The organism is Pedobacter miscanthi (assembly GCF_003315595.1).
GTDB classification, from domain to species: Bacteria; Bacteroidota; Bacteroidia; order Sphingobacteriales; family Sphingobacteriaceae; genus Pedobacter; species Pedobacter miscanthi.
Genome location: NZ_QNQU01000011.1, coordinates 173,015 through 224,538 on the forward strand (window position 1 = coordinate 173,015; position 51,524 = coordinate 224,538).

At 39.7% G+C, this 51,524-nt stretch carries 47 protein-coding genes; 34 read left to right on the forward strand and 13 right to left on the reverse strand.

Translation table 11 applies throughout. The annotated features are described in order from the left end of the window. Nucleotides 1-305: 305 nt before the first annotated feature. The 7 genes from DRW42_RS14430 (at nt 306) to DRW42_RS14460 (ending at nt 5,724) form a co-directional block, all read left to right on the forward strand. On the forward strand, nt 306-1,436 hold the full coding sequence (locus DRW42_RS14430; protein WP_113949525.1) for an NAD(P)/FAD-dependent oxidoreductase: 1,131 nt from the start codon (nt 306-308) through the stop codon (nt 1,434-1,436). Beyond that, nucleotides 1,437-2,150: a methyltransferase domain-containing protein gene (locus DRW42_RS14435; RefSeq protein ID WP_113949526.1), complete on the forward strand. Its 714-nt coding sequence runs from the start codon at nt 1,437-1,439 to the stop codon at nt 2,148-2,150. Further along, on the forward strand, nt 2,147-3,199 hold the full coding sequence (locus tag DRW42_RS14440) for a type III polyketide synthase (protein WP_113949527.1): 1,053 nt from the start codon (nt 2,147-2,149) through the stop codon (nt 3,197-3,199). Before DRW42_RS14435 ends, DRW42_RS14440 begins: the two co-directional genes overlap by 4 nt. Before the next feature lie 97 nt (nt 3,200-3,296). Further along, nucleotides 3,297-3,737 (forward strand): 3-hydroxyacyl-ACP dehydratase FabZ family protein, encoded by a 441-nt coding sequence (locus tag DRW42_RS14445; RefSeq protein WP_113949528.1) that lies wholly within the window; start codon nt 3,297-3,299, stop codon nt 3,735-3,737. Continuing rightward, complete coding sequence (locus DRW42_RS14450) at nt 3,730-5,004, forward strand: beta-ketoacyl-[acyl-carrier-protein] synthase family protein (protein WP_113949529.1); 1,275 nt, start codon at nt 3,730-3,732, stop codon at nt 5,002-5,004. Before DRW42_RS14445 ends, DRW42_RS14450 begins: the two co-directional genes overlap by 8 nt. Then, on the forward strand, nt 5,001-5,264 hold the full coding sequence (locus DRW42_RS14455; RefSeq protein ID WP_113949530.1) for an acyl carrier protein: 264 nt from the start codon (nt 5,001-5,003) through the stop codon (nt 5,262-5,264). Before DRW42_RS14450 ends, DRW42_RS14455 begins: the two co-directional genes overlap by 4 nt. Beyond that, nucleotides 5,251-5,724 carry a 4'-phosphopantetheinyl transferase family protein gene (locus tag DRW42_RS14460; protein WP_113949531.1) on the forward strand — a complete coding sequence of 158 codons (474 nt, stop codon included), beginning with the start codon at nt 5,251-5,253 and terminating at the stop codon, nt 5,722-5,724. The genes DRW42_RS14455 and DRW42_RS14460 overlap by 14 nt, the downstream gene beginning before the upstream one ends. Before the next feature lie 56 nt (nt 5,725-5,780). Here DRW42_RS14460 and DRW42_RS29510 read toward each other — a convergent pair whose 3' ends face one another. Further along, nucleotides 5,781-6,239 (reverse strand): CPBP family intramembrane glutamic endopeptidase, encoded by a 459-nt coding sequence (locus DRW42_RS29510; protein WP_113949532.1) that lies wholly within the window; start codon nt 6,237-6,239, stop codon nt 5,781-5,783. A 191-nt stretch (nt 6,240-6,430) separates the two neighbouring features. After that, on the reverse strand, nt 6,431-6,586 hold the full coding sequence (locus DRW42_RS28810; RefSeq protein WP_158544353.1) for a hypothetical protein: 156 nt from the start codon (nt 6,584-6,586) through the stop codon (nt 6,431-6,433). Between the two features lie 731 nt (nt 6,587-7,317). On the opposite strand from DRW42_RS28810, the gene pruA reads away from it, so the two are divergent. Together pruA and DRW42_RS14475 are read left to right on the forward strand one after the other, a co-directional pair. Next, nucleotides 7,318-8,952 carry an L-glutamate gamma-semialdehyde dehydrogenase gene (gene pruA, locus DRW42_RS14470; RefSeq protein WP_113949533.1) on the forward strand — a complete coding sequence of 545 codons (1,635 nt, stop codon included), beginning with the start codon at nt 7,318-7,320 and terminating at the stop codon, nt 8,950-8,952. 72 nt (nt 8,953-9,024) lie between these two features. Then, complete coding sequence (locus DRW42_RS14475) at nt 9,025-10,530, forward strand: sulfatase family protein (protein WP_113949534.1); 1,506 nt, start codon at nt 9,025-9,027, stop codon at nt 10,528-10,530. A 443-nt stretch (nt 10,531-10,973) separates the two neighbouring features. Here the strand turns inward: DRW42_RS14475 and DRW42_RS14480 are convergent, their stop codons facing one another. Further along, entirely contained in the window at nt 10,974-11,852 is an 879-nt protein-coding gene (locus DRW42_RS14480; RefSeq protein ID WP_113949535.1) for an AraC family transcriptional regulator, read from the reverse strand. Nucleotides 11,853-12,024: 172 nt separating this feature from the next. Between DRW42_RS14480 and DRW42_RS14485 the strand changes: the two genes are divergently transcribed. The 6 genes from DRW42_RS14485 to DRW42_RS14510 all read left to right on the forward strand — a co-directional run bounded on the left by DRW42_RS14485 (nt 12,025) and on the right by DRW42_RS14510 (nt 21,279). Continuing rightward, nucleotides 12,025-12,789: an SDR family NAD(P)-dependent oxidoreductase gene (locus DRW42_RS14485; RefSeq protein WP_113949536.1), complete on the forward strand. Its 765-nt coding sequence runs from the start codon at nt 12,025-12,027 to the stop codon at nt 12,787-12,789. Between the two features lie 6 nt (nt 12,790-12,795). Next, nucleotides 12,796-14,013: an enolase C-terminal domain-like protein gene (locus tag DRW42_RS14490; RefSeq protein WP_113949537.1), complete on the forward strand. Its 1,218-nt coding sequence runs from the start codon at nt 12,796-12,798 to the stop codon at nt 14,011-14,013. 16 nt (nt 14,014-14,029) lie between these two features. Further along, the gene (locus DRW42_RS14495) at nt 14,030-15,682 is read left to right on the forward strand and encodes a sodium:solute symporter (protein ID WP_113949538.1); all 1,653 of its coding nucleotides are present in this window, start codon (nt 14,030-14,032) and stop codon (nt 15,680-15,682) included. Nucleotides 15,683-16,189: 507 nt separating this feature from the next. Beyond that, nucleotides 16,190-19,261 (forward strand): SusC/RagA family TonB-linked outer membrane protein, encoded by a 3,072-nt coding sequence (locus DRW42_RS14500; RefSeq protein WP_113949539.1) that lies wholly within the window; start codon nt 16,190-16,192, stop codon nt 19,259-19,261. 19 nt (nt 19,262-19,280) lie between these two features. Next, nucleotides 19,281-20,801, forward strand: coding sequence for a RagB/SusD family nutrient uptake outer membrane protein (locus DRW42_RS14505; protein ID WP_113949540.1), 1,521 nt, complete (start codon nt 19,281-19,283; stop codon nt 20,799-20,801). 217 nt (nt 20,802-21,018) lie between these two features. Further along, complete coding sequence (locus tag DRW42_RS14510) at nt 21,019-21,279, forward strand: hypothetical protein (RefSeq protein ID WP_113949541.1); 261 nt, start codon at nt 21,019-21,021, stop codon at nt 21,277-21,279. Between the two features lie 62 nt (nt 21,280-21,341). On the opposite strand, the gene DRW42_RS14515 is transcribed toward DRW42_RS14510, so the two are convergent. The 3 genes from DRW42_RS14515 to DRW42_RS14525 all read right to left on the reverse strand — a co-directional run bounded on the left by DRW42_RS14515 (nt 21,342) and on the right by DRW42_RS14525 (nt 24,064). Next, nucleotides 21,342-21,998: a carbonic anhydrase gene (locus tag DRW42_RS14515; protein ID WP_113949542.1), complete on the reverse strand. Its 657-nt coding sequence runs from the start codon at nt 21,996-21,998 to the stop codon at nt 21,342-21,344. Nucleotides 21,999-22,000: 2 nt separating this feature from the next. Further along, nucleotides 22,001-23,608 (reverse strand): SulP family inorganic anion transporter, encoded by a 1,608-nt coding sequence (locus tag DRW42_RS14520; RefSeq protein ID WP_113949543.1) that lies wholly within the window; start codon nt 23,606-23,608, stop codon nt 22,001-22,003. 153 nt (nt 23,609-23,761) lie between these two features. Beyond that, nucleotides 23,762-24,064 (reverse strand): hypothetical protein, encoded by a 303-nt coding sequence (locus DRW42_RS14525; protein WP_244215285.1) that lies wholly within the window; start codon nt 24,062-24,064, stop codon nt 23,762-23,764. 1,166 nt (nt 24,065-25,230) lie between these two features. Between DRW42_RS14525 and DRW42_RS14530 the strand changes: the two genes are divergently transcribed. The 8 genes from DRW42_RS14530 to DRW42_RS14565 all read left to right on the forward strand — a co-directional run bounded on the left by DRW42_RS14530 (nt 25,231) and on the right by DRW42_RS14565 (nt 32,094). Beyond that, on the forward strand, nt 25,231-26,772 hold the full coding sequence (locus DRW42_RS14530; protein WP_113949545.1) for an acyl-CoA carboxylase subunit beta: 1,542 nt from the start codon (nt 25,231-25,233) through the stop codon (nt 26,770-26,772). Nucleotides 26,773-26,962: 190 nt separating this feature from the next. Further along, the gene (locus tag DRW42_RS14535; protein ID WP_244215286.1) at nt 26,963-28,120 is read left to right on the forward strand and encodes an MFS transporter; all 1,158 of its coding nucleotides are present in this window, start codon (nt 26,963-26,965) and stop codon (nt 28,118-28,120) included. 16 nt (nt 28,121-28,136) lie between these two features. Then, on the forward strand, nt 28,137-28,724 hold the full coding sequence (locus tag DRW42_RS14540; protein WP_113949546.1) for a hypothetical protein: 588 nt from the start codon (nt 28,137-28,139) through the stop codon (nt 28,722-28,724). Nucleotides 28,725-28,726: 2 nt separating this feature from the next. Beyond that, a complete protein-coding gene (locus DRW42_RS14545; RefSeq protein WP_244215287.1) occupies nt 28,727-29,140 on the forward strand; it encodes a GNAT family N-acetyltransferase in 414 nt (137 codons plus the stop codon). 54 nt (nt 29,141-29,194) lie between these two features. Then, nucleotides 29,195-30,310 (forward strand): M42 family metallopeptidase, encoded by a 1,116-nt coding sequence (locus tag DRW42_RS14550; RefSeq protein WP_113949548.1) that lies wholly within the window; start codon nt 29,195-29,197, stop codon nt 30,308-30,310. Then, complete coding sequence (locus DRW42_RS14555) at nt 30,310-30,570, forward strand: hypothetical protein (protein ID WP_113949549.1); 261 nt, start codon at nt 30,310-30,312, stop codon at nt 30,568-30,570. The genes DRW42_RS14550 and DRW42_RS14555 overlap by 1 nt, the downstream gene beginning before the upstream one ends. Before the next feature lie 304 nt (nt 30,571-30,874). After that, complete coding sequence (gene gpmA / locus DRW42_RS14560; RefSeq protein ID WP_113949550.1) at nt 30,875-31,564, forward strand: 2,3-diphosphoglycerate-dependent phosphoglycerate mutase; 690 nt, start codon at nt 30,875-30,877, stop codon at nt 31,562-31,564. A 125-nt stretch (nt 31,565-31,689) separates the two neighbouring features. After that, nucleotides 31,690-32,094 (forward strand): PAS domain-containing protein, encoded by a 405-nt coding sequence (locus tag DRW42_RS14565; RefSeq protein ID WP_113949551.1) that lies wholly within the window; start codon nt 31,690-31,692, stop codon nt 32,092-32,094. Here DRW42_RS14565 and xth read toward each other — a convergent pair whose 3' ends face one another. Next, nucleotides 32,095-32,871: an exodeoxyribonuclease III gene (gene xth, locus DRW42_RS14570; protein ID WP_113949552.1), complete on the reverse strand. Its 777-nt coding sequence runs from the start codon at nt 32,869-32,871 to the stop codon at nt 32,095-32,097. A 241-nt stretch (nt 32,872-33,112) separates the two neighbouring features. On the opposite strand from xth, the gene DRW42_RS14575 reads away from it, so the two are divergent. Further along, nucleotides 33,113-33,568, forward strand: coding sequence for an RNA polymerase sigma factor (locus DRW42_RS14575; protein WP_113949553.1), 456 nt, complete (start codon nt 33,113-33,115; stop codon nt 33,566-33,568). Continuing rightward, the gene (locus tag DRW42_RS14580; protein WP_147243751.1) at nt 33,558-34,049 is read left to right on the forward strand and encodes a hypothetical protein; all 492 of its coding nucleotides are present in this window, start codon (nt 33,558-33,560) and stop codon (nt 34,047-34,049) included. Before DRW42_RS14575 ends, DRW42_RS14580 begins: the two co-directional genes overlap by 11 nt. Before the next feature lie 121 nt (nt 34,050-34,170). On the opposite strand, the gene DRW42_RS14585 is transcribed toward DRW42_RS14580, so the two are convergent. The 5 genes from DRW42_RS14585 to DRW42_RS14605 all read right to left on the reverse strand — a co-directional run bounded on the left by DRW42_RS14585 (nt 34,171) and on the right by DRW42_RS14605 (nt 38,517). Continuing rightward, the gene (locus DRW42_RS14585; protein ID WP_113949555.1) at nt 34,171-34,545 is read right to left on the reverse strand and encodes a response regulator; all 375 of its coding nucleotides are present in this window, start codon (nt 34,543-34,545) and stop codon (nt 34,171-34,173) included. A gap of 81 nt (nt 34,546-34,626) precedes the next feature. Beyond that, a complete protein-coding gene (locus DRW42_RS14590) occupies nt 34,627-35,145 on the reverse strand; it encodes an RNA polymerase sigma factor (RefSeq protein ID WP_113949556.1) in 519 nt (172 codons plus the stop codon). 126 nt (nt 35,146-35,271) lie between these two features. After that, entirely contained in the window at nt 35,272-35,922 is a 651-nt protein-coding gene (locus DRW42_RS14595) for a response regulator (RefSeq protein WP_113949557.1), read from the reverse strand. A 40-nt stretch (nt 35,923-35,962) separates the two neighbouring features. Further along, nucleotides 35,963-37,033 (reverse strand): PAS domain-containing sensor histidine kinase, encoded by a 1,071-nt coding sequence (locus tag DRW42_RS14600; RefSeq protein WP_113949558.1) that lies wholly within the window; start codon nt 37,031-37,033, stop codon nt 35,963-35,965. A gap of 368 nt (nt 37,034-37,401) precedes the next feature. Continuing rightward, on the reverse strand, nt 37,402-38,517 hold the full coding sequence (locus tag DRW42_RS14605; RefSeq protein ID WP_113949559.1) for a Gfo/Idh/MocA family protein: 1,116 nt from the start codon (nt 38,515-38,517) through the stop codon (nt 37,402-37,404). A 137-nt stretch (nt 38,518-38,654) separates the two neighbouring features. On the opposite strand from DRW42_RS14605, the gene DRW42_RS14610 reads away from it, so the two are divergent. From DRW42_RS14610 to DRW42_RS14645, 8 genes are all read left to right on the forward strand, one after another. After that, a complete protein-coding gene (locus DRW42_RS14610) occupies nt 38,655-39,071 on the forward strand; it encodes a DUF1801 domain-containing protein (protein ID WP_113949560.1) in 417 nt (138 codons plus the stop codon). Nucleotides 39,072-39,483: 412 nt separating this feature from the next. Beyond that, nucleotides 39,484-41,901 (forward strand): alpha/beta hydrolase family protein, encoded by a 2,418-nt coding sequence (locus DRW42_RS14615; protein ID WP_113949561.1) that lies wholly within the window; start codon nt 39,484-39,486, stop codon nt 41,899-41,901. A 337-nt stretch (nt 41,902-42,238) separates the two neighbouring features. After that, nucleotides 42,239-43,135 carry a DnaJ C-terminal domain-containing protein gene (locus tag DRW42_RS14620; protein ID WP_113949562.1) on the forward strand — a complete coding sequence of 299 codons (897 nt, stop codon included), beginning with the start codon at nt 42,239-42,241 and terminating at the stop codon, nt 43,133-43,135. 5 nt (nt 43,136-43,140) lie between these two features. Next, entirely contained in the window at nt 43,141-43,443 is a 303-nt protein-coding gene (locus tag DRW42_RS14625) for a chaperone modulator CbpM (RefSeq protein WP_113949563.1), read from the forward strand. Nucleotides 43,444-43,540: 97 nt separating this feature from the next. Beyond that, nucleotides 43,541-45,115 carry a helicase HerA-like domain-containing protein gene (locus tag DRW42_RS14630; protein ID WP_113949564.1) on the forward strand — a complete coding sequence of 525 codons (1,575 nt, stop codon included), beginning with the start codon at nt 43,541-43,543 and terminating at the stop codon, nt 45,113-45,115. A gap of 10 nt (nt 45,116-45,125) precedes the next feature. After that, nucleotides 45,126-45,788, forward strand: coding sequence for a hypothetical protein (locus DRW42_RS14635; protein ID WP_147243752.1), 663 nt, complete (start codon nt 45,126-45,128; stop codon nt 45,786-45,788). Nucleotides 45,789-45,935: 147 nt separating this feature from the next. Next, the gene (locus DRW42_RS14640) at nt 45,936-46,835 is read left to right on the forward strand and encodes a nucleotidyltransferase family protein (RefSeq protein ID WP_113949566.1); all 900 of its coding nucleotides are present in this window, start codon (nt 45,936-45,938) and stop codon (nt 46,833-46,835) included. Continuing rightward, on the forward strand, nt 46,826-47,902 hold the full coding sequence (locus DRW42_RS14645) for a phosphotransferase enzyme family protein (protein ID WP_113949567.1): 1,077 nt from the start codon (nt 46,826-46,828) through the stop codon (nt 47,900-47,902). The genes DRW42_RS14640 and DRW42_RS14645 overlap by 10 nt, the downstream gene beginning before the upstream one ends. Nucleotides 47,903-48,741: 839 nt before the next feature. Here DRW42_RS14645 and dnaK read toward each other — a convergent pair. Then, on the reverse strand, nt 48,742-50,646 hold the full coding sequence (dnaK, locus tag DRW42_RS14655) for a molecular chaperone DnaK (RefSeq protein WP_113949569.1): 1,905 nt from the start codon (nt 50,644-50,646) through the stop codon (nt 48,742-48,744). Between the two features lie 452 nt (nt 50,647-51,098). Between dnaK and DRW42_RS14660 the strand changes: the two genes are divergently transcribed. Then, entirely contained in the window at nt 51,099-51,458 is a 360-nt protein-coding gene (locus DRW42_RS14660; RefSeq protein ID WP_113949570.1) for a DUF1304 domain-containing protein, read from the forward strand. The last annotated feature ends 66 nt before the right edge of the window (nt 51,459-51,524 follow it).

Genomic DNA, 51,524 nt, shown 5'->3' on the forward strand with positions numbered 1-51,524 from the left:
TAATGTTAGCCGGGCTTTCCGCTAAATCTTTTGTTTTTGAAGGAAAACAAAAGGATATCGCTTCAATCCCGTTTAATTACAACTGACACAGCTGCTATTAAAAGGCTTGAACCTGGTAGAAGAAATAATCAACTTTTTTCTTTGCAAAGGCTCACTTTTAACGCGCGCTGAATTATTCATTGTTGCTAACGATGGATCGTAAAACTATTTCTGCATTCGTTTGGAAACGAAAGCAAGCGAGTTAAAGATACGCACATGGAACAAACAGACATTTTAAATGTTATATTAGCGTTCCATCTCATCGTATGCATTCCGAAACAGAAATTTTAATTATTGGTGGTGGATTGGCAGGCTTAACTGCTGCGCTTCACCTGAATAAGCTGGGAATAGATGTAATACTGATCGAGAAAGATACCTATCCCCATCATAAAGTTTGCGGCGAATACATTTCGAACGAAGTTTTGCCTTATTTTAAATGGCTCGGTCTTGACATCGAAAGCCTTGCCCCTGCTTTAATCAGCGATCTGCTTTTTACTTCCCTTTCGGGTAAAAGCATACAAAGCAAATTACCCCTCGGTGGTTTCGGGTTAAGCCGTTATACTATTGACAATTACCTCTATACTGAACTCCTCAAAAGAAATGTAAAAGTGGTGCATGATCGTGTAGTACAGGTAAATTTTGCAGATGATCAGTTCACAGTCGAAACAGCAACAAGCCATTTTGTTTCGCGTTACGTGATCGGAGCCTATGGAAAAAGATCGGCCATTGATGTAAAACTGAAACGAAAATTTATCAATAAACAATCGCCTTATCTGGCCGTAAAGGCACATTACAAGTCCGTTTTCCCTAACAACATTGTGAGTTTACATAATTTCGAAGGAGGTTACTGCGGCGTTTCCAAAGTAGAAAACGATCGGTTAAACATCTGTTACCTGGCCAATTACGAAAGCTTTAAAAAGCACAAAAATATCCTGACTTACCAGGAAAATATTCTCTATAAAAACATTCACCTGAAAACTATATTTGAAAATGCAGAAAGTTTGTTCGAAGCACCCTTAACCATCAGTCAGATTTCGTTTGAGGCAAAAGAACCGGTTTATAACCACATATTAATGATTGGTGATACCGCCGGTCTCATTCATCCCCTCTGTGGAAACGGAATGGCTATGGCCATCCATAGCGCAAAAATTGTTTCAACATTGCTGCAACAAACTCTCGAAGGTACAATCAATTCAAGACCGGCATTGGAGCAAAATTATACCATGGCATGGAACCGCGAATTTAAAACCCGTTTAAAAATGGGCAGGTTTTTATCTGCCTTGCTAAAAAACAATACACTCGAAAATTTTGCGATGAATGCATTAGGTAAAATGCCTTTCCTGCTCAACACAATTATTAAACAAACCCATGGAAAACCCATCACCATCCCACAATAAATGGCTGTAGACACCACATATAGAAGCACCGCCCCCGAAATTATGGATGATTTTGCCATGGAAGGCGAAATATTACGCGATGCGCTGGATAAAATTGCCCGCATTAACCAACTGCTTGGTGGTAATAAAGTTACATTAAATGGTATTAAAAGCTTGATCCGCAGCAAACCAAAGGGCGAATTGATACGTATTACTGATATTGGCTGTGGAAACGGCGATATGCTGCGCACTTTGGCCGATTATGCCAAAACCAAAGGTTTAAATTTTGTATTAAAAGGAATTGATGCCAATGGTTTTACCATCGATCATGCTAAAAGTTTATCCGAAAATTATCCCAATATCACTTACTATTGCAGCGATATTTTTGACGATATAGGTAAAAATGATCCCTGCGATATTATGCTCTGTACTTTAACACTGCATCATTTTAAGGATGAAGAAATTATTAAGCTGATGGAAAATTTTAAAAGATCGGCGAAACTGGGCATTGTAATTAACGATCTGCATAGGAGTGCCCTGGCCTATCGTCTGTTTAAGGCGATATGTTACGTATTCCGTTTAAATGATATGTCGCGCGAGGACGGATTGGTATCCATTCTGCGTGGATTTAAAAAAGCAGATCTGATTAAATATAGCAAACAATTAAAGCTTAAATCGAGTTCGGTTAAATGGAAATGGGCTTTCCGCTACCAATGGATAATTAAAACAATATGAGCGTAACCGTAAAAGCAGTGAGCAAGGCTTTGCCCGAATTCTGGCGATCAACCGAAGATATTTTACCATTTCTGGATATTTGGTTAAAAGATCAGGATGAGCGGTTTATCCGAAAGGTGAAAAAGATTTTCGAAGGTGCAGCAGTTGATAAACGTTATTCCATCATGTCGCCCGAAGAAGTTTTCAGCGATTTAAGCTTTGAAGAACGGAACAATATTTATGTTCGTGAAAGCATAAAATTAGGTGCTAAATGTTTAAGCTCAGCACTCGAAAAAGCGGGCTGGCAGGCGCAGGATCTTGATTATATCATTACGGTAAGCTGCACCGGGATTATGATCCCCTCTTTGGATGCCTATCTGATCAATTTATTGAAACTGCGTCAGGATGTGGTTCGTTTACCCGTAACCGAAATGGGCTGTGCAGCCGGGGTATCGGGTATGATTTACGCCAAAAACTTTCTGAAAGCGAATCCGGGCAAACGTGCTGCAGTTGTAGCCGTAGAATCGCCCACAGCAACTTTCCAGCTCAACGATTTTTCTATGGCCAACATTGTAAGTGCAGCCATATTTGGTGATGGTGCTGCTTGTGTACTGCTAAGTTCGGCCGAAGAAGACAGCGGGCCAGAAATTGTGGCCGAAGAAATGTACCATTTTTACGATGCAGAAGAAATGATGGGTTTTCAACTCACTAACACCGGTTTGCAAATGGTGTTGGATATTGCCGTACCCGAAACCATTGCAAGTCATTTCCCGGATATTATCCATCCTTTTCTGGCAAAAAATGAACTCGAAATTAAAGATATAGACCATTTGATTTTTCATCCCGGTGGGAAAAAGATTATCCAGATTGTAGAAGAATTATTTAGCGAACTGGGCAAAAACATAGATGATACCAAAGCCGTTTTAAAGTTATATGGCAATATGAGCAGTGCAACCGTACTCTATGTTTTAGAACGTATGATGGATAAAAAACCGGCAAAAGGAGAAAAGGGACTGATGATGAGCTTTGGCCCTGGTTTTTCGGCGCAAAGAATATTATTGCAATGGTAAAAATACATTTCAATCATTTTATAATTCACCTCTCTATCATTCAATCCTTCACTCATTCTTTCATTCAATTATTCTATATTCAATAATTTAATCATTCATGACAAAACACGAAATATTAGCTAAACTTCCTTACGGCAAATCATTTCTATTTGTTGATGAATTACTGCATGTTGACGAAAACGGCGCTAAAGGAACATTTACTTATATTGAAAACCTCTTTTTTTATGAAGGGCATTTCAAAAATCATCCGGTTACACCTGCGGTAATCCTTGCTGAAACTATGGCTCAGATTGGCCTGGTATGTTTGGGGATTTACCTTGTTAAAGATATTGATCAGGATGTATCAGTTGCTATGACCTCAAACGCGATCGACTTTTTAAAACCGGTTTATCCAGACGAAAAAGTAACGGTAACAAGTGAGAAAATCTATTTCAGGTTTAACAAATTAAGCTGCAAAGTTAAAATGGTAAATATGGCTGGTGAGCTAGTGTGCAAAGGAAATATTTCGGGCATGTTAATTTCAAAAGAAAATGGATAACCGGGTTGTAATTACAGGTTTAGGCGTATGTGCACCCAATGGCACTACCCTCGCTGAATTTTCCGAAGCAATTAAAAATGGGATTTCGGGTATCCGTCATCAGCCTGACCTTGAAGCTTTAAATTTCTCCTGTCAGATTGCCGGTAAACCCGAATTGAGCGAAGAACGGGTCAGCCAGTATTTTACCCCGCTCGAACTTCGCAATTTAAACAGCTCGGGCATTGTTTACGGTGTGATTGCAGGTTTAGACGCCTGGAAAGATGCTGGTTTAACCATTGAAAACAACGATGAGCCAGATTGGAACAGCGGAACCATTTTCGGCGCCGGCACCTCTGGAATCGATAAATTCAGGTGGGCCATCAATAAAATTGATGATCTCGAAATCAGAAAACTTGGAAGCTCGGTAGTGATACAAACCATGGCCAGTGGTGTGAGCGCTTTTATCAGCGGCAAGCTCGGCCTGGGTAATCAGGTGAGCACCAATTCATCAGCCTGTGCAACCGGTGCCGAAAGTATTTTATTGGCCTACGAAAGGATTAAAACTGGTCAGGCAACCAAAATGCTCGCCGGTAGCACCAGTGATAGTGGTCCTTATATATGGGGAGGTTTTGATGCCATGAAAGTATGTACTTTTAAACATAACCACGAACCAGAAAAAGGAAGCAGGCCGATGAGTGAAACCGCTAGTGGTTTTGTACCGGGAAGTGGTGCCGGAGCACTGGTGTTAGAATCGCTGGAAAGTGCCCTCGCCAGAGAAGCGAAAATTTATGGAGAGGTACTGGGTGGAAATATTAATTCAGGCGGACAGCGGGGATTGGGAACCATGACTGCGCCAAACCCTGTTGCCGTACAACGTTGTATAAAAGCAGCCTTACAAAATGCAGGAATAAAAGCTTCAGAAATAGATGTGATTAATGGCCACCTTACCGCTACCACCAAAGATGCACTCGAAATAGCAAACTGGAAAGAAGCGCTACAACTACCTGCCGAACGTTTTCCTTACATCAATTCGTTGAAAGGAATGATCGGCCATTGTATTGCTGCTTCGGGAAGTATAGAATGTGTGGCTTCCATACTCGAACTTTCTGAAGGGTTTATTTTTCCGAATATTAACTGTGAAGATTTAAGTGTAGAAATTAAGACTTTAATTCCTGAAAAAAGCATTCCTCAAACCTTAATCCAGCAACCAATTAATATATTAGCGAAAGCCAGTTTCGGATTTGGCGACATTAACGCCTGCGTTATCTTTAAAAAATATACCTCATGAATAAAGAACAGATTATCGATGCCCTAAAAACCATCGTACAACCCTACAGCGAAGAAACCTCAGCTTTGGCACATATCGATGAAAACACTGATTTTATTAATGATTTAAAAATAAATTCAGCCAACCTGGTTGATATTATCCTGGATATTGAAGAAAAATTTAACATTGAAATAGACAATGATTCGATGGCAAAAATGCTCAACGTAAAAGCCACAACAGATATCATAGCAGCAAAACTGGAAGCGCGTGCTGGGCAATGATATTGTTGATTTAGAGCTGGCCAAAACCCAGAGCAACTGGCGGCGTAAAAACTACCTGGATAAGATTTTTACAACCGAAGAACAATTACTCATTTCTGATGCAGAAAATCCCGATATGATGGTGTGGTTACTTTGGAGTATGAAAGAATCGGCCTATAAAATCCATAACCGTAAAACCGGTATCCGTGATTTTGCGCCAAAAAGTCTAAATTGCACTATTCACCCTAACACTTATGGCGAGGTAAATATTGACGGCGATACCTATTTCACAAAAAGCAGTTTACAAACTGCATTTGTACATACTATCGCTTCTTCAAATTGCCATCAACTGGAGAAAATTAAGATTGCTATTTACGAATCACCGAATCATCTTTTCGATTACAAAAGTACCAATCCGGGTTGTGTAAGTCATCATGGAAGGTATTTGGCTTTGGTGTATGAAGCATTGCAACTATCATAGTGATTCGTGGAGACACGAACCACGACAGTTTAGGCACGAACCATGGCAACAAGTAATTATTGCATAAAAATTAATTGATAAAGATTATATACCGAATGAAGTATAGCCACCCACATGAAAGCACTCTTTCTGTTGTCTACACAATACAGATAGAAATAATTTAAAATACTCCCCATAAAGCACATCACAACAATATACATCCAGCTATAATAGTGGCTTAACCCAAAAATAAGTGTCGGTATCAATAACCTAAACAAGGAATTATGAACTTTAATTAACCGGAGCGCATGATACGGTACATATTGGAAAACAAGTGTTTCTAAAAAAGGCACGATGAATACTACGGTTAAAAAAATAAATTTTTTATCCTCGTTTTCGAATGGATTAGAATTTTTAGCATCAATTGAAAAAAGTATAGAAATATAGCTGAATAAATAACTGAAAAATATTTTCAGCAACAGGCATGATAAGAATACAATGTAAAATTTTATACTTTTCCTGGTAAACAAATTCATAAGGTTAAGGCCAATATAAAAAAGCCGTATTAAAATATTATACGACTTTTTTATTTGAAGATACTGTTCTTAAGTGATAGTGATGTTATTTTGTGAGCAGGTTTAATTTATTTGGTCATCATATTGCCATTTACCAATATTGATAAGGGTTTTACTAAATCGAGCAGATCATCATCTCCAAACTGCTGTTTCTATAAATTGGCATAATGCCCGTTTGCAACAATCATTTCGGCATGGCTTCCTTCTTCTACTACCTTTCCTTTATTCAGTAAAATGATTTTATCGGCTTTTCTAATCGCAGGCAAGCGGTGGGCGATGATGATAATTGTTTTCTTTTGTGCCTGCAATAACCCTATCGTGCGTTATACATATTGCTCAGAAGCCGTGTCCAATGAAGGAGTAGCTTCATCCAAAATCAAAATTTCGGGATTACGGTACCAGGTAATAAAATTACCTCAATAGACGGAAACCGTATCATACTAAAAGGAATTTCAGCAGAGATACTCATTGGTGAAACTTACCGGAAGGATTTTCTGGATGTAATGAAGCAGAAGCTGATATGTTGAGCAAAGGGCAGAGAGCAAAGCGTTAGGCGTTAGGCGTTAGGCGTTAGGCGTTAGGCGTTAGGCGTTAGGCGTTAGGCGTTAGGCGTTAGGCGTTAGGCGTTAGGAGTTAGGCGAAGGTATTGCTACTTTTAATTATTTGCTAAAAAGCAGCGTCATTTTTCTGCGAATTCTGTGGGAAATATGAATGTAACAACTTTAAAGTCTTTTAACTTAGATTTAAAAATAACATATTAAAAGGTCTTTCCCGAGATAGATCTCTCCACTACGGTCGAGATGACGATCTGCATGGCTATTCTGTGTAAATCCGTGCTTTCCGTGGCAAAATAAGCTAAAGGATAAGTAATCTGTGGAATCAAACCCCAAATCAACTGCATTTTAACCATAACTTCCTTAAAATTATCCGCTTCGCAACTCAATTGCACACACAAACGTTTGCCCTATTTTCTTTATAGAATTATAGAATTGCCTAGCTCAAAAAGCCTTATCTTTGCGCAAATCATAAAAAATAAAATATGCTTAAAGGATTTTTTAACGTACCCACTCCGGTAAACGAACCTATATTAAATTATGGCCCAGGCAGTAAAGAACGTGCACTTTTAAAAGAAGCACTTGCAGAAGCCCGCGCTCAGCAACAGGATATTCCGATGTATATTGGCGGTAAGCAAGTTCATACAGCCAAAAAAGGTAAAGTTGTTCCTCCACACGATCACCAACATATTTTAGCCCAATTCAGCATTGGCGATAAAACACATATTACACAAGCCATTGAGGCTGCATTAGCTGCAAAACAAGACTGGGAAAACCTGGCTTGGGAACACCGCGCTGCGATTTTCTTAAAAGCTGCAGATTTGATTGCCGGTAAATACCGTTATAAATTAAACGCTGCCACTATGTTGGGGCAAAGCAAAAATGCTTATCAGGCAGAAATTGACGCCGCTTGCGAACTAATCGATTTCTTACGTTTTAACGTAAGCTACATGGCCGATATTTACAAGCAACAACCTCCTGTTTCGCCTCGTGGAAGCTGGAACCGTGTAGAACAGCGCCCGTTAGAAGGTTTTGTGTTCGCCCTTACCCCTTTCAACTTTACGGCAATTGCCGCTAACTTGCCTGCATCTGCAGCAATGATGGGTAACGTTGTGGTATGGAAACCAGCAGATACACAGGTTTATGCAGCCAACCTTTTAATGGAAATTTTCCGCGAAGCGGGTGTACCTGATGGCGTAATCAATCTGGTTTATGCCGATGGTCCTGAAACGGGCGATGTTATATTTAACCACCCTGATTTTGCAGGTATCCACTTTACAGGATCAACCAAAGTATTCCAGGAAATCTGGAAAACAATCGGAACAAACATCCACAAATACAAATCATATCCACGCATCGTGGGCGAAACCGGTGGTAAAGATTTTATCCTTGTTCACCCGTCTGCACAAACAAAAGTAGCCAGTACAGCAATTGTTCGCGGTGCATTCGAATACCAGGGACAGAAATGTTCTGCAGCAAGTCGTGTGTACATTGCAGAAAGCCTTTGGCCTGAAATTAAAGAACAGATGTTAGCCGATCTTGCCACTTTTAAAATGGGTGGAACTGAAGATTTCAGCAATTTTATCAATGCCGTTATCGATGAGCGTTCTTTTGATAAATTGGCTAAATACATCGATCAGGCAAAACAGGATCAGGGTGTAGAAATTATTGCCGGTGGTAACTATGATAAATCTAAAGGTTATTTCATCGAACCGACTATTTTAGTGGTTGATGATCCGAAATATACCACCATGAGCGAAGAATTATTCGGTCCGGTTTTAACCGTTTATGTTTATGCGGATAAAGATTTTGATCAGGTTTTAGAATTAATCGATACCACTTCTCCTTATGCTTTAACTGGTGCTTTAATTGCGCAAGACAGGTATGCAATTGAAAAAGCAAGTCATGCATTGCGTAATTCGGCAGGTAACTTCTACATCAACGATAAATGTACTGGTGCCGTTGTAGGTCAGCAGCCATTTGGTGGTGCAAGAGGTTCGGGTACTAATGATAAAGCCGGATCGATGATCAATTTATTGCGTTGGGTTTCTCCACGTACCATTAAAGAGGTTTTCGAATCGCCAACTGATTACCGTTATCCTTTCTTAGCAGAAGATTAATATTTACCATATTAAAGGCCAGGCAATTATTGTTTGGCCTTTTTTATGCCTAACCGAAGACCTTTTCTAACCATGAGCCACAGATTTTTACTTTCCTTTTTTTTTTTAGCAAGTTTTAACTTTTACGCATCTGCCCAAAAGAAGCCCAACGTTATCATCATCTATGCAGATGATTTAGGTTATGGCGACCTGAGCTGTTATGGTGCCACAAAGATAAAAACCCCAAATATCGATGCATTGGCCAAAAACGGAATAAAGTTTACCAATGGCCACGCTACGGCTTCTACCTGTACCCCTTCGCGTTATTCGTTAATGACTGGAAGATATGCCTGGCGTAAAAAAGGTACGGGGATTTTACCTGGCGATGCGGCATTAATTGTACCAACCGATAATAGTTCCCTTCCTTCAGTTTTCCAGCAAGCTGGTTACAAAACAGGGTTGGTTGGCAAATGGCATTTAGGTTTGGGTACTGCGGTAGAAAAAGACTGGAATAAAGAGGTAAAACCCGGACCAAAAGAAGTTGGGTTTGATTATTCGTTCATTTTTCCGGCTACTGCCGATAGGGTTCCAACGGTTTTTATGGAAAATCAACTCGTGGTAGGTTTAGATCCCAATGATCCGATAAAGGTTGATTATAAGAATCCGATAGGAACAGATCCGACAGGAAAAGAACATCCCGAACTGTTGAAAATGCCGGCAGAAGCAAATCATGGTCATAACATGACGATTGTAAACGGTGTTGGCCGCATTGGTTATATGCAGGGCGGCAAACTGGCGCGTTGGACTGACGAGGAATTGCCCTTCACTTTTTTAACCAAAGCCAAAAACTTTATCGAAGACAATAAGGAGCAACCATTTTTTCTTTACTATGCCTTAACAGAGCCACATGTACCACGTTTACCAGCCACTATGTTTAAAGGTAAAAGCGAACTCGGTTACCGAGGCGACGTAATTTTACAACTCGACTGGGCTGTTGGCGAAATCACGAAACAATTGAAATACCTGGGTCTGGATAAAAATACGATGATTATTTTTAGCAGCGATAACGGTCCGGTGATTATGGATGGTTACGAAGACCAGGGTGCTGAAAAGTTAAATGGCCATACACCGTCCGGACCATTGCGTGGCGGAAAGTATAGCATTTTAGAAGGGGGCACCCGCGAACCCTTTATCATTTCGTGGCCGGCAAAGATTAAACCGGGTGTTTCTGATGCTTTGGTTTCACAGATTGATTTTTTAGCTTCATTTGCCAGTTTCTTTAACGTTGAAAGCAAAAATGCGATAGACAGTAAAAATATGTGGAATGCCTTAACCGGGAAAGATGCAAAAGGAAGAGACTTTTTTATCGAACAGAGTAATCAACTGGCCATCGTAAAGGACAACTGGAAATACATCCGGCCATCAAAAGGAGAAGCTTATTATAAACTCACCCATACCGATAGCGGCAACCTGCCAGGCGCTCAATTGTACAATTTAAGTGAGGATCTTGGTGAAAAAAATAACCTGGCATTAAAATACCCTGAGAAGGTAAAAGAACTGGAAGCTTTATTAAGTGTAGAGGAAGCGAGATCGAAGTAATCTCTGGATCATCATTCCCGCGCATAATCCATCTGCACCCTGCAACCAGGCCTAGGATATGATGGAAGGAGAAAACGTTAAAGCTTTGGTAATATCTCTTCCCCCCGCACTGTCCAGAGGCAGCACGCCCTCCCCGATCTTTCATCGGGGGCTTGTGCTGACGATGTAAAAAGCTTTGACGAATTTATCCGACATCATATCTTAGCCTTGATTGTTTGTTTCTTTATCATCAAGGATAAAGAAAGAGCCCTTCGGCGGCGGTGAGCCGAGGCAAGACTGTGCTGATGGGGAAAAAGAAGATTAAAAAATAAGAATTGGAGTAATAACTACAAAGATCCTTCAACTCCGCTCAGGATTGACAGTTGTAAGGAAGATTTTTCGAGATAGATTTCTCCACTACGTTACACTCCGGTCGAAATGACGATCACTTATAATAAATCTCCTTACCCAACCACCAACATCTTCTTATACTCCTTCGGCGTAACTCCTTTAGCCAGCTTAAAAAATTTATTAAAATTAGAAAGGTTATTAAAACCGCACGAATAAGCCAGTTCGCTGATCTGCTGGTCGCTTTGTGCCATTAATTTACAGGCGTGGCCAATCCTTACTTCATTTACAAAAGCCACAAATGTTTTTTGAGTCCGTTTTTTAAAATAACGGCAGAAAGCCTGTTTATTCATATTCGTCATTTCAGCTGCGGTACTGAGCAAAATTTCCTGATTAAAGTTGTCGAAAACATATTTTAAAATTTTGTCCATTCTGTCATTATCTTTCAACTGGTAATTATTGGTGTAACCAGGGCTGGTTAAAAGTTCATAGTCTTTTGCAGAACACAGTAGATTTAAAATTTCGAGCACAGCAATCAGTCGTCCGATTTCTTCTGTTTGCGATGCCACTTTTAACATCAGTTCCTTTAATTGAGTCTTCAATTCATTACCGAATTTCATTCCCCTTTTGGCCAGTTGAAAAAAGTTTTTGATCCGCTGGATATTATCCGGTTCCCTAAAGACATCGAGGATTTTATCAGGATGTATAAAAATCGAAACCGAACGGGCATGTGGCTGCGAATCGGCAGCTTTAAAATATTGATTGCTGTTATGCCATACATGTGGCAAATTAGAACCTATAAAAATGAGTTCATCAGAACCAAAATTTTCAATGCTATCACCTACCATGCGCCGCCCTTCACTCTCTAAAGTATAAGTGAGCTGGCATTCTTCGTGAAAATGGAATTCGGTCGAAAAATAAGGCGCATCAACAACTTTTAGACTGTAAATGTCGTTTGTTTTTCCATCTAATATTTTTGCAAAAACGGGCTTCATATCCACATTTTTATTATTTATTTAATCGCGAAAGCAATCAATATTACCGAAATTATTATTCAATATACAAAATTAAGCTAATATAACATCAGCAATAGCAAATCTCATTTTAGTGATTGCCATTTTTCGTCTATAAATTAGCTACTCATAACCAAATATTAAAAACACAGGCATGCTCAAAAATAAGATTGTGGTTGTCACTGGTGGTGGCGATGGCATAGGCTGGGAATGTGCAAAAGCTTATGTAAGAGCAGGCGCAACCGTATGCATTATTGATAAAAACCCCTTACCAGATGAAAAACTGGACGCGCTTACCCTTACCGAAAATTTAGTTTTAATCTGCAATTTAACCAACGAAACAGCTGTTGCAGCAGCTTTTAATAGCATTATTAAAAAATATGGCCAGATAGATGCCATCCACAATAATGCGGCAATTGCACATCCATCAAAAACATTGGATGAAACCAGCAATACAGAATGGGATTTATTAATGGATGTAAATTTAAAAAGTATCCTGTATACCACCCGTTACGGAATAGCACATTTAAAAAAATCGGAGGGCTGCATTTTAAATACCAGCTCGATGGTGGGCAGCATCGGGCAGGATAACCATGCCGTTTATGTAGCTACCAAAGGAGCAATAAATGCCCTTACCAAAGCCATGGCATTAGATTATGCGCCATTCAAAATCAGGGTAAATGCAGTATCGCCCGCAGCAGTAAATACACCAACCTTAAAGGCCTGGAGCGAAGAACAGCCTAACCAGAACGAAATCGAAACTTACCTCAATAAACTACAGCCCTTGGGTAATATGCCCGAAGGCGATGTAATTGCCGATTCCTGTGTATTTCTTTTGAGCAATGCAGCCCGTTTCATTACCGGAACAATTTTACCCGTAAGCGGTGGCGCAGAACTAGGTTACAGAACATTAATATAGTAAAACATGATCGATAAAATACAGATTCAGGATAAAAGATTTGACCTGGCAACCGGTGCCGGAAGTGATGCCATCCATAAAGATCCACAATATTCTTATGCCGTAACACAGTTAACCGAAAACGGCAAAACCGGAACGGGGCTGGCTTTTACGCTTGGCGCAGGCAACGACCTGGTTTGTAATGCCGCTAAATTTTATGCCGATACCTTAAAAGGAATTGAAGTTGAAGAACTGATGGGGAATTTCGGACAAACCTTTAAAAAACTGTCGAACGAGCAGCAATTTAGGTGGCTGGGACCGCATAAAGGAGTGGTTCACCTAGGCTTGGCTTCGGTAACCAATGCCTGTTTCGATCTTTGGGCAAAAAAACGTGGTGTTCCCCTCTGGAAATTACTGATTGATTTAAGTCCCGAAGAAATTGTAAATACCCTCGATTTATCCTACCTGGAAGATGTACTCACCCGTGAAGAAGCCATTGAAATGCTGCAAAGTCAGGTGGCTTCAAAAAAATCAAGGACAGGGATTTTAGAAAAGGGTTATTCCGGTTACGATACTTCTGTGGGCTGGTTTAACTACGACGACGAAAAAGTACGCGAAAACTGCAAAAAGGCAATCGACAACGGTTTTACTGCCATGAAATTAAAGGTGGGTTCAACCGATCCAAAACGCGATATCCGCAGGGCAAATATTGTGCGGGAAGTAGCAGGAGAAACTTCAAAAGTGATGCTCGATGCCAACCAGCAGTGGACATTGCCACAGGCCATTTCTATCTGTAAGGAATTAAAACAGATGAACCCTTATTGGGTAGAAGAACCCACACATCCCGATGATGTACTGGCGCATCAAAGCCTGGCAAAGGCCATTACACCTGTAAAACTGGCTTTGGGCGAACATGTGCCCAACCGCATTATTTTTAAAAACTACCTGCAAACGGGCTGTACCAGTTTTGCACAAGTTGATGCCGTACGCGTGGGCGGCGTAAGCGAGTTTATGACCATCAGTTTAATGTGTAAAAAATTTGGCGTTCCGGTAGTGCCACATGTGGGCGACATGGGCCAGTTACACCAACACCTGGTCTTGTTTAACCATATTGCCATGGGGCACGAAGCTTTGTTTTTAGAACATATCCCCCATTTAAAACAGCACTTTGTAAACCCGATCAAAATTGAGAACGGCGTGTACATCACCCCGCAGGAAACTGGCAGCAGTTGTGATTTAAAGTAGATTAAAGAAGCCGGATATGATCAGCACCATTGATATTGTAATTACCATCGCCTACGTTTTATTCATTGTAACTATAGGCCTGTGGACGGGTACAAGAAAGAAAAAGAATGCGGAAACCACCAGTGGCGAATATTTTTTAGCAGGAAAAAGCTTAAAATGGCCCATGATCGGTTTGGCGCTGTTTGCCACCAATATCTCCTGCCTGCACTTGGTAAGTCTGGCGCAGAGCGGATTCGACAGTGGGCTGTTAAATGGCAATTTCGAATGGATGGCTGCTTTTACGCTTATCCTCTTAGCCTTGCTGTTTATTCCTTTTTATATCCGCTCGGGCATCTCTACTCTACCTGATTTTCTGGAACGCCGCTATAACCGTGTCTGCAGAGATTGGCTTGCCTTTATTTCCATATTATCGGCCATTATTATCCATATTGCTTTTTCATTTTTGGCTGGTGGCATTGTACTCGAAACTTTATTTGGCATCAACATGTACACCAGTATTATCGTAATTGCAGCCTTAACAGGTCTATACACCATTATTGGTGGCTTAAAAGCAGTAGTAGTTACCGAAACCATACAGAGCCTCGTATTAATTACAGGTGCCATCATCATCACCGTATTTGCCTGGAACAAAATTGGCGGATGGGAACAGATGGCAGCTGTACTGGAAAAAGAAAATACGATGGATAAGATCAGCATGTTGCGGCCAATTGGCGACCCGAGCGGCATGAGCTGGGTTGCGGTGTTTTTGGGTTATCCGATACTTGGCATCTGGTACTGGTGTGCCGATCAAACCATTGTACAGCGCGTATTAGGTGCCAAAAATGAAAATCATGCACGGGTTGGTGTTTTGTTCTGTGGTTTTATTAAAATCCTTCCGGTATTTATTTTTGTTTTGCCCGGTCTTTTCGCTTATGCATTATATAAATCGGGTTCGATGGATTTAAGTTCCCTGCAACATATCGGCGCTAATGGCGAAAGTATACTCAATACCAAAGGGATTTACACCTTAATGATTACCCAGCTTTTACCCAAAGGCTTGGTAGGCATTTTAGTCGCGGCACTACTATCCGGATTAATGAGCCAGATTGCGGGTGCATTAAACTCCATTGCCACTTTAAGCAGTTACGACCTCTATAAACGCTTTAAGCCCGAAACTACCGATAAACAACTGGTTATAGTAGGCCGGTGGTCGGCAGGTATAGCACTTATATTGTCAATTGCACTTTTACCTTTATTAAACAGTTATCAAAGTTTGTTCGAAGGCATAAACGATGTCATTGCACACATTGCTCCGCCCATTACCTGCGTATTTTTATTAGGCGTTTTCTGGAAAAAAGCATCGGCCAAAGGTGCACAGTATACGCTATTGATCGGCTCTATTCTAGGCGTAGCAGTATTTATGGTGAATAAAATATACGGTAATGAAACCTTTATAGGTAAAATCCCCTTCATGATGATGGCATTTTATCTATTCTGCCTGTGCGTGCTTACCCAGATTGTGTTTTCATATATTTATCCTGTAAAACATACTGCTCAAAGCGAGGTTTTGTACTGGAAATCGGTTTGGGAACCTTTACAAAGCAAAGGCTGGAGCGGTATCGGCAATTACAAAACCTTGTCGGCTTTACTACTTTTATTAATGGCTGTGCTGTATTGGAAATTCCGCTGATTAAAAGTGGTGATGGCATGTTTATCCATTTTGGCATTAATCATTTAACGAACCAGATGTTTAATGTCACAATAACAATAACCCCCGATCAATGGGTAAAAGATGCCTGAAAAAGGATAATTTATCCTACACTAATAATAAAATGCCAATATAACGTAGTTATTTGCAAATATTAAAGAATTTATTGCCTGTTTTAATCTATAACTTAGTTAAGACGCATACGTAAATCAATCTATTATAGTGTACTAACTTTTGAATAGCATAAGTAAAGTTATTTTTCTTCTGTTTAAAATATAAAAACCGATACGCCCTACCCGATCCCTGTTAGGAGTATCAGCTAATTATAAACCCGGTGTTCATCACCGATGTTCTAAAAAATGCTTTAGAAATATCCCGTTTTTTAATATCCCACAAAACCATCAATGGCATGCGCAATATGCCAACATGGACTTAGTAGTGAATACGATTTAAAATAATTAATCGAAATATAAACCAAATTAAACTATTATGAAGTCGGAACTAAAAAAAATGGGTTGGCATTGTTTTTTAACAGTATTTACAATTTGCTTATGCATATATAATGCCAGGGCGCAAACGATAATAAAAGGGCAGATTTTTGATACTACAAATCAACCTTTACCAGGCGCTACAGTTACAAATCTAAGTTCAAAAGAAAGGAGCAAAACCATTTCAGACAGCAATGGTGAATTTAGCATTTCCGGAGAAAAAGGCAATAAACTGGAGGTTACAATGATCGGCTACGCCGGTAAACAGATTACGATCCAAAACCTCGAAAAACTGAACATCACCCTGCAGGAAAGCGATAATAACCTCGATGAAGTTATTGTAGTGGGTTATGGAACACAAAAGAAAATCAATCTTTCAGGTTCCGTTTCTACAGTAACTGGTAAAACCCTAACGGAACGGCCTATACCTAATGTACAAAATTTATTACAGGGAAGGGTTAGTGGGTTGGATGTTGTACAATCTACAGGCGAACCCGGTAGAGATGGCGCTAATTTCAGGCTCAGGGGTTTTGGTTCAACGGGTGCTTCACCCAACCCCTTAGTGCTGATAGATGGTGTTATTGGTACAATGAGTAATTTATCGCCACATGATATTGAAAGTGTAACGGTTTTAAAAGATGCTTCTTCTGCATCCATATACGGTGCAAGAGCGGCCAATGGCGTAATATTGGTAACTACTAAAAAGGGCAAGGCTGGCACCAATGTAATTGAATACAATGGTAATTATGGCCTTAGTTACGCAACAAAATATCCGGACCTGATTACAAATTCGGTTACGTATATGGAAATGTATAATCAGGCCAAAGCCAGAAGCGGACAGCCCGCCCAATACACCCAGGCACAGATTGATGCTTACAGGAATAACCCCAACAGCGAACAGTACCCAAATTTTAACTGGCTTGATTATGTATTGGGTAAAGGCCCTATCCAAAACCATAACCTTGGATTTTCTGGCGGTACAGATAAAAGCACGTATAACTTATCATTAAACTATCTCGATCAGGACGCGATAACCAAAGGTTATAAATATAAGCGTTACAACGCGCTATTAGATTATACCAACCGGGTACACAACAGGGTAAAAGTTGGCACCAATGTAAATTTCTCTTATGAAGATTTTAAAGCACCCTGGTTAACCAACGATGATTTGTTATTGCTTGCCTATGCATCAGCACCTACATTTAAGCCTTTCTTACCTGATGGAAGTGGTAGAGTTGCCAGCAGAGACTATGTTTCGAGTGGAGGAACAAACAGAACGGTAGAAGAGGTATATAATACAGGTGGCCAGTTTACCAAAAATTATAATGTTAATGCACAGGCTTATGTTGATGTAGATATTCTGAAAGGTTTAAAGTGGACCACAAAAGCGGCAATTACTTTTTTTAACCAGGATTTTAGGAACCGTCAGTTTGGCTCACCATCTTTTGCATATCAACCAAACGCAAGCGGAATTTATGAGCAGGTTAGCAACGGCAATCCCAATTTTGTTGGTTTACGGCAAAGTTCTGCCAGAAACATTACCAAAACGCTTTACAGTACATTTAATTACAATAAAACATTTGCCAATGCACACAATTTTAGCGCATTAGCAGGATACGAGCAACAGGATAACCGCAGTACCAGTATCGGTGGCAATCGCTTCGATTTCCCGAACAACACCATTATGGAACTAGACGGAAGTTCGCCAATCAACCAAACCCTTAACGGTAGTTCTTTCGAGTGGGGTTTACAATCGTTATTTGGCAGGGTTAATTATGACTATAAAGGAAAATACCTATTAGAAGGAAATATCAGGTATGATGGTACTTCAAGGGTAGATCCAAGATACCGCTGGGGCACTTTTGGTGGTGGATCGGCTGCCTGGAAAATATCTGAAGAAAGTTTTATTAAAGACAATATTTCATGGATCGACAATTTAAAGTTAAGAGCCTCTTACGGAGTTCTCGGCAATCAGGAAATTACAAACCCTGATGGTAGTGCCAACTATTATCCTTATCAGGATATACTTCCTCTAACAAGTTACCCGTTTACTGGCCTAAGCTCAGGCGTACAGCTCACACGTTTAACTACCAAAGATTTACGCTGGGAAAAAACGGCAATAGCCGATTTCGGGTTGGATTTTGATCTTTTTAAAGGTTTGTTTGGTGCAACTGTAAGCTGGTACAACAAAAATACTACCGATATATTGGCGCAACGTGCTGATTTACCTGCAAGTGTTGGTTTAACCTCCCCGATTGTTAATGCAGGTGCCATGACAAATAAGGGCATTGAGATAGAACTGAGGCACCAAAACCGAATCGGCGAGTTTACCTACGGTGCAAATTTTATATTTCATAGTTATAGAAATAAGGTAACCAAAGTACTGGCCGAAACACTGGGCACATTTGAGGTAGGGCAACCATACAATAATTTTTTTGTGTACGATTGGATCGGAATTTTCCAAAGTCAGGCAGAAATTAACGCTTCTCCTAAACAGCCTAGCTCAGGGGTATTAAAACCTGGCGACTTAAAGATCAGAGATGTTGATGGAAATGGCACAGTGGGTCCGGAAGATAGGATCCGCATCAGCAGATTCCCTGATTTCACTTATTCATTTGGTTTAAATGCAGCTTATAAAGGTTTTAATTTAAGTGCATTTTTTCAGGGCGTACAAGGTCAAAAGGTACAGGTTAGCCAATGGGGATATGAGCCATTTATGCAGGGTTCTGCTCCACCTTCAAAATTTTTAGATGCCTGGTCGCCAACCAATCCAAGCAATACAGTACCAGCAGTATATCTTACAGGTTATCAAGGTGTATCGGGATATTCTTCAACATATTTTATACAGGATGCCTCGTACTTACGGTTGAAAAACCTATACCTCTCTTATACGCTGCCTGAAAAAATTGCAAAAAAAATAGCATCACAAGGCATAACCATATATGTTTCGGGCGACAACCTGATTACCTGGACAAAATATGAAGGAAATGACCCCGAAAGAGCTGGTTCTGGCAGATTTGCCCAGTTCCCGCAACTTCGGATTTATACCGCTGGCTTAAAGGTTAAATTTTAATCTGTTAAAGAAAAATAAAATGAAAACACGTCAAACCAACATATCTTTAATCATACTGATTATAATTGGATTATTAACATCCTGCCAAAAGGATTTTTTGGATAAAGACCCTACCACAGCAATATCTGCCGGTGCTTTCTGGAAAACCGATTCAGATGTACAACTGGCCTTAACAGGCGTTTATAAACGTCTGCAAAATGGCTTTTTAGGTCACCGGAAATTATGGCTCGATACCTATTCTGATAATGCACTGGATAGGCACTCTTTTTACGGTTTTGGTAATTTAACGCAGGGCATCGTAAACTCCAGTAATGTGCCGAGCGCTTTTTACGCAATTCCCTATCAGGGCATAGCAGGCTGCAATTTTTTTCTTGATAATGTAGATAAAGCGCCTATCACCGAGGCTTCTAAAACTACCTATAAAGCTGAAGTCAGATTTCTGAGGGCCATGTTTTATTTCGAGCTGGCACAGGCTTTTGGTGGTGTAATTGTATACAAAACAGCGCCACAAACGGTTGAAGATTCAAAAATCAAAAAAAGCACAAAAGAAGAAGTGTTAAAATTTGTACATGATGAACTCGATTTTGCAGTTGCCAGCTTACCAGATGTTCCGTATAATGGGCATGCCGTAAAAGGTAGTGCACAGGCACTTCAGGCTAAAGTTTATCTTGCCGAACAAAACTGGCAGAAAGCATTAGAGTTTTGCAATGCTGTAATTGCCGGTGGCAAATATCAAATTTACCAGGGAGGTTATCCTAATCTTTTTCTTACCGCAACGCAACAAAATAATCCCGAAATCATATTTTCAACCAAATATCTTTCTCCTAATAATCCCCAGGGTGATGAAGGTGTACTGGTTGAAATTGGCTGGTATGGTTCGATAGCTCCGTACCAAAACCTGGTTGATGAGTACGAAATGAATAACGGAAAAATGATTACTGAAGCCGGTTCAGGTTATAATTCTGCCGACCCATATACCAACAGAGATCCCCGTTTAAAATTTACGATAAAAGTACCTACCGAAAAATACATCAATCCGGATGGCTCGATATTTAATGAATCAGATCCATTATTAACTACCTACTCACAGAAAAAATATATAGATCTTTCGAAGCTTCCTTTCGATCGGACCAAAACGCCACTTACCGATCAAAACATCATCCATTTACGTTATGCCGATGTTTTACTCATGTTTGCAGAAGCTAAAAATGAAATAAGCGGCCCGGATGCAACGATCTATAATGCTTTGGATGCAATCAGAACAAGAAAAAGTGTCGAAATGCCACCGGTAGATCAAATCATATATAATTCAAAAGATAAACTCAGGGATTTTATTCTCCATGAAAGAAGAATTGAGCTGGCACTGGAAGGACAGCGTTATTACGATCTGAAAAGAAGAAATCTGATGGAACCAAAATTGGCACCGCTCAAAAACCCAGGAGGTGTACCATTGAAATTTGGAGAGAAAAACAATGTACTACCATTCCCACAAAGTGAGCTGGATAAGAACAAACAACTACAACAAAATCCGCAATATTAATAAAAAATATACGTCAGCCCGGAGTTGGGTTGGCGTATATTTTCAATATTTATGTATGGCTGATGGCAGGGATGGGGATAGCTGATGGTATGTAAATCCATCATATAACAAAAAGGCCTAACCTTGATATATAAGAAGAACTCAAAAATTACTCTTAAATAAACAAAAACCAATCTACAACTGTACTGTTCTATATCAATAGTTAATACTTAAGATTATGGAAAGCACAAAAGATAATAATGAAAATTTAGGCAATAAAAATGCAGACAATGCTGCAGATAAAACGAATATGCCCGAACAGCAGGTGCCACGTCACCGCAGCAATGATAATGAAAAGAAAAGTACGGTAGAAACTGAAGCAGGCAACCTGGGCAGGGATTTTGGAATGGGCGATTTTGGTTCTGAAGAAGCGAGGGAAGATGCCGCAAAAGGCAATAAAGGCCAGGCCGGCAATATGCCCAACAGTACAAAAAAATAAAGCCCCCGATGTAAAATCGGGAGCTTTTCCTAACAACTAAAAAATAACACCTAACTGGCGTTTTAACTTACCTTAAAAGCAGGCGAAACATCATCAAGACTTCTGGTTGTTACCTCTAAATCTTTAATCAAACCTGTTTTTAAGCTGTATACCCAGGCATGTACAGATAATTCCTGTCCGTTAGCCCATGCACTTTGAACAATTGATGTATTCATTACTTTGGCTGCGCCTTCAATCGCATTCAATTCTACCAAACGATCGAATTTTTGATCAGGATCCTGAATATTGGCCAGTTCCTGATCGTGCAAACGGTATACATCGCGGATGTTCCTCAACCAGTTATCAATCAATCCTACCTGTTTATCACCCAATGCAGCCTTAACTCCGCCGCAACCATAGTGGCCGCAAACGATCACATGTTTTACTTTTAAAACATTAATCGAGTAATCGAGTACCGAAAGCAGGTTCATATCTGTATGCACCACCACATTGGCAATGTTTCTGTGTACAAAAATATCTCCCGGCCTGGTATTGGTAATCTGGTTGGCAGGCACACGGCTATCAGAACATCCGATCCATAAAACCGGTGGGGCCTGACCTGCAGATAATTTATCAAAAAAAGCAGGGTCACTGTCAATGGTATCTTTAACCCAGTCTTTATTTCCCTGTAATAAGCTATCGTATGTGATATCTTTCGTATCTATTGTTTTTGCGCACATAATTATAATTTATTAATGTCTTCTTCTACTTTTATATTCAATTTTGGTACAGAATAGTGTTTCTCTATGTTTTCTAACGTTACGATAATACCTTTTGTATAAGCATTATGTTTGTAATTGTAAATAGTTTCCAATACATCCGGATCAATATATCTTGCATTTGAACCATCAATAATTACATTGGTTTCTTTTGGAATATTCGTTAAAACTACCTGTATCGCTGCTTTGTTTAAAAAGGAAACCTCCTCTGCCAGTTTAATCCTGATGTTCTTTTTATCCCCTTCGTTCGAAATTCTGTAAAAGAAGGGATTACGCATATTGGTACGTAGCAGGTAAAAAATAGAAACCAGCATACCAACCGCAACACCTTTTAACAAATCGGTAAATAAAACCGCTACAACAGTTATTACAAACGGTACAAACTGGTCCCAGCCCTTATGGTACATGTGTTTAAACAGGCTGATACGGGTTAATTTATAACCTGTTACCAATAAAATGGCTGCCAAACAAGATAACGGGATCATGTTAATTAAACCCGGGATAAACAACAGGGATAACAACAGCCAGGTACCATGAAAAATAGCCGACATTTTAGTTCTGCCGCCAGCATTAACATTGGCCGAGCTGCGTACAATTACCGAGGTCATTGGCAAACCGCCAACCATACCGCTGGTAATGTTTCCTATGCCCTGCGCAATCAGTTCTCTGTTTGTTGGGGTTACACGTTTAATCGGATCAATTTTATCTACAGCCTCAATACTCAGTAAGGTTTCCAAACTGGCAACAATCGCAATCGTTAACGCAACAATGTAAACGTTTTTATTGGCCAGTTGCGAAAAATCGGGCATGGTAAACAAACCGGCAAATTCGCTAAAGCCGTTAACCACCGGAATTTTCACCATCTGATCGGCACGTAGCGGATGATCGGTACCTGCAAAAAATAGTGTACCCAAAATACCCAGGGTTACCACTAATAATGGAGCAGGCACTACAGCCAGTTTCGGAAATTTAGGCCAAATTAATAATATAGCTATCGATAATAAACTGATTACCACTGCAGCCAGGCTAAAATGACTGATGGCTGCCGTAATTGCAGAAAAAGTATTTTCGTGATCCTGTTGAAAGAAACCCTCGTCGCCCGTAAAATCGGTATCAACACCCAATGCATGTGGTAACTGTTTTAAAATCAAAATCAGTCCGATGGCGGCAAGCATCCCTTCAATTACACTCGAAGGAAAATAATTACCAATCGTGCCTGCCTTAACCAGACCTAAAATCAACTGGAATACACCCGCCAGCACCACAGCAAGCAAAAAGGTTTGATAATTGCCCAAAGAGGTAATGGCTCCCAGCACGATAACAGTTAAACCCGCAGCCGGGCCACTCACACTCAGTTGCGAACCACTGCAGGAGGCAACTACAATTCCTCCTATAATGCCGGTTATTAAACCTGCAAACAACGGTGCACCCGAGGCTAGTGCAATACCTAAACACAATGGCAATGCCACTAAAAACACTACAATACTTGCAGGTAAATCTTTCTTTAAATTCTTTTTAAGAATATATTTCTTCACATCCGAACCTGAAAAGGCCGGGTTAAACTTTTGCATAACGATATAATTATCTGGTAAATTTTAACGAATAAAATCGCAGGGGTACAAAAACCAGGCTATAGAAAGGATTTGCGTATTCCATCAAATTTTAATCATGGCAATAGCACTCAATACTATTAAGCAGGCAATTTTTACCCCAAATACTAATTACTAGATAAAGTTGGGTGGCGGTGTTGGAACAGTGGGATGATATGGATCTACATATCTTTTAAAATGTTCGATGAAACTGCTCTTCAGAATGAAGTGGCTCGAAGAAAACTCGTAAGCAAATATCGGATGGTTGAGTTCTACCAATTTGAAATCGGTAAATTTTGCGGTGTCTTTGGCGGTATCCTTGCCGCCGTCATGCTCTAACTCAATCTGCATGATTACGGCATTCATAATTTCTTTGTCAATACTTGTACAAAATACCGGCGCACCAGAAATACCCATCTTCGCCATGAAGATGAACATGAAGGAGGTAACGATCAAATATTTGTATTTTCTTAAAAACATCTAAAATTCTAATGCGGTTCTAATGTGTACCGTTTACAAAAATAAACGGATAATTTGTTTTTCAATGCAACAGGCTGTAAAAAAAATGTAATATAACAAAAATAACGCCATGGGTTAACACTTCGCATGTTTAAAGTATCAGGATCATATCATCCATTTCCTTAATTGTTCTGATCATTTTTTTGGAAATGAGGGGTTCCGTTTTTATGGCGGCTTCAGTCCCGCTATACACTTTACTCCGTTGCACTACGTGCTCGCTCCTATCGGGTTTATTTAACAAGGGCAAGTAACAAGATTGCGGTATTCAAACCTCTTAGGTTTTTAAATGACATAACCTTCAATAAGGCCAATGAGAATACCAAGCAACCCGAAACATTACATACAGCGCTTGCGCTCGTTTCTAACGAGTGCACAAATAGCTAAACGATTTTATCGTTTTAAACGGTAAACTATTTAACGGTGGATTAAAAATCCACGGTTCATACAGACGGGATTACAAATCCCGACCAACGGTGGCTCAGTCCCGCTATACGCTTTACTCCGTTGCACTACGTGTTCGCTCCTATCGGGTTTATTTAACAAGGGCAAGCAACAATATTGCGGTATTCAAACCTCGCAGGTTTTTAAATGACATAGCCTTCAATAAGGCCTATGAGGATACCAAGCAACCCGAAACATTACATACAGCGCTTGCGCTCGTTTCTAACGAGTGCACAAATAGCTAAACGATTTTATCGTTTTAAACGGTAAACTATTCAACGCTCGTTAAAAACGAGCATTAGCCAAAGATATACAAACCAATCGCACAAAGACCTCGCAGGTTTTCGAAACATGCGAGGTCTATTCATGAAACGGTGGGTTTTGCGTTAGGGATTGTAAGGGTTTAGTACCGATTTTTCATCGGTACCGCAGCGAAGCGCAGCCCTGAAAAGCCCGCCCCTTTCCCGATTTTTCATCGGGAAAGGGGAACGCCCAAATCAATTATAAATTAACAAGTTTCATTTTAACTTTCTGTTTATACCTCCCAGATCTTAAAAACCTGCGAGGTATAGGATAAAATTACATCCCACAAACCTTGCATTACCGCTGGTAATTTTTAATTTTAAAATCTCATAGCCTCAGCAATGGATAAGAAAATAGCACTACTTAAAGATAAAATTAACCAGGCCCACCTTGGCGGCGGACAGGCGCGTGTAGACGCTCAGCATAAAAAAGGTAAACTCACGGCCCGCGAGCGTATCCACTTTTTAATGGACGAGGGCAGTTTTGAGGAAATTGGCATGATGGTTACCCACCGCAGTACCGATTTTGGTATGGAACGTGAAAAATACCTTGGCGATGGGGTGGTAACCGGCTATGGTACCATTAACGGGCGTTTAACCTATGTTTTCTCCCAGGATTTTACAGTGTTTGGAGGTTCGTTATCTGAAACCCATGCCGAAAAAATCTGTAAACTGATGGATATGGCCATGAAGAATGGCGCTCCGCTAATCGGCTTAAACGATAGTGGTGGTGCCCGTATCCAGGAGGGTGTGGTATCTTTAGGTGGTTATGCCGATATTTTTTATAAAAATGTTCAGGCATCGGGTGTTATTCCGCAGCTATCGGCAATCATGGGTCCTTGCGCCGGCGGAGCGGTATATTCTCCCGCCATTACCGATTTTATTCTGATGGTAGAAAACACTTCTTACATGTTTGTTACCGGCCCGAATGTGGTAAAAACGGTAACCCACGAAGAAGTAACTTCTGAAGAATTGGGTGGTGCCAGCACGCATGCCACAAAATCGGGTGTTACCCATTTTGCCTGTGCCAATGAGATTGATGCCATTAATCATGTAAAAAAATTATTGAGCTATATGCCGCAGAATTGCGAGGAAATAGCCGGTCATTTACCTTACGAAACCACTGACGAAAGCCGGCCGGAGCTGAATACTTTTATGCCCGAAAATGCTTCGCAGCCTTACGATATCCGCGAGGTAATTAGTGCCGTTGCCGATGCCGATAGCTTTTTAGAGGTTCATGCCGCTTATGCAGAAAACATTGTGGTGGGTTTTGCACGTTTAGCGGGCCGAAGCATAGGTATTGTAGCAAACCAGCCAGCCTATCTGGCAGGTGTTTTAGATAGCAATTCTTCGACCAAAGCAGCCCGCTTTGTACGTTTTTGCGATTGTTTCAATATTCCATTATTGGTATTTGAAGATGTTCCGGGATTTTTACCCGGCACCGATCAGGAGTGGAACGGCATTATTGCTAACGGCGCCAAATTATTGTACGCATTTAGCGAGGCTACAGTACCCCGCATTACCGTAATTACCCGGAAAGCCTACGGCGGAGCTTACGATGTAATGAACAGTAAACATATTGGTGCCGATATGAACTACGCCTGGCCAAGTGCCGAAATTGCCGTAATGGGTGCTAAAGGTGCCGCAGAAATTATCTTTAAAAAAGAAATTACCTCGGCCGAAAACCCTGAAGAAAAATGGCTGGAGAAAGAAAAACTGTATTCCGATATCTTTGCCAACCCTTACCGTGCCGCAGAACGTGGCTTTGTTGATGAAGTGATCGAACCAGGGCAAACCCGCATAAAGTTGATAAAAGCTTTTAAGATGTTAGAAAATAAGGTGGTAAACAATCCGAGAAAGAAACACGGAAATATACCTTTGTAATGAATGATGGAAGATGGATGAGGTAGGATGGATAATGGACTAAAATCCCATCACCCGTTTTACATATTACATATTATGGATGAGGTAAGATGGATAATGAACTAATTTCCCATCACCCGTTTTACATTATACATCTTACATATTTAACTCCATCATCCATTTTACATATTTACATCTTACATAATCCTACATGTTAAAACGAGCCGATATCCTCCTGATGGCTTTTTGCACCGGCCTCATTGTTGCAAACATTTATTACTGCCAGCCTTTGGTAATCCTGATTGCAAAGGATTTTAACCTCACCGAAACCAATGCGGGTAGAATTACTTACCTCACGCAGATTGGTTATGCCCTTGGCCTTTTCCTTTTGGTACCACTGGGCGATATGTTTGAGCGTAAAAAACAAATTCTTGTAATTACCGGACTGGCTATTCTGGCCCTTTTGGTTGCTGCACTTTCGCACAGTTTTTTAATCCTGGAGGTAGCTTCGGTCCTGATTGGTACCTGCTCCATTGTTCCTCAATTAATTTTGCCCCTCGCCGCTAATTTAAGTACAGATGAAAACCGTGGTGCAAACATCGGTATGATTATGAGTGGTTTACTGGTGGGTATTTTAGCCTCGCGGGCGGTAAGTGGAAGTATTGGTTTTTGGTTAGGCTGGAGAGCGGTTTATTACATCGCCGCTGCCATTTGTGGTTTATTGATTTTTTTAATGGCCAAACGTTTTCCGCAAAGTTACCCTGCATTTAAGGGAACCTACAAAGAACTGATGCGATCGATGTTTAGCTACATTAAAACACAACCTGCTTTAAGAGAAACTTCCCTCATTAATTTTTTGGCTTTTGCCATTATAAGTGCTTTCTGGACTACCATGGTGCTTTTCCTGGCCAATCCGCCGTTCAGTTTCCAAACCCTACAGATCGGTTTATTTGGTATTGCCGGCGCTGCCGGTGCCTTAGCTGCCCCTTTGGTTGGAAAACTGAGCGATGGCAATAATCCCCGTAAAAACCTGATGATTGGTTTTATCCTCCAAATTGTGAGCATCGCTTTGTTTTATTTTACCGGCAAGCATTTATTCCTCTTTGTAATCGGCATTGTACTAATCGATATCGGTCAGCAAGCCATACACGTAACCAACCAAACGCGTATTTACACCCTGATACCCGAAGCAAGAAACCGGCTGAATACCATTTTTATGTCGGTTAGCTTTATCGGTGCCAGCTGTGGCTCGGCCCTAGGCTTATGGCTATGGGGGCAGGGTGGCTGGGCATTGTTTTGCTATGGCATGACCGCAATTATCGTCCTGAACATGTTAATTTATCAGTTTTACGGAAGAAAAAACAAATAATCAAACCATAAATTTCATGAAGTCTAAAAACGCAATCAAAACACTATTTGTCCTCATTATCTGTACATTTATTCTTGGAAGTGCAAGCGCACAGGATAGTACAAAGGTAGATCAACCAACAGAGGTAAAATCTTTGAACAAACTAAAGTTAAGCCTCATCGGGCTGAGTTATGAAAGAGAACAGCGCGTTTCCAAAACAGTTACCTTTTATGGTGCGGCAGGCCTTATAGGAAGTTTTATATACCAAACAACATTCACAATCGACAACAATTATAATTTTAATTCCCATACAGAAACAGATTTTAAAATCTACCCTTCTTTAAATGCAGGTTTCAAGCATTATTATAATTTTGAAAGGAGGGTAAAAAAAGGCAGAAGAACCATTAACAATGCAGCGGGTTACGTGGGTGTTGATTTTCTGGCAATCTTTCCGCCCAAAACCGGTATCAGTAACCAATATAATATTATGCCCCAGTGGGGTTTTCAGGCCGCGGCAAGCAAATGGATAAATTTCGAGCTGGCACTTGGCCCTGCAATCGTAATCGCCCGCTCGGAAACACATTTCGACATCGGCGGAAAAATCGGTTTTAACTTTTTATTATAAGAATGGTCCAGATTGAACAGATATTTCCATCCCTAACCTGGCGCATCAGGCACGAAACCATGTATCCTGATCAGCCTTTTGATATTGTAAAACTGAAAGATGACTTTGATGGCATCCATTTTGGATTATACCTCGATCATCAATTAACAGGCGTGGTTTCGCTTTTTCAGGATGGGGATATTTATCAGTTCAGGAAACTGGCCGTTCTTCCTTCAGCGCAAAAAATGGGCTTAGGTTCACAGCTGATGGATTATATACTTGATTTTTGTAAAATTCAGAAAGCGACAAAACTATGGTGCAATGCCCGTGTAAATGCTAAAGAATTTTATTTTAAATTTGGCTTCCACGAAACCGATAAAACCTTTTTTAAAGATGGGAACGATTTTGTGGTGATGGAAAAAGAATTATCAAGTTAAGTTAAATGAGTATGATGTCTCAAATCTGAATACTCAAATCTCATATCTATTAAAATGGCTAAGAAAAAAGACGACGAAAAAAAGAAACACAATGCTGTAGTAACCAAAAAATCGCTGCAGTTTCTTGAAGAATACATTAATAATCCTGCTCCTACCGGTTACGAATGGGAAGGACAAAAACTCTGGTTAAACTATTTAAAACCTTATATCGACGAGCATTTTATCGATAATTATGGTACTGCTGTTGGTGTAATTAACCCAAAAGCCAGTTTTAAAGTAGTTATTGAAGCTCATGCCGACGAGATTTCGTGGTATGTAAACTATATTACCAATGATGGTTTAATTTACGTAATCCGCAATGGTGGTTCCGACCATCAGATTGCACCTTCAAAACGTGTAAACATCCATACCGAAAAAGGATTGGTTAAAGCCGTATTCGGCTGGCCGGCCATCCATACTCGCCATGGCGAAAAAGAACAGGCACCCGAGTTAAAAAACATCTTTTTGGATTGTGGTTGTACTACAAAAGAAGAAGTTGAAAAACTGGGCATTCATGTAGGCTGCGTAATCACTTACGAAGATGAGTTTATGGTATTAAACGACCGTTACTACGTGGGTCGTGCCTTGGATAACCGTGTTGGTGGTTTTATGATTGCCGAGGTTGCACGTTTATTGAAAGAAAACAAGAAAAAACTTCCTTTCGGTTTGTACATTGTAAACTCGGTACAGGAAGAAATCGGTTTACGCGGGGCCGAAATGATTGCGCAGCGCATTAAACCAAATGTGGCCATCATTACCGATGTAACGCATGATACCACTACCCCGATGATCAATAAAAATATCCAGGGCGATTTATCAGCAGGTAAAGGACCTGTGGTTTCTTATGCTCCGGCTGTACAAACCAATCTGAATAAATTATTGATTAAAACCGCTGAAAAAAATAATATTCCTTTCCAGCGCCAGGCTTCATCACGCTCAACCGGAACCGATACGGATGCTTTTGCTTACTCAAATGGTGGTGTACCTTCGGCATTGATTTCATTGCCACTACGCTACATGCACACTACAGTAGAAATGGTACACAAAGAAGATGTTGATAATGTAATCAGCCTGATTTATGAAAGTTTGCTGAACATTACCGACGGACAGGATTTCAGGGAATTTAAATAATGGAAAAAGTAAACTATAAAAAAATCGTCATCAGAACTTTACTAAAGTTTTTGCTGATTGTTTTGATCGTTTTTGTGGCAAATTCATGGCCAAGTATTAAGCAAAGCTATAGTGGTAATGTGCCACCGCTGGATTACTGGCTCGATCATAGTTTTAAAATCAGTAACATCATCCTTATTTTCGGATTTACGGCTTATTTCTATTATAAAGATTTAACCGATCAGCGAGAACTGGTAGAAAAAGCGAATAAACAGAGTTAAATAAAAGACCGTCATCTCGACTGGAGCGCAGCGCAATGCCTGCCCGTACAGGCGGGGAGAGATCTATCTAGATAGATTTCTCGACTACGTTGCACTCCGCTCGAAATGACGACATTGCCAGGTTGCCCAGTGAGGCAGAAAACTTGACTTTTTTTTGTTAATAAACGCCTTCCTCGACTGAAACGAAAGGACGACATTGTGGAGACACCCAACGCTCCAGTAAACTTAATTTCTTGTAATAAAAAGACAATTTCATCACAATTAGTCTAAAACTTTTCACCTGCCGATTGTTTATTTTACAATTATGAAAAAGATTGTATTAATCCGCCATGGACAAAGTGTTTGGAACCTCGAAAACCGTTTTACAGGCTGGACAGATGTAGATTTATCAGAAAATGGCTATCAGGAAGCCAAAAAAGCAGGCGAAATCTTAAAAAAACACGATTACAATTTCGATATCGCTTTTACTTCCTTGCTAAAAAGAGCGATTAAAACACTTCATATTATTTTAGAAGACCTCGATCACCTATGGATACCCGAATATAAAAGCTGGCATTTAAACGAACGTTTTTACGGTGCCTTACAAGGCCTGAACAAAGCAGAAACAGCCGAAAAATATGGTGCAGACCAGGTTTATAAATGGAGAAGAGATCCTGATGAGGAGCCACCACAAATTGGCAGGGATGATGAACGTTTTCCCGGTAACGACCTCCGTTATCAGCTTTTAAAACCCGAAGAATTACCTTTAACTGAAAACCTGAGCGATACCATTGCCAGGGTACTGCCCTATTGGAACGAAAGCATAGTACCTGCAATAAGCAGGAACGAAAAAGTAATTATATCGGCTCACGGCAATAGCTTAAGGGCACTGATTAAATACATCGATAATTTATCGAATGAAGAAGTAACTGCACTAGAAATACCCACTGGTGTACCGCTGGTTTACGAACTGGATGATAACCTCCAAAAAATACGGCATTATTACCTCGAATAAATTAAAATCTGCCCGGTAAAACAGGCCATTTTTACTAAAACTTTAAGGACTGCGTTTATGACTAGTAATACCCGAAATTATTTTTACATTGTTTCCGTTATTTAACTAGTCAGTTTATCCTTATTATGAGATCAAATAAAAAAAGTATAGATCTCTCAATTATCTGCGATGATCATTGGGATGTTGTATTCGACCATGTTGGTCTGGGCTTTTGGGAATTCAGTGTGGCCACAGGCATACTCCGCTCCACCAGGTCATGCAAAATCAATTTCGGTTACCCACCTGATGGGGTATTAGCGTACGAAACCCTCTTAGGGCTTATATTACCTGAAGATTTAGATCACGTTCAGGATGAAATTGAACTTACCATTTCAGGCGAAAAAAGCAGTTACCATGCTTTATACCGTATCCGCCGCCCGGATGGAGAAATCCGCTGGATTAAAGCCGACGGAATATTATCCCAACAGGACGGCGAAAGTTTAAAATTAATTGGTACAACCTTAGATGTTACTAATTTAAAACAACCATAGTTACATATCATTTAGTTCAATCCACACAGGTCCGTGGTCGCTTGTTTTTTCCCATCCCCTAACGTTCCTATCCACTCCCGCCGATTTTAAGCGATCGCTCGCCTGAGGGCTCAATAAAAAATGATCAATCCGTAAACCTGCGTTTCTGCCATAAGCATTACGGAAATAATCCCAAAAGGTATAAATCGTTTCTTCCGGATATAACTTTCTAATGGCATCTGTCCATCCTTGTGCAAGCAGGTTTTTAAAGGCCAGGCGTGTTTCCGGCCTGAATAAGGCATCTTCTACCCAGCGTTCTGGTTTATAGGCATCCAATTCTGTCGGGATTACATTATAATCTCCAGCCAAAACCACAGGTATATTTTGTGCAAGTAACCCCGCCGCATGTGCAGCAAAACGTTCGAACCATTGCAGTTTATAATCAAATTTTGGTCCGGGCGCCGGGTTACCGTTAGGGAGGTAAAGACAGGCAATGAGCACACCATTAACCATGGCTTCAATATATCGGCTCTGCAGGTCTTCCGGGTCGCCATCTAATCCCCGCCTGGATTCTTTTATTTCTAAATTCCTGGCCAGTATAGCAACGCCGTTCCAGCTTTTTTGCCCATGCCAGATGGCATTATAACCTGCATCTTTAATGGCTTGTTCGGGGAATTTTTCCTGTGGCGCTTTCAGTTCCTGCAGGCACACTACATCAGGTTGTGTTTCTTCCAGCCAGCGTAACAGCACTGGTAAGCGCCCGTTTACACCATTTACATTATAAGTTGCTATTTTCATCTGTATCAGTATGCTTTTATAGTGATAATGCCAAGATAAATCTGCCTGTCGTTTTGCAAATCTTGATGGTTTTCATGTTATAAATCTCCGCATTAAAAGCCAAAAACAGAAAATTGTTGAATATTTTGCTTCTCAACTATCTTTAAACTCTTTTCAGGGCACATTTTATGCAATTAATTAACATAATTTAAAAATTTGGAATTATCTTGCGGTTAATTTAGCGTAACCGTTCCATCATCCCATGCTTAAAGCAGTTTTAAACGTTCCTTCTGCCGAACCAAAAGACATCCGTTGGTTTTATAACCAGTATGCATCTATGCTGCTAGGTTATATCAATGGTATTGTGCAGGATCATCAAAAATCAGAAGAGCACCTGGTTACTATCCTGTCTTCATTTGTCAAGGAGGTAATTTTACAGGAAAAAAGCAAACTGAATATCTGGATGGAACTGCGTCAGTACACACAAGGAAAATTAAAGCTGTTTACTGCCAAAGAACATCATTTAAAATCAACCGGAACTACAAATAAAGGGAATTTAGACCTATTGGATGATCTGCAGCGAAAAGTATTTTGTGCGGTATACTACCATGGAAAATCTATTTCATACCTGGCGGAAACAATGCATAATAATGAGACGGAAATCCGTAATCAGTTAAAGCTGGCGATCGATAAAATGAGGAGGGCAAGTGGAAATTAACAAGATCATAGAAAGTGGTTTAATGGAAACCTATGTAATGGGTATTGCCACTGAAGAGGAAATACAGAAAGTTTTATCACTGAAGAAAGATTATCCTGAATTTAGGGATGCATTGGAACAACTGGAGTTCGACATGGAAGTGCTGGCACAAAATATGGCCATCCAGCCACCTCCGGGCACGCTTGCCAAAATAGAACAGGAAATTAATGAGATACAGCGTCAAAACCAGGCGATACAGCCTGCTAAAGCTTACAGATATGATGATAGTGAGGGGCAGAAAACAAGCCAGGAGCGCTACATTGAGGTAGAAGCTGAATCGAACCAGATGCGGATAAACAAAGCCTGGAAATGGGTTTTTGTAGCTGTTTTTGTATTGGGAAAGATATTTTTGGCTACTGCCATTTATTTTTACCTTGAAAACAGACAGGCACAGGAACAGATTAAAGAATTAAAAATAGAATTAAAGGAAAAGACCAGGTAATAAATCTGTCTTTTTAAAACCAATACTAAGCAGAAGTGTTTAGTTGTTAAGATTCATTCATGTTTGAGCGCATGTTTGAGTTTAGATATGGGGATAGGCCTTTGGTCTGTCCCTTTTTTATTCAAACATTATTTCTTCCCAGCAGCTGATTAATCCTTTCAGTAAGGTTATTGATATCAAAAGGTTTTTCAATCACATCATCAGGATCGCATTCGAGGTTATGACGATCAATAGGAAGCGCAGAAAATAATACTATTGGGAAATGTGCTGTTTGTGGATTGTTTTTTAACAGGTTGCATAACTCACGGCCATCGGCATTTTCCATTCGGATATCCATCAGGATAATATCAGGCGAAAAATCCAGTATAGCGTTTTCTAAACCATCGGCTTTTAAAACACCATGAACAAAATCATGTTCGAAGATTAAATTAATGATATCGTGGATGGTTTCATCATCATCAACAATAAAAATTCGTTTAGCTGGAGACGCACTCATTATGGAGCAAAGCTAATTTAAGTTCCTTAGCCTGCATTCCGTATTTATACCTGATTTTACCCCCTTTGCTAGAGAAATTACCTAAGCTGCCAGGCCATCGCGATAGTTTTTAAGCATCTTTTTTAATAGCCCCCTGGCCACATGGATTTTTGTTTTTACGGTTCCCAGCGGGATATCCAGCTCCGCAGCAATTTCGTGGTATTTATAACCTTCAAAATAACGGCAGAAACAAAAACGACAATCTTCGGGTAATAAATTTAACGACCGCTGAATATCTTCCATCATAAATTTAGCCGTTCCACCGTTTGCTGACGCACTGGGTACCAGCTGAACGGAAGTAAGGTCGTCTTCCTGTTGGATCATTTCATTTTTACGCTTTACCTTGTAATAGTGATTAAGGAAAGTATTTTTCAATATTGTAAAAAGCCAGGCCCTTACATTGCTTCCCAATTCGAATTGTGCCGAAAACCTGAAAGCTTTCATAAAAGTATCCTGAACCAGGTCTGCAGCATCATCCTCATCTCTGGTATAAGCCAATGCACGGTCGAGAAGCGATTGTTTGTATTGATAAATATCGCAATTGAAATTTAATGTTTCCATAAATCGGTTTTGGGATTGTTGTAACTATTCAACAAAATACCATCATCCAATGTTATTGTAAAAATACCCGATTTTTTACGGTTTATTTAAAACAGCAGAAAACACCCTCAAAAATGCCCGAAAATACTAGGAAACGTAGCCATTTCTCATGGCAAAACGCACCAGTGAAGCCGAGTTTTTAGTACCCGTTTTATTAATCAGCGCCTCTCTTTGACTCTCTACAGTACGCCTGCTGAGGTATAATTTATCGGCAATTTCCTGGTTAGTTAAACCATCGGCGATGAGTTTTAACACGTTAATTTCGCGCTCAGAAAAGTTGATTTCAGTGCCCGTTTTTTGCGACAACATATTCAATTGTGTATTAAAACGCTCTAATATTGCAATACATAAATTGGAAGAAAGGTAACGTTTTCCCTTCATTACATGCTGCAGGCAGAACAGCAGTTCGTCTTCTTCTATATCTTTTGAGAGGTAGGCAAAAGCTCCTGAAATAAAGGCATTTGAAGCAAATTTTTCATCATCCAAAATAGAGAGCACCACCACTTTTATATCGTATCCGCCTTCTTTAATTTTGCTCACCAAGCCTATCCCATCAAGATTTGGCATTACAATATCCGATAAAACAATATCAGCTTTTATCCCTTTTTCCAGAAGTTCTAAAACACCTAAACCATCAGATACTTCTGCTACAACTTTAATCCCTTCATGTTTTTCGATCAGTACTTTTAGTGAGGTCCGGATGATATTATGATCGTCCGCAAGAATAATGTTAATCATAATCCAAATATAACTTACGGTATTTTAAAATTAAAAACGGCTACTTAGGCAGCTCGATAAAGAAGGTAGTTCCGACACCGGTTTTACTCTTAAACCAGATTTTTCCTTGATGTAAATCAACAATTGCTTTGATGATGCCCATTCCAAAACCTCCGGATTCTTCACCTTTTAAACCAGGCCTTAAGGTTTCGGGCAAATGGTCGAAAAGTCCGGGCTGCAGCTCATCAGGAATTCCGATACCGTTATCGGTTACCGTTATCAGCACAGTGTTTTCTAATTCTTCGGCATGTATACCAATGTAACCATAATCATCCGTAAACTTCAGTGCGTTGGAAATTAAATTATTGATTACCTGCAGAAACTTCATGCTATCCAGGTGCAGGTAAATTTGTTCTGCAGAACAGGTAAATTTTATATTCTTGGTTTTGCCGAGTTTAGAACGCTTGTAAAAACGAACTACATCGCGAAGCTCCCAAACCAGATCGGCACGCTCTTTACCGATTTCTATAACAGACGATTTAAGGAACTCGCGGTTAATCATACTCCTTACCAGCAATAAATTCCTTTCGCACATATCCTTTATAAAAGCAAGCGAATTCATCATCTGCACATCGCCTGTTTGGGCAATACCATCTTCCATTGATGAGGCTGTTAATTTCATCATGCCCAGTGGTTCTTTTAAATCGTGGGCCAATACCTCCAGGGTGATGTTTTTGCGGGCATTAATCTGTTCGATATGGATTTTGTTGTGCCGCATTACCGTTATATCTTCAACCGTGCCCACCATGAGCCGGCCTTCTTCGATAGCATAAATAATAATACGTACATATTTCTCCCGACCGGGAAACATCAAACGGAATTCGTATTTCTTTTCGGTTCTATCTTCAAGGCATTCTTCGTAACAGGATTTTACATGCTGCAAATCTTCAGGATGTATGTTCTCCATTATCATCTGCGGATTGGCAAAAACCTGATCCAATTCCAATTCCCAGATTTCACCGAAAGATTTATTGAGGTATAAAAAGTTTTGCTGTTCGGGTTCAAAAATAAAATATCCATCAACAGACAAATCGCCTAGTTTACAAAAAAGCTCATTATTTAATCTGGCCATGATTTAGTATTTGTTAATTTTCGATATGAGGGCTTATTTTATCCCTATCAGTTAATCAAATCACAAACATCAAATGCCGAAAAATGTTTTTATACAAAAAAAATGAGCCGAACGGTGTAACAGACAACCCTTTTTAACCCAAAAGATTTAATATGAGTACCGTTTACCAGAGATATTAACATTTTCCACACGATGTGTAAAATTATCTTGCCCAACAAAACCAAGTATTGCCTAAATTGTTATGCATAAAGAGACGATAAAAAAGTCCTGTGAGCGGGTGATCCGCGGAGGGCAGGCACACCATAAAAAAGAGGAAAATCTTTTATCAATAGCCATCAATCAGGTGGCTATTTTTTTTAGCGGGTTTCCTATCTCAAAACAACTTTTTTACCTGTTTTAGCCGAAATTTTGGCGGCTTCTAAAATTTTTACCACTATTAAATTATTCTCCAGAGATGATAAATCGTTTACTGGTTTGATTTCGCCTTTTAATACAGCCGATAAATAATTTAAATGGTTTGCATAAGTAGGCTCCAAATTTTTAGCAGGATAAACTTTGTAACCTTCTTTACCATTGGGTTTTGATCGCAATTCTTTTTCATTAACCGCCTGGATATATCCTGTTGCGCCGAACACTTCCATATCTTTTATACTAAAAGGCCAGTTCCACGAGGCCTCTACAATTCCGGTAGCATCAGGGTATTCCAATAAAAGGGTCGCATCGTCATCCACTTTTGGGTAAACATTCTTTTTGATCTGGTGGGTAATTGCCGTAACAGAAATGGGTGCTTTGCCATCCATTAACCAAGTCATTAAATTGGCACCATAACAACCAAAATCAACCAATGCTCCTGCCCCGTTTTTTTCAGGGTCGGTTAACCAGCTTAAAAATTCCTTACTACAGCCAATTTCTTTTGGTCCCTGGTGCCCATCGTGTACAATGATTTTTCGTAAAGCACCTACACTATTATTTTCCTTTACATTTTTATAAATCTCCTGGTTGCTCGGATACCAAGTAGTTTCGTAATTGGTAAGTACATTTACCTTGTATTGTTTGGCCAGTTCAGCCATTCTTTCGGCCTGTTTAACCGTTACGGCCAAAGGTTTTTCTACCATTACTGATAGGCCCAGCGGAGCTGCTGCTTCTACAACAGCCAAATGATCGCTTACAGCATTATAGGCTAATACCACATCAGGTTTCTTTTTTTTCAATAAATCGGGCAGATTATTGTAAAACAAACTATCGGGTATTTTAAAGCGGGTTTTAAACCTGGTAATCAGTTCGGGATTACTTTCTGCAATACCAATAATATTTACTTCCGCTTTCTGATAACTGTTCATAATCAGGTATACATGATCGTGGTTTAAACCAGCTATCGCCACATTCAGTTTCTGTTGTGCATTAGCGTTAAAAAACGAAAATAATAAACAGATAACAAGGCTATTAACATTCAAAAAATATTTATACGGATGATTTGGTTTCATATCGCTGGTTCTTAAAATTAATGACGACCAATTTAAAAATTTATAAAAGGCTTAGGCCTAACACTTAAAAATATTACAAAGTGGAATTGCATTTTGAAACAATTGTTGAATAAGCTTATATTCATGTTAAAAAAGCAATGGCACAGAATAAAACCACCGAAAACGATTTAAGCGTAACCGACTTTATAAACACTGTAACCGACGAAACCAAAAGGAAAGATTGTTTTGATCTATCTGCAATTATTACTGAAACCACGGGCTTTAAAGCAAAAATGTGGGGACCGGCAATAGTAGGATTTGGAAGCTACCATTATAAATACGAAAGCGGAAGGGAGGGCGATGCGCCATTGGTTGGTTTTTCTCCACGTAAGGATGCCATCTCTTTGTATTTATCTTCTGAATTTAAAAACCGTGAAGAATTACTGACCAGGTTCGGAAAACATAAAAGCGCCAAAGCCTGTATTTATGTAAAAAAATTGAGCGATATCGATGTGGAAGTGTTAAAAGAAATGGTAAGCAATTCTGTAGCACATATTAGGAATTTGTACCCGTAATGATGGAGAATGTAAAATGGATGATGGAATTGGATTATAGTTTACCGTTACTAATGCACACCCTCAAAAGGCATCGTCATTTCGAGCGAAGTGCAACTTGTACCGGTTTCACATCGGTAACGAAGTCGAGAACCACGTAGTGCTCAGCGAAGCTAAATCTATCTCTAGATAGATCTCTCCGTTCCGCTACGCTTCAGTCGAGATGACGACTTATTGGTGTCTTATATCGATAATGCAGTCGAAAAATCTCATTGATTGCCACAGATGCACAGATTAGCACAGAATAACTTCAAAGTTTAAAACTTGAAGTCTCTTTGCGGTAGCGATTAACATGTAAATAAGAAGTTACGCGATAATACCTTAAATTTTCCAATATTTGAATTATTCCTTATTTCGAACAAACTAACTGGAAATGATTAAAAAATTACACCTCTATTTATTAATAGCTGGTACATGTGCATCGTTAAGTGCAAGCGCGCAGGATGCCATCAGCTACCAAACCCCACCAAAAGAAATTGCCGACCTGTTACTTGCTAAACCCACTCCAGGCGTTAGCATAGATGGCAAGGCAGAGTGGATCCTCTTTAGCGAGCGTAACTCTTATCCTTCGGTCGAGGAACTGGCCATGCCCGAGTACCGTATTGCCGGTTTAAGGTTAAACCCAAATAACTATTCACCAAGCAGACAGACTTATATTAATAATTTCAGTCTTAAAAATATCAAGTCGAACCAAACTTTTCAGGTTGCAGGTTTGCCAACGCCATTATATGCGGGTAATATCAGCTGGAACCCTTCGGAAAATAAAATTGCCTTCACCAACACCACTCAAAAAGGTGTAGATCTTTATATTATCGATCTGACCACGAAAAAAGCAACTAAAACCAATAAAGCATTCTTAAACGTAGTTTTAGGCAGCGGCCTTACCTGGTTAAATGATAATACCATTATTTACCGTACCGTAACAAAACCGGCAAGTGCAGCACCTGCAAAACCTTTAATGCCAAAAGGTCCAACCATCCAGCAAAATTTAGGCAAAGCTGCACCAAGTGTAACGTATCAGGATTTAATTAAATCACCTTTCGATGAGCAGTTGTTCGAGTTTTTTGCGACTTCGCAACTGGTTAAGAATACCGCCGGCGTAGAAACCCCGATCGGTAAACCGGCCATTTATGGATCTACAAGTTTATCGCCTGATAAAAACTATATGATGGTAGAAACCATCCGCAAGCCATTTTCATATCTTGTATCGGCTTATGGTTTTCCTTCAACAGTAAGTATTACCGATTTAACAGGTAAAACCATCAAGGTTATTGCAGAGCTGCCATCATCAGAAGGTACACCATCTGGTTATGATAATACCCAAAACGTAGCGCGTGGTTTTGATTGGCGCGACGACGAACCCGCAACTTTGGTTTGGAGCAAACCTTTAGATAGTGGTCTGATCAAAAAAGATGTGCCTTTTCACGATGCCGTTTATGCCTTAAGTGCACCTTTTAGCGGAGCTGAAAAAGAATTATTTAAAACAAAAACACGTTATCGTGGGGTACAATGGGGCGATGCAAACCTTGCTCTGATTATGGAAGGATTGCGTAGCAAACAAACCAGCAAGGTAAGCCGCTACAATCCAACCACCGGAGCAGTAGAAGAATTATACAGCCGTAACCAAACCGATGCTTATGGCAACCCGGGTTCGCCTGTTACCGTTAAAAATAAATACGGCCGTCAGGTGATTAAAACCGTTGATAATGGAACTAAGTTGTTATTGAACAACATTGTAGGTTCATCAGAAAAAGGAGATTTACCTTTTCTGGCCAAATTTGATTTAGCTACCAAAAAGAACGAAATTATCTGGCGCAGTGCCGAAGGTACTTTCGAGTATGTAAGCGATGTGATCAATCCCGATAAACTGGTTTTACTTACCCGGAAAGAAAGTCAGAAGCTGGTTCCAAACTACTTTATTAAAAACCTGATGCTGCGTATAGCAGATCAGCCAATTACCAATTTCACCAATCCATACCCATCACTAGAGGGCATTACCAAAGAGAAAATTTCTTATAAACGTGCTGATGGGGTTGATTTAACCGGCGATTTATATTTACCAAAAGGATATAACAAGGATAAAGATGGTCCGTTGCCAACTTTAATATGGGCTTACCCTCGCGAGTTTAACTCTGCTGCAGATGCTGCACAGATACGTGGATCGAAAGACAAGTTTACCACCATTAGCTGGGCTTCTCCTATATTTTGGGTAACCCGTGGTTACGCCGTGTTAGATAATGCCGAAATGCCGATTGTAGCCAAAGATGGTAAAAAACCTAACGATACTTTTGTAGATCAGTTACAGTTAAATGCCGAGGCAGCCATTAATAAATTATCGGATTTAGGTGTTGGCGATAAAAAGCGTATGGCCGTTGGTGGTCACAGTTACGGCGCATTTATGACCGCGAACTTATTGGCGCACACCAATCTTTTTGCTGCAGGCATTGCACGCAGTGGTGCTTATAACCGTACACTTACGCCGTTTGGTTTCCAGAACGAAGAACGCACTTACTGGCAGGCGCCTCAGTTGTATTACGAAATGAGTCCGTTCAGTTATGCCGATAAAATCAAAACGCCAATATTATTAATCCACGGCGATTCTGACGATAACCCGGGTACTTTCCCGATTAATAGCGAACGTTTGTTTAATGCCATCAAAGGTGCCGGAGGTACTACCCGTTTCGTGTTTTTACCTTACGAAGCACACAGCTACCGCGGCAAAGAAAACCTGTTGCACATGCTTTGGGAGCAGGATCAATGGCTGGAAAAATATGTGAAAAACAAAAAATAAATTTCTCTCTACCTTTATCGATTAAAGTGCCTCAATTTGGGGCACTTTTTTTGTTTATGATGCTTCTGATTTGGCGTCTGATATTATGCCTCACACTCCCATATTTTTTTGCCACAGAGGCACAGATTAGCACGGAATATTTCTTCATTTTCTTTGTGTACTTAGCGTACACTCTTCGTGTCCTTTGCGGTTAAAAAGCCACGAATACTTCTAACTCTACTCTTTTTGCTCTACGCGCAACGCTCCCTGCTCTCCGCCCTATGCCCAATTCCACTTGAAAAACCTTACATTTATGCTATAGAACTGAACATAACCTTTATTTATTTGTTAAGCCATTATGGACTACATAGACTATTATAAAATCCTCGATTTAAAAAAAGATGCAAGCACAGAGGATATTAAAAAAGCTTATAGAAAACTAGCCCGGAAACACCATCCCGATCTCAACCCGAACAACGAGGAAGCCAATAAAAAATTCCAGCAGATTAATGAGGCAAACGAAGTATTGAGCGATCCGGAGAAGCGGAAAAAATACGACAAATATGGTAAAGACTGGCAGCATGCAGATCAACTGGATGCGCAGGAGCAACAACGCAGGCAATACCAGTCGCAGGGCGGAGGTTATGGTGGCAACAGCTATTCGGGTGGTTTTGGTGGCGAAGATTTCTCTGATTTCTTTTCTTCCATGTTTGGCGGCGGCGGTGGCCGAAGCAGCAAAAACTCACCTTTTAAAGGGCAGGATTACAATGCCGATTTACAATTAAACCTGCTCGATGCCTATACCACGCATAAACAAACCTTAACCGTTAACGGCAAACAGGTACGCATTACCATACCGGCGGGTGTGGAAAACGGACAAAAAATCAAACTTCCGGGCTATGGTGCACCGGGTGTTAATAATGGTCCTCCGGGCGATTTATTTATCAAATTTAACATCACTGATGATCCTAAATTCAAACGGAAAGGTAACGACATTTATATCCAGGAAGAGGTGGATCTGTATACAGCGGTTTTGGGTGGAGAAAAAATTGTAGAAACCTTAAACGGTAAAGTAAAACTTAAAATACCCGAAGGCACACAGCCCGACACTACCCTTCGTTTAAAGGGCAAGGGATTTCCGGTTTACAAAAAAGACAATCAGTTTGGCGATCTGTATATTAAATGGCAGGTTAAAATACCAACCAATTTAAATACGGAACAAAAAGAACTTTTCGAAAAACTTTCCAAATTCTAACCATTATGGAAACCTATCTTATACCAGTAGAAGATATCTGCGCTTATCATCATGTAGAAATTAATTTTATCCGGTCTCTCGAAGATTTCGGACTGATCCACACCACCATTAAAAAGCAATCTGTTTTTTTGCCGATTGATGAGTTATCCAAACTGGAGCAATATCTACGTTTGGCACAAGACCTTGAGATCAATTTAGAAGGCATCCACGCCGTTTCACATCTGCTTAACCAGGTGCAGGATTTGCAGGATAAAATAACCTTTCTCCAAAACGAACTAAATTATTATAAGCAGCTTAACCAGCACTGATAAACAATCGTTTGTGCAATATTTTGTATCAAAAGTGCTAATATAAACGCGACCTTTTTAAGATATGTTTCTTAAATTGGCAATCTAATTTTAAAAAATGAGCGATCTTTCTTCAAAATTCATCGAAAAAATAAAATCATCCTATGCCCCAACGGGCTCGTACATTTATTTAGGCGCCGGAATTTTAGACGGACAGGTTTACAGCGAAGCCGAAGTTAATTTATCATTAAAGATGATGAACAGACATGGCTTAATCGCAGGTGCAACAGGAACAGGTAAAACACGTACATTACAATTACTGGCCGAGCAGTTATCTGATGCCGGTGTGCCCGTTTTTATGCTGGATGTGAAAGGAGATTTATCTGGTTTAAACCAGCCAGGAGCAGTAAACCCCAAAATTGAAGAAAGGGCACAACAACTGAATAAAGCCTTTTCGCCAACCGGTTTCCCTGTAGAGATTTATTCCCTTTCGGGCAAAATGGGTGCTCAGATGCGCGCAACCGTATTGGAGTTTGGGCCAACGCTTTTATCAAAAATTTTAGATTTAAACGATACGCAGTCTGGTGTTTTGGCAGTTATTTTTAAATATGCAGATGATAATAAACTACCGATAATCGATTTAAACGATTTAAAAAAACTGGTATCCTACCTTTCAGAAGGTGCAGGTGCAGCAGAAATAAAAAGCAGTTATGGCAGTATTTCTACGGCAACATCTGGCACCATGTTAAGAAAAATTGTTGCGATAGAACAACAGGGATTAGGTGGCATGTTTGGCGAAAAATCATTCGATATCGAAGACCTTTTCGAACGGGTTGATGGCAAAGGAACCATTAGTTTATTAAACATTGCCGATGTGCAGAACCAGCCCGTATTATATTCTACATTTTTATTAAGCTTATTGGCCGAGTTATTTAATACCATGCCCGAGGTTGGTGATTTAGATAAGCCAAAGCTGGTCTTCTTTTTTGATGAGGCACATTTACTTTTCAAAAACTCTTCTAAAGCATTTTTAGAACAGATTGAAACCATTATCAGGTTAATCCGTTCAAAAGGAGTTGGTGTTTTCTTTTGTACGCAGGCACCTACCGATGTTCCTGAAAGTGTTTTAGGCCAGCTGGGTAACCGTGTTCAACATGCATTGAGGGCTTTTACCCCAAATGATGTAGATGCGCTGAAAAAGACTGTTAACACCTATCCTAAATCAGATTTTTACGAGATTGATAAAATATTAACTTCATTAGGTACCGGACAGGCTTTAGTAACCGTACTCAATGAGAAAGGTATTCCAACAGAGGTTTCAGCAACCTTGCTTACTCCGCCGAGGGCTATTATGGGGCCACTCACCGCGGCCGATTTTGATCAGGTGGTTCATTCGAGTGCTTTGTATTCCAAATATAAAGATGCTGTTGATCCGGAAAGTGCTTATGAGATTTTAACCAAACGCATTAACGATCAAACTGCTGCTGCCGAACAGCAAAAGCAGGAGGCTGAGGCCCAAAAGCAGGAAGAAGAAGAAAGCAGGCCAAAACCCGGGGAAAAAAGCATTGTTGAACAGGTAATGGGCGCAACCATTACCCGCCAGATAGGCAAAGAAATTGTGCGAGGTATTTTTGGTATGCTTACCGGAAAAAAAACACGGTCAAAAACCGGTGGCGGACTTTTTGGATTCTAAAAATCAGCTTATGAAATATCTAATTATTATACTCTCCTTCTGCTCTATAGTAACTCATGCGCAATACATTGTTCAGCCTTACGGCGACATGCAGGGAACTCCTTTAAAGGAAATCAAATATGAGAATGTTGATGGCACCCCATATCTTTTAGATTATTGGATAAAGGGCAAAGTAACTTTGAAATCTGGAAAACAATATGCAGATATGTCCTTAAAATATGATGTGATGGATGATAAACTTATTTTTCAGGGAGAGAATGGTAATTCGATGTATTTCACAGAACCAGTAACAGCATTTGAACTTAGCAACATTAGTTCAGGCAGATCAAGTAAATTTGTGAACGGATTACCTGCAGCAGATCATTATAACAATCTATCATACTATGAAGTTATTTTTTCGGGGCAGATTTCTTTATTAAAAAAAACAAGCAAAACCATTACCGAAAACAAAGAGTATGGCTCTGCGGTAGTTAATAAATCTTTTAAGACAACAAATAGTTATTTTTCACTTTCAGATGGAAAATTTTCAAAAATCACACTAAATAAGAAAACAATTACAACTTTATTTCCCTCAAAAGAACAGCAATTGAGCGACTACCTGAAAAAAGAAAAAATTGACCTAAAAAATGATGGTGATTTAGAGAGGTTATTAGAATACTTAAATAAAATTTAAAACATAATAAACATATATCCGTTTGATCAAATTTAAATGGTATTGCTATTTTCGCAATATAAATCCAGCAGATAAATAAGCGTCAGGCAATAACACAATTTTTAATCATCAAAGGCCTAGCCTTACAAATAAAATAATAAACAATAGATGAAACCCACCCTATTAATATTGGCAGCCGGTATGGCAAGCCGTTATGGAAGTATGAAACAGATTGATGGTTTTGGTCCCAATGGCGAAACCATTATCGATTATTCAATATACGATGCAATAAATGCCGGTTTCGGTAAAGTTGTATTTATCATTAAAGAAGAGTTTGTAGATAATTTTAAAGCCATTTTTGAACCAAAACTGGCAGGTAGAATAGAAACCGATTATGTTTTCCAAAATTTCGATTTAAAACAGTTTGGTATAGAAGAAGAAATTTACAGGGAAAAACCATGGGGTACCGCGCACGCAATCCTATCAGGCCGGAACGTAATTAAAGAACCCTTCTGTGTAATTAACGCCGATGACTATTATGGTTTCGATGCTTTTAAAAAAATGGTCGATTTCTTAACTACAGAAGTAACTGATAGCAACTACTCCATCATCGGTTACCAGATTGGTAAAACTTTATCAGAATTTGGTGCAGTTTCTCGCGGTGTTTGTAAAGTAGATGCAGCGGGTAACCTTGAAGAAATTATTGAACGTACTAAAGTTTACCCTAAAGATGGCAGCATTTTTTACGAAGAAAACGGCGAAGAATTTCCATTGGCTTACGAAACTCCTGTTTCGATGAATTTCTGGGGCTTTACACCGGCTGTTTTCAAAATTACCGAAGAACTTTTTAGAGAATTTACAGAAGCAAATAAAGATAAGCCTAAAGCAGAATTCTTTATCCCGTTAATTGGCGAAAACCTGGTAAAAAGCAATACTGCAACCTTTAAAGTAGTACCTACCGATAATAAATGGTTTGGTGTAACTTATAAAGAAGACAAACCTTATGTTCAGGATAGTATTGACCAGTTGGTTAAGAACGGAACATATCCGGAAAAACTATGGAACTAAATTTAGATTCCGAAGTTTTAGAAGCCTACGGATATACTAAAGAAAATACAAAAATTACGCAGATAGGTACGGGTTTAATTAACCGTACTTATCTGCTTTCTCCATCAATTGAAGAGAAAAAATACATTCTTCAAAACATCAATACTTCGGTTTTTAAATCGCCGCAGGCCATTGCCAATAACCTTAGGGCTATTGCTGATTATCTCAGCATTACTTCTCCCGATTATCTTTTTATCAAACCTGTTTCAACTGCTAAGGGCGAAGAAATGGCCCATATTAAAAACGAACATTGGCGCATGCTCCCCTTTGTACCAGATACCATTTCACTGGATGTGCTTGCCGATCCTAAACAGGCCTACGAAGCAGCAAAACAATTTGGTAAACTCAGCCGCTTATTAAACAAATTTGATGCAAAAACACTAGAGCCTACCATTCCGGGTTTTCATGACCTTAATTTAAGATACGAACAGTTTATACAGGCATTAAACCGGGCAGAAGAACAGCTTAAAGAAGATGCAAAAACAGAGATAGAAGATGCATTAGCACATCAATATATCCTTGACTATTATGTTTCCTATCTGCATAGAGATGATTTCCCGGATCGTGTAATGCACCATGACACTAAAATAAGTAACGTATTACTGGATAGCGGAACCAATGAAGGCATTTGCGTGATCGACTTGGATACCATTATGCCCGGCAAATTCATTTCTGACCTGGGCGACATGATGCGAACTTATCTCTGTGCTTTCTCTGAAAATGAAACCGATCTGAACAAGGTCAAAATACGCTTACCTTATTTTGAAGCGATGATAAAAGGTTATTTATCTCAAATGAAGGACATTTTAACCGAAACAGAAAAAGAGCTTATTTTATTTTCGGGCAAATACATGATTTACATGCAGGCTCTACGCTTTTTAAGCGACTTTTTAAGCGGAAACGAATACTACCCGACAAGTTATCCCACACAGAATTTAGACCGCGTTAAAAACCAATTTAAACTGCTACATGAAATTGCTGTAAACGAAAAGGAGTTACAGGATATTATTGAAGAGAATCTGGTTTAGATGGTGTTCGTCACCCTGAATTTATTTCAGGGTCTTAATTGCTGGAAAGATGCTGAAATAAATTCAGCATGACGAGATACCAGCCGTAATGTCTCGCTATGATCCACAAACTAATTTTAACAGCATACGATGAAAATAAACAACTTTAAACTTTGGCTGTTCATTCTCACATCAATTGTCTTTTTCATTTTTACGATTATAACACTTATTACATGCGCAGCGGTTGAGGAAGGTACCGATGGAAACAGCTCAACTATACGGGCAATAGCCAAACTATATAATATTTTTCGTTTTCCTACACATACTTTGCTCTTTAGGTTTATGAACGGACCTATTTTCGTCATAGGATTATTGTTCAATAGTTTATTTTATGGGTTCTTAACAGAACGAATTGTTTTTCTACTGCGTAACAGAAAATTAACTTAACAGGTTTTGAACAAATAAACATTTAAGGAACATATAAGGTAACTCAATCGCTGTTAAAAATCCTCCCAAAAGCTTTAAGCCCTCCTCCATAAACCCGACAGCAGCGATTCCGATCCTTCATCGGAAGTAGCGAATGGCGGGACTATAGTTCCCGAAGAGTACTAAACCGTTCGTTTTCAAAAAAACAAAAAATATTAAAAAAAAGCCGTCATCTCGACCGGAACGCAGTGAAGCGGAGAGATCTATCTCGATAGATTTCTCGACTGCGTTGCTCTCCGCTCGAAATGACGACCTCTATTAAAACCTGCGAGGTTTAGAAAGTGTACAAAAAAAAAGCGCTCCTGAATTTAATCAAGAACGCTTTCTATTTTTATCCTCCCAAGACTCTCGACTCAGGATTGAAGACTCAAGACTTATTTATCTTCTTTCACTTCTTCAAAATCAACATCGGTAACGTTATCGCCACCACCCTGAGGCTGACCATCAGCTTGTGGTTGCTCACCACCTTGAGGCTGACCGCCATCTTTATACATTTCCTCAGATGCTGCATTCCATGCATTTTGCAATTCAGCTTGTGCTGCATCGATATCTGCAAAGTTACGTGAACCGTGAGCTGCTTTTAATTTCTCTAAACCAGCTTCGATCGGTGCTTTTTTATCAGCAGATAATTTATCACCAAATTCTTTTAACTGTTTTTCAGTAGAGAAGATCAATGCATCAGCACCGTTAATTTTATCAGCTTCTTCTTTTGCTTTTGCATCATCTGCAGCATTAGCTTCAGCTTCTTCTTTCATTTTTTTGATCTCAGCATCAGTTAAACCTGAAGACGCTTCGATACGGATTTTTTGCTCTTTACCGGTAGCTTTATCTTTTGCACTTACGTGTAAGATACCGTTGGCATCAATATCGAATGATACTTCTACCTGAGGCACACCACGAGGCGCTGGTGGAATACCATCTAAAATGAAACGACCAATTGTACGGTTTTGAGCGGCCATAGGGCGCTCACCCTGTAAAATGTGGATCTCTACCGAAGGCTGGTTATCAGCAGCAGTTGAGAAAGTTTCAGATTTTTTGGTTGGGATAGTTGTATTAGACTCAATTAATTTAGTCATTACACCACCCATAGTTTCGATACCTAATGATAAAGGAGTAACGTCTAACAACAATACATCTTTTACATCACCGGTTAATACACCACCTTGAATAGCAGCACCGATAGCTACAACCTCATCAGGGTTAACACCTTTACTTGGTTCTTTACCAAAGAAAGCTTTAACAGCCTCCTGGATTGCAGGGATACGGGTTGAACCACCTACAAGGATAATTTCGTCGATATCGCTTGTGCTTAAACCAGCATTTTTCAAAGCAGATTTACAAGGATCAATTGTACGTTTAATTAAACTATCAGCCAATTGCTCAAATTTAGCACGAGATAATGTACGTACCAAGTGTTTAGGGCCGCTGGCATCAGCAGTAATATATGGTAAGTTAATTTCGGTTGAAGTTGTGCTTGATAACTCAATTTTAGCTTTCTCAGCAGCTTCTTTTAAACGTTGTAACGCCATTGGATCTTTAGAAAGGTCCATGTTGTTTTCTGATTTAAACTCATCAGTTAACCAGTCAATAATGATGTGGTCAAAGTCATCACCACCTAAGTGGGTATCACCATCTGTTGATTTTACTTCAAAAACGCCGTCACCTAATTCCAATACAGAAACGTCGTGTGTACCACCACCACAGTCAAACACAACAATTTTCATGTCTTTGTGTGCTTTATCCAAACCATAAGCTAAAGCAGCTGCAGTTGGCTCGTTAATGATACGTTTTACAGATAAACCTGCAATTTCACCAGCTTCTTTAGTAGCCTGACGTTGTGCATCATTAAAATAAGCAGGTACAGTAATTACTGCTTCGGTAACTTCCTGACCAAGGAAATCTTCAGCAGTTTTTTTCATTTTTTGTAAAATCATGGCAGAAATCTCTTGTGGAGTATATTTTCTGTCGTCGATTTCTACACGTGGTGTATTGTTATCACCTTTAACTACTTTATATGGTACGCGGCCAGCTTCTTTAGCACTTTCGTCATAGCTGTTACCCATAAAGCGTTTAATCGAATATATCGTTTTTGTTGGGTTGGTTATAGCCTGACGTTTAGCAGGCTCGCCAACCTTACGCTCACCGTTTTCTGCAAAAGCAACAATAGACGGTGTAGTACGTTTACCCTCACTGTTTGCGATAACTACAGGCTCGTTGCCCTCCATTACGCTCACGCAAGAGTTTGTTGTTCCTAAGTCTATTCCAATAATTTTTCCCATTGTATTTTTAATTTCTCTTTTTAAAGTATTATAATTTCTACTCCTATTAAACAATGCTTGTGCCAATTGGTTTTTGGCAGAAAATATCGTTAAAAGACTGATAAAATGTAAAAAAAGACGCCTTAGTTTACTGACAGCATGACAGAAGAGTATGGAAAATGTGCGATGGCAGATGGATGAGGGGTGATCAAAAAACAAAGTAGAAAGACTAAAGACCAAAGCAGCGTGAATTATTTAAAATAATTTGAAAATGAATGTCAGAAATACTTCGGACATACCAGCCCCGCTATATGCTTTACTTCGTTACACTCGTGTTCGCTCCTATCGGGTTTATGTACAAAGGCAGGTGCAAAAAATCCCCACAAAGTTTCCTATATTTAAAATTACAATCCATCTGTGGAATCATTTAAATCAATATAATCTCTTTAAAAATCAGTGTAATCCTTATTAATATGCAAATAGCAGCTCAAATTATAATCGGCTTAGTAGCCTTGATCCACCTCTATATCCTTTGGTTAGAAATGTTCGCATGGACCACCAGGGCGCCAAAAGTTTTTAAAACCATCCCGAAAGATTTATTCCCTCCAACCAAAACATTGGCTGCAAACCAGGGTTTGTACAATGGTTTTTTAGCTGCAGGTTTAATCTGGTCGTTATGCATCAGCGATCATCACTGGAGGTTTTATGTGGCCATATTCTTCTTAACCTGCGTAATTATTGCAGGCATTTATGGTGCCGCAACTGCCAGCAAAAAGATCCTGTATGTGCAATCAATCCCGGCATTGGTAGCTTTGATTTTATTGCATTTATAAACAATGCTATGGGTTGGTGTCGCGTCCAATGCTATTAACTTAGTGTTATAAATATTTGAAAATCAT

What these genes read in the sequence shown, in the direction of transcription:
- DRW42_RS14430 (WP_113949525.1), top strand. Translation starts at nt 306, where the DNA reads ATGCATTCCGAAACAGAAATTTTAATTATTGGTGGTGGATTGGCAGGC.
- DRW42_RS14435 (WP_113949526.1), top strand. Translation starts at nt 1,437, where the DNA reads ATGGCTGTAGACACCACATATAGAAGCACCGCCCCCGAAATTATGGAT.
- DRW42_RS14440 (WP_113949527.1), top strand. Translation starts at nt 2,147, where the DNA reads ATGAGCGTAACCGTAAAAGCAGTGAGCAAGGCTTTGCCCGAATTCTGG.
- DRW42_RS14445 (WP_113949528.1), top strand. Translation starts at nt 3,297, where the DNA reads ATGACAAAACACGAAATATTAGCTAAACTTCCTTACGGCAAATCATTT.
- DRW42_RS14450 (WP_113949529.1), top strand. Translation starts at nt 3,730, where the DNA reads ATGGATAACCGGGTTGTAATTACAGGTTTAGGCGTATGTGCACCCAAT.
- DRW42_RS14455 (WP_113949530.1), top strand. Translation starts at nt 5,001, where the DNA reads ATGAATAAAGAACAGATTATCGATGCCCTAAAAACCATCGTACAACCC.
- DRW42_RS29510 (WP_113949532.1), bottom strand. Translation starts at nt 6,239, where the DNA reads ATGAATTTGTTTACCAGGAAAAGTATAAAATTTTACATTGTATTCTTA.
- pruA (WP_113949533.1), top strand. Translation starts at nt 7,318, where the DNA reads ATGCTTAAAGGATTTTTTAACGTACCCACTCCGGTAAACGAACCTATA.
- DRW42_RS14475 (WP_113949534.1), top strand. Translation starts at nt 9,025, where the DNA reads ATGAGCCACAGATTTTTACTTTCCTTTTTTTTTTTAGCAAGTTTTAAC.
- DRW42_RS14480 (WP_113949535.1), bottom strand. Translation starts at nt 11,852, where the DNA reads ATGAAGCCCGTTTTTGCAAAAATATTAGATGGAAAAACAAACGACATT.
- DRW42_RS14485 (WP_113949536.1), top strand. Translation starts at nt 12,025, where the DNA reads ATGCTCAAAAATAAGATTGTGGTTGTCACTGGTGGTGGCGATGGCATA.
- DRW42_RS14490 (WP_113949537.1), top strand. Translation starts at nt 12,796, where the DNA reads ATGATCGATAAAATACAGATTCAGGATAAAAGATTTGACCTGGCAACC.
- DRW42_RS14495 (WP_113949538.1), top strand. Translation starts at nt 14,030, where the DNA reads ATGATCAGCACCATTGATATTGTAATTACCATCGCCTACGTTTTATTC.
- DRW42_RS14500 (WP_113949539.1), top strand. Translation starts at nt 16,190, where the DNA reads ATGAAGTCGGAACTAAAAAAAATGGGTTGGCATTGTTTTTTAACAGTA.
- DRW42_RS14505 (WP_113949540.1), top strand. Translation starts at nt 19,281, where the DNA reads ATGAAAACACGTCAAACCAACATATCTTTAATCATACTGATTATAATT.
- DRW42_RS14510 (WP_113949541.1), top strand. Translation starts at nt 21,019, where the DNA reads ATGGAAAGCACAAAAGATAATAATGAAAATTTAGGCAATAAAAATGCA.
- DRW42_RS14515 (WP_113949542.1), bottom strand. Translation starts at nt 21,998, where the DNA reads ATGTGCGCAAAAACAATAGATACGAAAGATATCACATACGATAGCTTA.
- DRW42_RS14520 (WP_113949543.1), bottom strand. Translation starts at nt 23,608, where the DNA reads ATGCAAAAGTTTAACCCGGCCTTTTCAGGTTCGGATGTGAAGAAATAT.
- DRW42_RS14525 (WP_244215285.1), bottom strand. Translation starts at nt 24,064, where the DNA reads ATGTTCATCTTCATGGCGAAGATGGGTATTTCTGGTGCGCCGGTATTT.
- DRW42_RS14530 (WP_113949545.1), top strand. Translation starts at nt 25,231, where the DNA reads ATGGATAAGAAAATAGCACTACTTAAAGATAAAATTAACCAGGCCCAC.
- DRW42_RS14535 (WP_244215286.1), top strand. Translation starts at nt 26,963, where the DNA reads ATGTTAAAACGAGCCGATATCCTCCTGATGGCTTTTTGCACCGGCCTC.
- DRW42_RS14540 (WP_113949546.1), top strand. Translation starts at nt 28,137, where the DNA reads ATGAAGTCTAAAAACGCAATCAAAACACTATTTGTCCTCATTATCTGT.
- DRW42_RS14545 (WP_244215287.1), top strand. Translation starts at nt 28,727, where the DNA reads ATGGTCCAGATTGAACAGATATTTCCATCCCTAACCTGGCGCATCAGG.
- DRW42_RS14550 (WP_113949548.1), top strand. Translation starts at nt 29,195, where the DNA reads ATGGCTAAGAAAAAAGACGACGAAAAAAAGAAACACAATGCTGTAGTA.
- DRW42_RS14555 (WP_113949549.1), top strand. Translation starts at nt 30,310, where the DNA reads ATGGAAAAAGTAAACTATAAAAAAATCGTCATCAGAACTTTACTAAAG.
- gpmA (WP_113949550.1), top strand. Translation starts at nt 30,875, where the DNA reads ATGAAAAAGATTGTATTAATCCGCCATGGACAAAGTGTTTGGAACCTC.
- DRW42_RS14565 (WP_113949551.1), top strand. Translation starts at nt 31,690, where the DNA reads ATGAGATCAAATAAAAAAAGTATAGATCTCTCAATTATCTGCGATGAT.
- xth (WP_113949552.1), bottom strand. Translation starts at nt 32,871, where the DNA reads ATGAAAATAGCAACTTATAATGTAAATGGTGTAAACGGGCGCTTACCA.
- DRW42_RS14575 (WP_113949553.1), top strand. Translation starts at nt 33,113, where the DNA reads ATGCTTAAAGCAGTTTTAAACGTTCCTTCTGCCGAACCAAAAGACATC.
- DRW42_RS14585 (WP_113949555.1), bottom strand. Translation starts at nt 34,545, where the DNA reads ATGAGTGCGTCTCCAGCTAAACGAATTTTTATTGTTGATGATGATGAA.
- DRW42_RS14590 (WP_113949556.1), bottom strand. Translation starts at nt 35,145, where the DNA reads ATGGAAACATTAAATTTCAATTGCGATATTTATCAATACAAACAATCG.
- DRW42_RS14595 (WP_113949557.1), bottom strand. Translation starts at nt 35,922, where the DNA reads ATGATTAACATTATTCTTGCGGACGATCATAATATCATCCGGACCTCA.
- DRW42_RS14600 (WP_113949558.1), bottom strand. Translation starts at nt 37,033, where the DNA reads ATGGCCAGATTAAATAATGAGCTTTTTTGTAAACTAGGCGATTTGTCT.
- DRW42_RS14605 (WP_113949559.1), bottom strand. Translation starts at nt 38,517, where the DNA reads ATGAAACCAAATCATCCGTATAAATATTTTTTGAATGTTAATAGCCTT.
- DRW42_RS14610 (WP_113949560.1), top strand. Translation starts at nt 38,655, where the DNA reads ATGGCACAGAATAAAACCACCGAAAACGATTTAAGCGTAACCGACTTT.
- DRW42_RS14615 (WP_113949561.1), top strand. Translation starts at nt 39,484, where the DNA reads ATGATTAAAAAATTACACCTCTATTTATTAATAGCTGGTACATGTGCA.
- DRW42_RS14620 (WP_113949562.1), top strand. Translation starts at nt 42,239, where the DNA reads ATGGACTACATAGACTATTATAAAATCCTCGATTTAAAAAAAGATGCA.
- DRW42_RS14625 (WP_113949563.1), top strand. Translation starts at nt 43,141, where the DNA reads ATGGAAACCTATCTTATACCAGTAGAAGATATCTGCGCTTATCATCAT.
- DRW42_RS14630 (WP_113949564.1), top strand. Translation starts at nt 43,541, where the DNA reads ATGAGCGATCTTTCTTCAAAATTCATCGAAAAAATAAAATCATCCTAT.
- DRW42_RS14635 (WP_147243752.1), top strand. Translation starts at nt 45,126, where the DNA reads ATGAAATATCTAATTATTATACTCTCCTTCTGCTCTATAGTAACTCAT.
- DRW42_RS14640 (WP_113949566.1), top strand. Translation starts at nt 45,936, where the DNA reads ATGAAACCCACCCTATTAATATTGGCAGCCGGTATGGCAAGCCGTTAT.
- DRW42_RS14645 (WP_113949567.1), top strand. Translation starts at nt 46,826, where the DNA reads ATGGAACTAAATTTAGATTCCGAAGTTTTAGAAGCCTACGGATATACT.
- dnaK (WP_113949569.1), bottom strand. Translation starts at nt 50,646, where the DNA reads ATGGGAAAAATTATTGGAATAGACTTAGGAACAACAAACTCTTGCGTG.
- DRW42_RS14660 (WP_113949570.1), top strand. Translation starts at nt 51,099, where the DNA reads ATGCAAATAGCAGCTCAAATTATAATCGGCTTAGTAGCCTTGATCCAC.